The sequence below is a fragment of the Nocardia sp. bgisy134 genome, from assembly GCF_965341865.1.
GTDB lineage: Bacteria > Actinomycetota > Actinomycetes > Mycobacteriales > Mycobacteriaceae > Nocardia.
This window is the reverse complement of record NZ_CBDQZP010000010.1, coordinates 170,207-225,262: the sequence shown is the minus strand read 5'-3', so window position 1 is coordinate 225,262 and position 55,056 is coordinate 170,207. Positions and strand designations below refer to the sequence as shown.

Annotated in this window: 54 protein-coding genes and 2 pseudogenes (2 of these 56 only partly in view); 34 read left to right on the top strand and 22 right to left on the bottom strand. The window is 69.8% G+C overall.

The genetic code is table 11. The features are described 5' to 3' along the window. Both ACRWNM_RS19600 and ACRWNM_RS19595 read left to right on the top strand, forming a co-directional pair. On the top strand, window positions 1-85 hold the 3' portion of the coding sequence (locus ACRWNM_RS19600; protein ID WP_431969473.1) for a hypothetical protein. 287 nt of this gene lie to the left of the window's left edge; only the last 85 of its 372 coding nucleotides appear in the window; the start codon falls outside the window, past its left edge; its stop codon occupies window positions 83-85. A 71-nt stretch (window positions 86-156) separates the two neighbouring features. Next, the gene (locus tag ACRWNM_RS19595; protein WP_431969472.1) at window positions 157-855 is read left to right on the top strand and encodes a GAF and ANTAR domain-containing protein; all 699 of its coding nucleotides are present in this window, start codon (window positions 157-159) and stop codon (window positions 853-855) included. A gap of 4 nt (window positions 856-859) precedes the next feature. Here the strand turns inward: ACRWNM_RS19595 and ACRWNM_RS19590 are convergent, their stop codons facing one another. Beyond that, the gene (locus ACRWNM_RS19590) at window positions 860-1,588 is read right to left on the bottom strand and encodes a GAF and ANTAR domain-containing protein (RefSeq protein ID WP_431969471.1); all 729 of its coding nucleotides are present in this window, start codon (window positions 1,586-1,588) and stop codon (window positions 860-862) included. 242 nt (window positions 1,589-1,830) lie between these two features. Here ACRWNM_RS19590 and ACRWNM_RS19585 point away from each other — a divergent pair, with 242 nt between their 5' ends. Next, on the top strand, window positions 1,831-2,532 hold the full coding sequence (locus ACRWNM_RS19585; RefSeq protein WP_431969470.1) for an ANTAR domain-containing protein: 702 nt from the start codon (window positions 1,831-1,833) through the stop codon (window positions 2,530-2,532). A gap of 195 nt (window positions 2,533-2,727) precedes the next feature. Further along, complete coding sequence (locus tag ACRWNM_RS19580) at window positions 2,728-3,327, top strand: sigma-70 family RNA polymerase sigma factor (protein WP_431969469.1); 600 nt, start codon at window positions 2,728-2,730, stop codon at window positions 3,325-3,327. Window positions 3,328-3,524: 197 nt separating this feature from the next. On the opposite strand, the gene ACRWNM_RS19575 is transcribed toward ACRWNM_RS19580, so the two are convergent. Together ACRWNM_RS19575 and ACRWNM_RS19570 are read right to left on the bottom strand one after the other, a co-directional pair. After that, window positions 3,525-4,046, bottom strand: coding sequence for a DUF1990 family protein (locus tag ACRWNM_RS19575; protein WP_431969468.1), 522 nt, complete (start codon window positions 4,044-4,046; stop codon window positions 3,525-3,527). A 175-nt stretch (window positions 4,047-4,221) separates the two neighbouring features. Next, window positions 4,222-4,743 (bottom strand): annotated as a pseudogene (locus tag ACRWNM_RS19570) (M23 family metallopeptidase); the annotation flags it as partial. 920 nt (window positions 4,744-5,663) lie between these two features. On the opposite strand from ACRWNM_RS19570, the gene rpsB reads away from it, so the two are divergent. The 10 genes and pseudogenes from rpsB to ACRWNM_RS19520 all read left to right on the top strand — a co-directional run bounded on the left by rpsB (window position 5,664) and on the right by ACRWNM_RS19520 (window position 14,660). Beyond that, window positions 5,664-6,479: a 30S ribosomal protein S2 gene (gene rpsB / locus ACRWNM_RS19565; RefSeq protein WP_357445920.1), complete on the top strand. Its 816-nt coding sequence runs from the start codon at window positions 5,664-5,666 to the stop codon at window positions 6,477-6,479. A gap of 97 nt (window positions 6,480-6,576) precedes the next feature. After that, window positions 6,577-7,401, top strand: coding sequence for a translation elongation factor Ts (gene tsf / locus ACRWNM_RS19560; protein ID WP_431969467.1), 825 nt, complete (start codon window positions 6,577-6,579; stop codon window positions 7,399-7,401). A gap of 254 nt (window positions 7,402-7,655) precedes the next feature. Then, a complete protein-coding gene (pyrH, locus tag ACRWNM_RS19555; RefSeq protein ID WP_357445914.1) occupies window positions 7,656-8,384 on the top strand; it encodes a UMP kinase in 729 nt (242 codons plus the stop codon). 50 nt (window positions 8,385-8,434) lie between these two features. Continuing rightward, window positions 8,435-8,992: a ribosome recycling factor gene (frr, locus tag ACRWNM_RS19550; RefSeq protein ID WP_431969466.1), complete on the top strand. Its 558-nt coding sequence runs from the start codon at window positions 8,435-8,437 to the stop codon at window positions 8,990-8,992. Window positions 8,993-9,187: 195 nt separating this feature from the next. Continuing rightward, on the top strand, window positions 9,188-10,045 hold the full coding sequence (locus tag ACRWNM_RS19545; RefSeq protein ID WP_431969543.1) for a phosphatidate cytidylyltransferase: 858 nt from the start codon (window positions 9,188-9,190) through the stop codon (window positions 10,043-10,045). 61 nt (window positions 10,046-10,106) lie between these two features. Beyond that, a complete protein-coding gene (locus ACRWNM_RS19540; protein WP_431969465.1) occupies window positions 10,107-10,472 on the top strand; it encodes a LapA family protein in 366 nt (121 codons plus the stop codon). Between the two features lie 140 nt (window positions 10,473-10,612). Next, a pseudogene (locus ACRWNM_RS19535) lies at window positions 10,613-11,044 on the top strand (alpha/beta hydrolase); the annotation flags it as partial. Between the two features lie 132 nt (window positions 11,045-11,176). Further along, on the top strand, window positions 11,177-12,286 hold the full coding sequence (gene rlmN / locus ACRWNM_RS19530; RefSeq protein ID WP_431969464.1) for a 23S rRNA (adenine(2503)-C(2))-methyltransferase RlmN: 1,110 nt from the start codon (window positions 11,177-11,179) through the stop codon (window positions 12,284-12,286). A gap of 16 nt (window positions 12,287-12,302) precedes the next feature. Continuing rightward, window positions 12,303-13,949, top strand: a complete 1,647-nt coding sequence (locus ACRWNM_RS19525; RefSeq protein ID WP_431969463.1) for a protein kinase domain-containing protein — start codon at window positions 12,303-12,305, stop codon at window positions 13,947-13,949. 72 nt (window positions 13,950-14,021) lie between these two features. Continuing rightward, on the top strand, window positions 14,022-14,660 hold the full coding sequence (locus tag ACRWNM_RS19520) for a Uma2 family endonuclease (RefSeq protein WP_431969462.1): 639 nt from the start codon (window positions 14,022-14,024) through the stop codon (window positions 14,658-14,660). A 96-nt stretch (window positions 14,661-14,756) separates the two neighbouring features. Here the strand turns inward: ACRWNM_RS19520 and ACRWNM_RS19515 are convergent, their stop codons facing one another. Continuing rightward, entirely contained in the window at window positions 14,757-15,179 is a 423-nt protein-coding gene (locus ACRWNM_RS19515) for a DUF5997 family protein (RefSeq protein ID WP_431969461.1), read from the bottom strand. Window positions 15,180-15,276: 97 nt separating this feature from the next. On the opposite strand from ACRWNM_RS19515, the gene ACRWNM_RS19510 reads away from it, so the two are divergent. Further along, a complete protein-coding gene (locus tag ACRWNM_RS19510) occupies window positions 15,277-16,230 on the top strand; it encodes a LysR family transcriptional regulator (protein WP_431969460.1) in 954 nt (317 codons plus the stop codon). Between the two features lie 18 nt (window positions 16,231-16,248). Here ACRWNM_RS19510 and ACRWNM_RS19505 read toward each other — a convergent pair whose 3' ends face one another. The 3 genes from ACRWNM_RS19505 to ACRWNM_RS19495 form a co-directional block, all read right to left on the bottom strand. Beyond that, entirely contained in the window at window positions 16,249-17,121 is an 873-nt protein-coding gene (locus tag ACRWNM_RS19505; protein ID WP_431969459.1) for a DUF4231 domain-containing protein, read from the bottom strand. Window positions 17,122-17,211: 90 nt separating this feature from the next. Beyond that, window positions 17,212-17,694: a hypothetical protein gene (locus ACRWNM_RS19500; RefSeq protein ID WP_431969458.1), complete on the bottom strand. Its 483-nt coding sequence runs from the start codon at window positions 17,692-17,694 to the stop codon at window positions 17,212-17,214. Beyond that, window positions 17,691-18,629, bottom strand: a complete 939-nt coding sequence (locus ACRWNM_RS19495; protein WP_431969457.1) for a dihydrodipicolinate synthase family protein — start codon at window positions 18,627-18,629, stop codon at window positions 17,691-17,693. Before ACRWNM_RS19495 ends, ACRWNM_RS19500 begins: the two co-directional genes overlap by 4 nt. A 141-nt stretch (window positions 18,630-18,770) precedes the next feature. Here ACRWNM_RS19495 and ACRWNM_RS19490 point away from each other — a divergent pair, with 141 nt between their 5' ends. Further along, window positions 18,771-21,383 (top strand): ATP-binding protein, encoded by a 2,613-nt coding sequence (locus tag ACRWNM_RS19490; protein WP_431969456.1) that lies wholly within the window; start codon window positions 18,771-18,773, stop codon window positions 21,381-21,383. An 80-nt stretch (window positions 21,384-21,463) separates the two neighbouring features. On the opposite strand, the gene ACRWNM_RS19485 is transcribed toward ACRWNM_RS19490, so the two are convergent. Then, entirely contained in the window at window positions 21,464-21,733 is a 270-nt protein-coding gene (locus ACRWNM_RS19485) for a DUF2631 domain-containing protein (protein ID WP_431969455.1), read from the bottom strand. Window positions 21,734-21,887: 154 nt separating this feature from the next. Between ACRWNM_RS19485 and dxr the strand changes: the two genes are divergently transcribed. The 5 genes from dxr to ACRWNM_RS19460 all read left to right on the top strand — a co-directional run bounded on the left by dxr (window position 21,888) and on the right by ACRWNM_RS19460 (window position 28,609). Next, complete coding sequence (gene dxr / locus ACRWNM_RS19480; RefSeq protein ID WP_431969454.1) at window positions 21,888-23,027, top strand: 1-deoxy-D-xylulose-5-phosphate reductoisomerase; 1,140 nt, start codon at window positions 21,888-21,890, stop codon at window positions 23,025-23,027. 236 nt (window positions 23,028-23,263) lie between these two features. After that, the gene (locus tag ACRWNM_RS19475) at window positions 23,264-24,460 is read left to right on the top strand and encodes a M50 family metallopeptidase (RefSeq protein ID WP_431969453.1); all 1,197 of its coding nucleotides are present in this window, start codon (window positions 23,264-23,266) and stop codon (window positions 24,458-24,460) included. 153 nt (window positions 24,461-24,613) lie between these two features. Then, entirely contained in the window at window positions 24,614-25,771 is a 1,158-nt protein-coding gene (gene ispG, locus ACRWNM_RS19470; protein ID WP_431969452.1) for a flavodoxin-dependent (E)-4-hydroxy-3-methylbut-2-enyl-diphosphate synthase, read from the top strand. A gap of 69 nt (window positions 25,772-25,840) precedes the next feature. Further along, on the top strand, window positions 25,841-26,704 hold the full coding sequence (locus ACRWNM_RS19465; protein ID WP_431969451.1) for a GNAT family N-acetyltransferase: 864 nt from the start codon (window positions 25,841-25,843) through the stop codon (window positions 26,702-26,704). Between the two features lie 117 nt (window positions 26,705-26,821). Continuing rightward, the gene (locus tag ACRWNM_RS19460; RefSeq protein ID WP_431969450.1) at window positions 26,822-28,609 is read left to right on the top strand and encodes a penicillin-binding transpeptidase domain-containing protein; all 1,788 of its coding nucleotides are present in this window, start codon (window positions 26,822-26,824) and stop codon (window positions 28,607-28,609) included. Window positions 28,610-28,655: 46 nt separating this feature from the next. Here the strand turns inward: ACRWNM_RS19460 and ACRWNM_RS19455 are convergent, their stop codons facing one another. Together ACRWNM_RS19455 and ACRWNM_RS19450 are read right to left on the bottom strand one after the other, a co-directional pair. After that, window positions 28,656-28,997, bottom strand: coding sequence for a peptidoglycan-binding domain-containing protein (locus ACRWNM_RS19455; RefSeq protein ID WP_431969449.1), 342 nt, complete (start codon window positions 28,995-28,997; stop codon window positions 28,656-28,658). Between the two features lie 105 nt (window positions 28,998-29,102). Further along, on the bottom strand, window positions 29,103-30,239 hold the full coding sequence (locus ACRWNM_RS19450) for a BTAD domain-containing putative transcriptional regulator (protein WP_431969448.1): 1,137 nt from the start codon (window positions 30,237-30,239) through the stop codon (window positions 29,103-29,105). A gap of 205 nt (window positions 30,240-30,444) precedes the next feature. On the opposite strand from ACRWNM_RS19450, the gene ACRWNM_RS19445 reads away from it, so the two are divergent. After that, window positions 30,445-31,782, top strand: a complete 1,338-nt coding sequence (locus ACRWNM_RS19445) for a serine/threonine-protein kinase (protein WP_431969446.1) — start codon at window positions 30,445-30,447, stop codon at window positions 31,780-31,782. A 25-nt stretch (window positions 31,783-31,807) separates the two neighbouring features. Here ACRWNM_RS19445 and ACRWNM_RS19440 read toward each other — a convergent pair whose 3' ends face one another. After that, complete coding sequence (locus ACRWNM_RS19440; protein WP_431969444.1) at window positions 31,808-32,305, bottom strand: peroxynitrite isomerase; 498 nt, start codon at window positions 32,303-32,305, stop codon at window positions 31,808-31,810. A 138-nt stretch (window positions 32,306-32,443) separates the two neighbouring features. On the opposite strand from ACRWNM_RS19440, the gene ACRWNM_RS19435 reads away from it, so the two are divergent. Beyond that, entirely contained in the window at window positions 32,444-33,040 is a 597-nt protein-coding gene (locus tag ACRWNM_RS19435) for an AAA family ATPase (protein ID WP_431969442.1), read from the top strand. A gap of 133 nt (window positions 33,041-33,173) precedes the next feature. Further along, window positions 33,174-33,599, top strand: coding sequence for a DUF4254 domain-containing protein (locus tag ACRWNM_RS19430; RefSeq protein WP_431969440.1), 426 nt, complete (start codon window positions 33,174-33,176; stop codon window positions 33,597-33,599). Window positions 33,600-33,803: 204 nt separating this feature from the next. Here ACRWNM_RS19430 and ACRWNM_RS19425 read toward each other — a convergent pair whose 3' ends face one another. From ACRWNM_RS19425 to ACRWNM_RS19415, 3 genes are all read right to left on the bottom strand, one after another. Next, window positions 33,804-34,295: a hypothetical protein gene (locus ACRWNM_RS19425; RefSeq protein ID WP_431969438.1), complete on the bottom strand. Its 492-nt coding sequence runs from the start codon at window positions 34,293-34,295 to the stop codon at window positions 33,804-33,806. A gap of 143 nt (window positions 34,296-34,438) precedes the next feature. Then, window positions 34,439-35,833 (bottom strand): APC family permease, encoded by a 1,395-nt coding sequence (locus ACRWNM_RS19420; RefSeq protein ID WP_431969436.1) that lies wholly within the window; start codon window positions 35,831-35,833, stop codon window positions 34,439-34,441. A gap of 83 nt (window positions 35,834-35,916) precedes the next feature. Then, complete coding sequence (locus ACRWNM_RS19415; RefSeq protein WP_431969434.1) at window positions 35,917-36,777, bottom strand: helix-turn-helix domain-containing protein; 861 nt, start codon at window positions 36,775-36,777, stop codon at window positions 35,917-35,919. A gap of 156 nt (window positions 36,778-36,933) precedes the next feature. On the opposite strand from ACRWNM_RS19415, the gene ACRWNM_RS19410 reads away from it, so the two are divergent. Together ACRWNM_RS19410 and ACRWNM_RS19405 are read left to right on the top strand one after the other, a co-directional pair. Then, on the top strand, window positions 36,934-37,584 hold the full coding sequence (locus ACRWNM_RS19410; protein WP_431969432.1) for a TetR/AcrR family transcriptional regulator: 651 nt from the start codon (window positions 36,934-36,936) through the stop codon (window positions 37,582-37,584). Beyond that, on the top strand, window positions 37,581-38,756 hold the full coding sequence (locus ACRWNM_RS19405) for an FAD-dependent oxidoreductase (RefSeq protein WP_431969430.1): 1,176 nt from the start codon (window positions 37,581-37,583) through the stop codon (window positions 38,754-38,756). The genes ACRWNM_RS19410 and ACRWNM_RS19405 overlap by 4 nt, the downstream gene beginning before the upstream one ends. Before the next feature lie 4 nt (window positions 38,757-38,760). Here ACRWNM_RS19405 and ACRWNM_RS19400 read toward each other — a convergent pair whose 3' ends face one another. Next, on the bottom strand, window positions 38,761-41,469 hold the full coding sequence (locus ACRWNM_RS19400; protein WP_431969428.1) for an AAA family ATPase: 2,709 nt from the start codon (window positions 41,467-41,469) through the stop codon (window positions 38,761-38,763). A 246-nt stretch (window positions 41,470-41,715) separates the two neighbouring features. Between ACRWNM_RS19400 and ACRWNM_RS19395 the strand changes: the two genes are divergently transcribed. Beyond that, window positions 41,716-42,258, top strand: a complete 543-nt coding sequence (locus ACRWNM_RS19395) for an LppU/SCO3897 family protein (RefSeq protein ID WP_431969426.1) — start codon at window positions 41,716-41,718, stop codon at window positions 42,256-42,258. 55 nt (window positions 42,259-42,313) lie between these two features. On the opposite strand, the gene ACRWNM_RS19390 is transcribed toward ACRWNM_RS19395, so the two are convergent. Beyond that, entirely contained in the window at window positions 42,314-43,252 is a 939-nt protein-coding gene (locus tag ACRWNM_RS19390; protein WP_431969424.1) for a GlxA family transcriptional regulator, read from the bottom strand. Window positions 43,253-43,465: 213 nt separating this feature from the next. Here ACRWNM_RS19390 and ACRWNM_RS19385 point away from each other — a divergent pair, with 213 nt between their 5' ends. Then, window positions 43,466-43,891, top strand: coding sequence for a DUF6010 family protein (locus ACRWNM_RS19385; protein ID WP_431969422.1), 426 nt, complete (start codon window positions 43,466-43,468; stop codon window positions 43,889-43,891). A gap of 163 nt (window positions 43,892-44,054) precedes the next feature. Then, window positions 44,055-44,441, top strand: a complete 387-nt coding sequence (locus ACRWNM_RS19380) for a hypothetical protein (protein WP_431969420.1) — start codon at window positions 44,055-44,057, stop codon at window positions 44,439-44,441. 80 nt (window positions 44,442-44,521) lie between these two features. On the opposite strand, the gene ACRWNM_RS19375 is transcribed toward ACRWNM_RS19380, so the two are convergent. From ACRWNM_RS19375 to ACRWNM_RS19355, 5 genes are all read right to left on the bottom strand, one after another. Further along, window positions 44,522-46,150, bottom strand: coding sequence for an FAD-binding oxidoreductase (locus ACRWNM_RS19375; RefSeq protein WP_431969418.1), 1,629 nt, complete (start codon window positions 46,148-46,150; stop codon window positions 44,522-44,524). A gap of 63 nt (window positions 46,151-46,213) precedes the next feature. Next, the gene (locus tag ACRWNM_RS19370) at window positions 46,214-47,149 is read right to left on the bottom strand and encodes an SDR family oxidoreductase (protein ID WP_431969416.1); all 936 of its coding nucleotides are present in this window, start codon (window positions 47,147-47,149) and stop codon (window positions 46,214-46,216) included. Beyond that, window positions 47,146-48,624 carry a flavin-containing monooxygenase gene (locus tag ACRWNM_RS19365; RefSeq protein ID WP_431969414.1) on the bottom strand — a complete coding sequence of 493 codons (1,479 nt, stop codon included), beginning with the start codon at window positions 48,622-48,624 and terminating at the stop codon, window positions 47,146-47,148. The genes ACRWNM_RS19370 and ACRWNM_RS19365 overlap by 4 nt, the downstream gene beginning before the upstream one ends. 42 nt (window positions 48,625-48,666) lie before the next feature. Beyond that, window positions 48,667-49,728: a PDR/VanB family oxidoreductase gene (locus ACRWNM_RS19360; RefSeq protein WP_431969412.1), complete on the bottom strand. Its 1,062-nt coding sequence runs from the start codon at window positions 49,726-49,728 to the stop codon at window positions 48,667-48,669. 8 nt (window positions 49,729-49,736) lie between these two features. Further along, a complete protein-coding gene (locus tag ACRWNM_RS19355; protein WP_431969410.1) occupies window positions 49,737-50,612 on the bottom strand; it encodes a metal-dependent hydrolase in 876 nt (291 codons plus the stop codon). A gap of 280 nt (window positions 50,613-50,892) precedes the next feature. Between ACRWNM_RS19355 and ACRWNM_RS19350 the strand changes: the two genes are divergently transcribed. The 4 genes from ACRWNM_RS19350 to ACRWNM_RS19335 all read left to right on the top strand — a co-directional run bounded on the left by ACRWNM_RS19350 (window position 50,893) and on the right by ACRWNM_RS19335 (window position 53,901). After that, window positions 50,893-51,588: a type 1 glutamine amidotransferase domain-containing protein gene (locus tag ACRWNM_RS19350; protein WP_431969408.1), complete on the top strand. Its 696-nt coding sequence runs from the start codon at window positions 50,893-50,895 to the stop codon at window positions 51,586-51,588. A 2-nt stretch (window positions 51,589-51,590) separates the two neighbouring features. After that, a complete protein-coding gene (locus tag ACRWNM_RS19345) occupies window positions 51,591-52,217 on the top strand; it encodes a TetR/AcrR family transcriptional regulator (protein ID WP_431969406.1) in 627 nt (208 codons plus the stop codon). Window positions 52,218-52,262: 45 nt separating this feature from the next. Beyond that, window positions 52,263-53,135, top strand: a complete 873-nt coding sequence (locus tag ACRWNM_RS19340) for an aldo/keto reductase (protein WP_431969404.1) — start codon at window positions 52,263-52,265, stop codon at window positions 53,133-53,135. A gap of 184 nt (window positions 53,136-53,319) precedes the next feature. After that, window positions 53,320-53,901, top strand: coding sequence for a TerD family protein (locus ACRWNM_RS19335; RefSeq protein ID WP_431969402.1), 582 nt, complete (start codon window positions 53,320-53,322; stop codon window positions 53,899-53,901). A gap of 49 nt (window positions 53,902-53,950) precedes the next feature. Here ACRWNM_RS19335 and ACRWNM_RS19330 read toward each other — a convergent pair whose 3' ends face one another. Beyond that, complete coding sequence (locus ACRWNM_RS19330) at window positions 53,951-54,859, bottom strand: LysR family transcriptional regulator (protein WP_431969400.1); 909 nt, start codon at window positions 54,857-54,859, stop codon at window positions 53,951-53,953. A gap of 75 nt (window positions 54,860-54,934) precedes the next feature. On the opposite strand from ACRWNM_RS19330, the gene ACRWNM_RS19325 reads away from it, so the two are divergent. After that, window positions 54,935-55,056, top strand: the start of a protein-coding gene (locus tag ACRWNM_RS19325) for an MFS transporter (protein ID WP_431969398.1). 1,384 nt of this gene lie beyond the right edge of the window; 122 of the gene's 1,506 nt are visible here — the first part of the coding sequence; the start codon lies at window positions 54,935-54,937; its stop codon lies off the right edge, out of view.

The window sequence follows — 55,056 nt, the reverse complement described above, 5'->3', positions numbered from 1 at the left end:
CGCGGCGAGCTACGACGAACTGGGACGTGTCGATCGCGGCGACATGCTGCGCGCGGAGGCGGACGCGCTCACCGCCGTGCTGTAGTCCGCCGCACGCCAAGGGATTTCGCTATTCTGGCTGCTGCCGGTCGATTCCAGGCGGTTCATAGGATGGGCGTGGCGGAGTTCGAGTTACTCACCGAGAGATTCCTCTCGGCGCTGCGCCGAGGCGGGGGCGACCTCACGGCCGCTTGCCAGGCCGCCGTGCAGGTGCTCCCGGTGCAGCGGGCCGCCATCATGATCGATGAACGCGACGTGGGTGTGCAGCCGTGGTGCAGCAGCGACGAGATCGCCGCGCGAGTCGAGACGATGCAGGCGACGGTCGGGGAGGGGCCCGCGGTGGACGCGGTGGCCACCGGTGTGCCCGTCTCCGTCGTCGATCTGACCGAGAACTGCGGACGCTGGCCCGGTTTCGCCGCGGCGCTGGCCCGTGAACCGGTGTCCGGCGCGATGACGGCGATGCCGCTGCGGCTGGGAGCGGTGCGATTCGGCGCGCTGGATCTGTACCGGGTCAGCCCCGGTCACGTGGACGGGGCGGTGATCTCGGCCGGGCTGCACGTCGCCGACATCATCACCGCTCACCTGGTGTCTGCGCGGACCGGTTCCGCCGAGCACGCGGGGGAGTGGCTGCGCCAGCCGCTGACGAGCGCGTCGATCCACCAGGCCGCGGGCATGGTGATCGCCCAACGTGGTGTCGGCGCCGCGGACGCGTACGCCATGCTACGGACTTATGCCGTGCGCCAAGGGATTTCGCTGGCCGAGGCGGCCGAGCGGGTGCTCCGCAGGCGCGTCCGTTTCGACAACGGAGCCCGCTGACCCGCTACGCCCGGCGCTCGACGGGCGTGGCCAGCACGACCGCCGTGTCGACGCTGCCCGCCACCACGGCGCCCGCCAGTTCGGCCATCCGCAGTCCGCAGCGTCGCGCGTGGGCGCGCAGGCGACCGAACGCCTCGGTCATGTCCAGATCGCCGCGCTCGGCCAGCACCCCCTTGGCCTGCTCGATGACCACCCGGTCCTGCAGTGCGACAGGGAGTCTGGCCTGCATCGGCTCGACCCTGGGCCGCAGCACGTGCTGCGCGATGCCGATGGCCGCGAGGTCGGCCAGGATCTGCCCGGATCGCACGGCGGACCGGTTCAGTGCGCGCGGCGCTGCGCCGAAGATGGTCAGGGCGCCGAGATTGTCCGTGCGCAGTCGCAGCGGCAGCGCGTAGGTCGACCGGTAGCCGTGTTCCAGTGCGTGCCTGGCGAATTCGGGCCAGACCAGGGTGGCGGCGGCGAGGTCGTCCACGATCGAGGGACTGCTGGTGCGATAGGCCTGCTTGGACGGCCCGTCGACCGTTTCGACGAGCCATCGCGCTCGCTCGTCGGTGGCGGCGAGCACCCGCAGCTCGCCGCGATGGTCGCCGAGGAACAAACCGGCCTCGGCGCCGCCGGTCAGTTCGGTACACGCGTCGACCAGTTGCTGGGATAGCTCCACTACGTCGAAATCGCTCGTCATCGTGCCGACGGACCGCACGAGCACGTCCAGCAGCGGCGCGTGTGCTCCCATGGTGGGTCTCCCTGAGTGATCGCAGTGACGGCTGAGTCAAGCGGAGTGGAGCCTCGCCTTCAATGTTTGCACCCGAATAGCGTTCGTGTCGACCGCACTTGCGGAGTCGTGCGCCGAATCGCCATGACAGTGGAGTGTTTCGGCGCGTCGCCCGCCGTCCATACCATGGAGTGTTGGGCAGGTGCGGTGCGGTATCTCCGAGGTGGACGCGCGACGTTCGCCGGCAACAGGGGTGGTTCGGTATGTCTGACAGTGAGCAGCTGGTCACGGCCTTGTCCGGGATCGTCGGGCTCCTGCCCGAACCCGGCGACGTAGTCGAACCGCTCCATCGGGTGATCGACAGCGCCACCGACGCACTCGACCTGGCGGGCTGCGCGGTGCTGCTCGTGGCTGGCGGACACTCCAGCGTCGTCACCGCCACACCCGCGGCGCTGGCGGACGTCGCGCTCAGCCAGCGCAGCAGCGAACGCGGACCGGCGGTCGACGCATTGCGCCACGGCGAACCGGTCGCCGTCGCCGATGTCCGCGAGCGACACGAGGCCTGGCCGGAATACACGAGTGTCGCGGTGCGCCACGGTGTTCGCGCCGTGGCGGAGATCCCGATGCGGTCCGGCGTGACGATGGTGGGCGCGCTGGGCATGTACGCCTACCACCCGCGCCAGTGGACCGAACCCGAACTGTCGGTGGGCGCGCTGCTGGCGAGCCTGGCCGCCGGGCACATTCTCACCGCCGAACGGCTGCGCGCTCAGCAGCGGCTGGCCGAACAGTTGCAGCACGCGCTGGACTCGCGGGTACTGGTGGAGCAGGCGAAAGGCGTGCTCGCCAACGCGCGCAACACGACGCCGCAGGCCGCCTACGAGCTGATCCGGGCGCACGCCCGGCGCCATCGGGTGAGCGTGCACGCGGTCGCGGGCGGCATCGTCGAGCTCGGTCTGCGAATCTGAGCCGGGCTCGGCCGCCGGTCCCGCGGGCCTGCCGACCGAGCCCGAAGCGGCAGCGCGAGTCCGAACCGACCGGTAGTCTGGCCACTGGCGGATATCCGAAACCCATGCCCCCGGACCGGAATCCGCGGTAGACGCCATCGTCCGTGTCCTCGACGGGTGGTCCATTCGTCAGCGTCCGCTGCCATCGGGGGCATCATGGTTTCGCCAGCTCTGTCTACTCGCACGTCCACCCACCATCGGATTCCGGACACCGTCACCAACGCCGAGTTGGTGCGCCGGATCGGCGTCGGCGATCGCGACGCCTACGCACTGCTCTATGCCCGAACGCGCCCGCTCGTCTTCGGACGGGTACTCGCGATCGTGCGCGATCACGACTACGCCGAGGAGACCTGTCACGACGTCTATCTCCAGGTCTGGCGCAGTGCAGCGGGTTTCGACGAGCGTCGCGGCTCGGTGACGACCTGGTTGTGCACGCTGGCGCACCGGCAGGCGGTGGACCGGGTGCGCCGGGAACGCGCCGCCACCGATCGCGATCAGGCCTGGGCCGCAGGAGATTACGGCCGACCCGCCGACAACGTCGCCGACGAGGTGCTGCGCCGCCACGAATACCGCTGTGTGCGAACAGGACTGGCTGCCCTGACGCCACTGCAGCGCGAATCGCTGCTGCTCGCCTACTATCACGACCTCACCTACCCGCAGGTCGCCGAGCGCCTCGGCGTAGGTCTCCCCGCCGTCAAATCCCGCATCCGCTCGGGACTGGCCCAGCTGGCGTCGGCGCTCGCGGCCGCGGTCTGAACCTCTAGGCCCCCGGCTCGATCGGGCCGGGGGTCCAGGCCCTGTCTCCAAGTCCCATCCGGCGCCTCCGCGGCCCAGATCGCCGCCTGGCCGCGTTGTCGTCGTCACCGAGACAACCCCGGTATCGGCTCTTCTCCTCCGCTTGCCAGGCGGCGATCCGATCCACGGATGCATCCGGCCGAACTTCGAGACAGGGCTTAGGCCTTCGTGGGCAGGGTGGCGAGGTAGCGGCCCGCGAAGAAGCGTTGCAGGAGCCGAACCAGTGGGCCGCCCAGTGCGGTGTACCAGGTCGCGGGTTGGGAGAAGGCGGTGACGACGCCGTGGACGGAGTCGTCGGCGGGGTCGTACTCCACCGAGAACAGTTCCTCGCCGACCTCCGGGTGTCCGGGCAGCGTGCCGTAGGCGAAACCGCGCCGGTTCTCGTCCTCGTCGAGCACGTACACCACGCGGCAGGGCGCCACGAGGGCGAGCGGGCCGATCCCGAGTCGCACGGTGAGCAGGGTGCCCGGTTCGGCGGTCGGCGTGCTCGCCCGATCGAAGATGCCGACGCCCTTCTGCATCCGATAGGCGAGGATCTCCGCGCCCGCCCGCTCGAACAGCTCTCTGCCGTTGCCGAGGCGGCGCTGCAACCGGAAGTGGTAGTAGCCCTCCGGGAGTTCGCCCCTGGTGGCGCCGATCTCGCGATACGTGAACCAGGGACCGTCGAGCGCATTCTCCATCTCTCGATCATCGTCCGGTTCCGTGCGGCACGGAAGCCGACCCGCGCGGCGTGCGCTCCCGCCGAGTCGCACCGCCCGCGCTGCCGCCCGGCGTTGGGATACCGATCGTGGCAACGCTCGCACCGGGACGCGATCGGCAGTCGTTCGCGACCGCGCCGGCCTTTCCTGCGATGGGGCCCACCGGCTCGAGGCGCAGCGGTGCGACGTGCAGCAATCCGAGCGGATCGAGGTATTCGGGCCGCCCGCGCCGCCCGGCCTCCCGGCGCAGACCCCAGTGCAGACAGGCGGGAGCCGCGCACTCCGGGTGCCCCTTCTCCAACGTTCCGATCGGAGTGCCTCGCGCGACGCGCGCCCCGACCGAGACCCGCGTTTCCACCGGCTCGTACGTCGTCCGCAGGCCGCCGGGATGGTCGATCGACACGACCGGTTTGCCCGCCACCGTCCCGGCGAACACCACGATCCCCGCTCCCGCGGCCAGCACCGTTTGCCCGGGCGATCCGGCCAGATCGACGCCGCGATGGCCGGGCAGCCAGTCCTGCGCGGGCCGTTCGAACCGCCGCTCCACCCAGGGCCGAGGCCGCAGCGGCCACCCGAACTCGCCGCTCGGCGCTGCCGCCGCCGTCGCGGTCGAGAGTGCGAGCAGCGCCGCGGCAACGGCGAAAAGCGCCGCTTTCCTCCTGAACAGCGCCACCTTCATGGCTCCGCCGACGCCCGGTTCACGCCCGCTGCCACCGTGCCTGATGGGCCGAGCCGCTCGGGAGGACCGGACGGCCCGGCACGATCGACGTCCGCGTATCCGACACTCGCGGCGGCATCGGCGCGAGCTCGAGGAGCGGCAGATCCGGCGCTCGATGCGGCGGGCATGCCGACCCTGAACAGGCCATGTCGGGATCGGACCGAAACCGCGGGTGCGGCACGCGCAGCGGCATCGGTGCGGGCCGGAGGAGCGGCAGTTCCCGCGCTCGATGCGGCGGGCATGCCGACCCTGAACAGGCCATGTCGGGATCGGACCGAAACCGCGGGTGCGGCACGCGCAGCGGCATCGGTGCGGGCCGGAGGAGCGGCAGTTCCCGCGCTCGAAGCAGCAGGCACGCCGATCCCGAACAGCCCGGATCGGCGCCAGGGACCGGTCGCGCGTGCGCCGTCGCGGGGCGCGCGCCCGCCAGCGCCAGCACGAACATCAGGGGAAGAATCACGGTGATCGCGAGGGAAAGTCGGTGCATGGGTTCGACCTTCGTCGGTCCCGGCCGCGCGCACGATCCCCGATCCGGCGTGTGGGGACAACATCGGCTCCTGTGGAAATCGCCCGTTTCGCCTGGTCGCGACGTCGTGACCAGCTGATTTAGGTCAGGGACGCACCTGGTCGTAGACTGATCGAGCGGTCTGTGCCCGGCACGGACCGACTTCGCGCGCCACCCGTGCTCGTTCGCAACGGCGCCGTTCGAACCTCAGCTCCCGAATTCCGAGAGTGCTCGTTCGCGGCAATGCAGTTGGGAACAGGGAATCGTCGGCTGGTCCCGATCGGTGATCCGACCGGGTCCGACGATTCGGAGGCGCCAGGGCAGCGGGTCGCCGACCCACTGCGTCAACCGGCAACGAAAGAGAGATACGAGAGCCATGGCTGTCGTAACCATGAAGCAGCTGCTCGACAGCGGCGCACACTTCGGACACCAGACCCGGCGCTGGAACCCGAAGATGAAGCGGTTCATCTTCACCGACCGCAACGGCATCTACATCATCGACCTGCAGCAGACGCTGACCTACATCGACAAGGCCTACGAGTTCGTCAAGGAGACCGTCGCCCACGGTGGCACCGTTCTCTTCGTCGGCACCAAGAAGCAGGCCCAGGAGTCGATCGCGGCCGAGGCGACGCGCGTCGGGATGCCCTACGTGAACCAGCGTTGGCTGGGCGGCATGCTCACCAACTTCTCCACCGTGCACAAGCGCCTGCAGCGCCTCAAGGAGCTCGAGGCCATGGAGCAGACCGGTGGCTTCGAGGGTCGCACCAAGAAGGAAATCCTCATGCTCACGCGTGAGATGAACAAGCTGGAGCGGACCCTCGGCGGTATCCGCGACATGCAGAAGGTGCCCTCGGCCATCTGGGTCGTCGACACCAACAAGGAGCACATCGCCGTCGGCGAGGCGCGCAAGCTGAACATCCCGGTCATCGCGATCCTGGACACCAACTGCGACCCCGACCTGGTCGACTACCCGATCCCGGGCAACGACGACGCGATCCGCTCCGCCGCGCTGCTGACCAAGGTCGTCGCCTCCGCGGTGGCCGAGGGCGTGCAGGCGCGGGCCGGTCTGGCCTCCGGCGACGAAAAGCCGGAAGCGGGCGCGGGCGAGCCGCTCGCCGAGTGGGAGCAGGAGCTGCTGGCGCAGGCCGCGCCGGGCGCCGAGGCCTCCACCGAGACTCCGGCCGAGGCCTGAGGCTCGTAATCCGCTGTTTCAGCGGTGATCACCTAGGAGTGCCATGGTGATCACCGCTGCCCAGTAACTGAACTTCTCCAAAGGAGGCTCGCCACCGATGGCGAACTACACCGCTGCCGATGTGAAGCGGCTCCGGGAGCTGACCGGCTCCGGGATGATGGACTGCAAGAAGGCCCTCGAAGAGACCGACGGTGACTTCGACAAGGCTGTCGAGGTTCTGCGTATCAAGGGCGCCAAGGACGTCGGCAAGCGCGCCGAGCGCGCCACCGCCGAGGGTCTGGTCGTCGCGCAGGACGGCGTGCTGATCGAGATCAACTCCGAGACCGACTTCGTCGCCAAGAACGACGAGTTCCAGGGTCTGGCCAATCAGATCGTCGCGGCGGCCGCCAAGGCCCGCCCCGCCGACCTGGACGCGCTCAAGGCCGTCGACCTGGGCGGCAAGACCGCCGACCAGGCCGTGCAGGAGCTCGCCGCGAAGATCGGCGAGAAGCTGGAGCTGCGTCGCGCCGTGTCCTTCGAGGGCCCGGTCGCGACCTACCTGCACAAGCGTTCCTCGGACCTGCCGCCCGCCGTCGGCGTGCTGGTCGAGTACCAGGGTGAGGGCGATGCCGCGGCCGAGGCCGCCCGCGCCGCCGCCATGCAGATCGCCGCGCTGAAGGCCAAGTACGTGACCCGCGACGAGGTTCCGGCCGACCTCGTGGAGAACGAGCGCCGCATCGCCGAGCAGACCGCTCGCGAAGAGGGCAAGCCCGAAGCCGCGCTGCCGAAGATCACCGAGGGCCGCGTCAACGGCTTCTTCAAGGACGTCGTGCTGCTCGAGCAGGCGTCGGTCACCGACTCGAAGAAGACCGTCAAGGCTCTGCTGGACGAGGCCGGTGTCACCGTGAGCCGGTTCGCCCGGTTCGAGGTCGGCCAGGCCTGACAGCCTGTGAAGGCCCCTCAACCGTCATCGCGACGGATGAGGGGCCTTCTGCTGTCCGCGTCCGGCGGGCGCGCGGCGACGCGACACCCCGATTCCCGACCCCGCGTGGTGTCGGAGGGGGTCTTCTGCGGTCGCCGAAACCGAATAAGGCAGGATAGGCACCGCCTTGTATTGCGGGATCGCAAACTTATCCGCTGTGCCCTGATGCCTCAGCATGCTGAGAACACCACCATCACCAAAGGAGAAGAGCACCGATGACGGACCCGGGGACCGACCGCCCAGGATATCGCCGGGTACTTCTCAAACTGGGTGGCGAAATGTTCGGCGGCGGCAAGGTCGGTCTCGACCCCGACGTCGTGCAGACCGTGGCCGAGCAGATCGCCGAGGTCGTCGCGACCGGCGTGCAGGTCGCCGTGGTGATCGGTGGCGGCAACTTCTTCCGCGGCGCGGAGCTCGAGGAGCGCGGCATGGAGCGGGCCCGCTCGGACTACATGGGCATGCTCGGCACCGTGATGAACAGCCTTGCGCTGCAAGACTTTCTGCAGAAGCAGGGGATCGACACCCGGGTGCAGACCGCGATCACGATGGGCCAGGTCGCGGAGCCGTACCTGCCGCTGCGCGCCAAGCGCCACTTGGAGAAGGGCCGTGTGGTCATCTTCGGCGCGGGCATGGGCATGCCGTATTTCTCCACCGACACCACTGCTGCCCAGCGTGCCTTGGAGATCGGCGCCGACGTGGTGCTGATGGCCAAGGCGGTCGACGGCGTCTTCACCGCGGATCCGCGGGTCGACGAGACGGCGACGATGTACACCGAAATCACGCACAAAGAGGTCATCGAGCGCGACCTGAAGGTCGCGGACGCGACGGCCTTCAGCCTGTGTATGGACAACCAGATGCCCATCCTGGTGTTCAATCTGTTGACGAAGGGCAATATCGCCCGCGCGGTCGCCGGTGAGAAGATCGGCACATTGGTTCGGTCCTGAGCCCGCGAACCGCGGATCATGACGATGACGACGCTGTGGAGGAAACGGTCGTGATTGAAGAAGCGCTCTTCGACGCCGAGGAGAAGATGGAGAAGGCGGTCTCGGTGGCGAAGGACGATCTCGGGACCATCCGGACCGGACGCGCGAATCCGGGCATGTTCTCCCGGGTCGTCGTGGACTACTACGGATCGCCCACCCCGGTCACCCAGATGTCCAGCATCACGGTGCCCGAGCCGAGGATGGTGGTGATCAAGCCGTACGAGGCCGCTCAGCTCGGTCCCATCGAGACCGCGATCCGCAACTCGGACCTAGGTGTCAACCCGACCAACAACGGCGACATCATCCGCATCAGCATCCCGCAGCTCACCGAGGAACGCCGCCGTGAGCTGGTCAAGCAGGCCAAGGCCAAAGGCGAGGACGCCAAGGTCGCGATCCGCAATGTGCGGCGCAAGGCCATGGACGAACTCTCGCGCATCCAGAAGGATGGCGAGGCGGGTGAGGACGAGGTCGGGCGCGCCGAGAAGGAGCTCGACAAGACCACCGCCAAGTACGTGAGCCAGATCGACGAGCTGGTCAAGCACAAAGAAGCCGAACTGCTCGAGGTCTGACGAGAGATCCGAGGGCCCGCACGGGCGGGGGACGAGGAACAACGAGTGAGCGACGGGACAATCGTGGCCGACAATGCCGCCGCAACGGGTGCGGCCGAGGAGCCGACGCCGGGGAGCGGCGCCGCCGAAGCGACCCCGGGCCGTGCGGGTGACTTCGCGGTCGGCCAGTTCCATACCGCGCACCCCGACCATGCCGTGCCCGCCGAGCCCGTGGTCCCCGCGCCCGCCGCCACGACGTCGCGTGCTGGACGCAATCTGCCCGCCGCGCTCGCGGTCGGCCTCGGGCTCGGACTGTCGCTCGTCGCGATCCTGCTGTTCGCGCCGCTGGTGTTCATCCCGGTCGCCGCGACCGGCGTCGGCGTGGCCACCTGGGAGGTGGCCAAGCGGCTGCGCGAGGCGGACGTGCTCGTTCCGCGGATCCCGCTCATCGTCGGCGGGCAGGCGGTGTTCTGGCTCGGCTGGCCGTGGGGCGCGAGCGGTGTCGCGGGCGCCTTCGCGGCCACCGCGCTGACCTGCATGGTGTGGCGCCTCTTCGATCACGGTTTGCAGACCGCGCCGCGAAACTTCCTGCGCGACACGGCGATCGCGATCTTCGCCCTCGCCTGGATCCCGCTGCTCGCGTCCTTCGCGACGCTGCTGCTGCTGGAGCCCGACGGCAACCTGCGGGTGCTGACCTTCATGATCCTGGTGGTCTGCTCCGACGTGGGCGGCTACGTGGCGGGTGTGCTGTTCGGCAAGCATCCGATGGTGCCGTCGATCAGCCCGAAGAAATCCTGGGAGGGTTTCGGGGGCTCGCTGGTGTTCAGCGTCATCGGCGGTCTGCTGACGGTCACCCTGCTGCTCCAAGCGAATTCGATGATCGGTGTGGTGCTCGGTGTCGGACTGGTACTGGTCGCGACCGTCGGCGACCTGATCGAATCGCAGATCAAGCGCGAACTCGGCATCAAGGACATGGGCACGCTGCTGCCCGGGCACGGCGGCATCATGGACCGCCTCGATTCGATGCTGCCTTCCGCGTTCGTCTCCTGGCTGGTGCTGAGCACGCTGCTCTGACCGGAGGGCGATATACCGCCAAATCCCGGCGGCAGTGATAGCGATCGTCCATGATCGAGGCATGTCCACGAATGCCGAGCACGAGCCCGAGGCGAGCCGGCGCGACGAGCCGACCGCCCCGGCCACCCCTCCGCCGGGGCACCCTCCGCCGCCGGCGACCAAACCCGCCACGACCGGCAAGAAGCCGTCGATCTCCTCGCGGACCGGCTACGCCTGGGTCGGGCTCGTGGTGGGCACGCTGATCATGATCGTGCTGCTCATCTTCATTCTCCAGAACCTGGAGACCATCCAGGTGAGCCTGTTCTTCTGGGAGTTCCACCTGCCGATCGGCGTCGCGGTGCTGCTCTCGGTGATCTGCGGAGCGCTGGTGATGGCCTTGGTCGGGGGCATGCGCATCATTCAGCTGCGGCGCGCCGCCAAACACTGAGCTCCGTCATTCCCGTGCTCGCGCAGCCCGACGCCAGCGCAGCGGTGGCGCGCCGAACTCGCGCTGGAACACGCGGCTGAACGGCTCGCATGCCCGCCGAGCGTTGTTCTGGGTCCGACCGCATCACCAGGCGCCTTCCGGTGGCGGCCTTCGCACCCGACGCGGGGGAGAGCCCAGGGCAGATCAGCCAGGAACTGCCGCCCGCGGCCTTCGACAACATCGCGCCGGACTCCGACGGCTACCTGTGGATCAGGCAGGACAAGTTCCACGAGAGCCTCGCCCAGGACCTGTCCGACGAGGAGGCGCTGGTCATGGCCGTGACCCAGAAGGCGCCGCTGGCCTCGACCTTCGGCGACGCCGTCACCGCGCCCGCGTGGAAGGCGAAGCCGAGCTGGTACCAGGTCTCGACCGCCGACCGGATGATCAACCCCGACAACGAGCGCAGGATGGCCGCGTGCATGAACCCGCGCAAGACCATCGAACTGGACGCGAGCCACGCCTCGCTCGCCTCGCAGTCGCACGCGATCTCCGATCTGATCGAAGAGGCCGTGCGCGATCTCGGGCTGTCCTGAGCGGGCGGATCGGACCGGCGAGCATCGTCGCCCCGCGCACACCGTGCGCGGCGGCGATCGGCCCTGTGTCCTCGCGCACTGTTTCGGGCTGACCATTCGGCAGCCGGGGACGGATGAGAGACTGGGAGAACTATGACCGCCTCCCTGCCCCTGGTTTTCGATGCTCCGCGCCGTGGCATGCCGCCCCGGCATCTCGCCGATCTCGATGCCGAGGGGCGGCGCGCCGCGGTCGAGGAGCTCGGGCTGCCCAAGTTCCGCGCCGACCAGATCGCGCGGCAGTACTTCGGGCGGTTGCAGGCCGATCCGGAGCAGATGACGGATCTGCCCGCGCCGGTGCGGGAGAAGGTCGGCGCGGCGCTGTTCCCGCCGCTGCTCTCCGTGGTCAAGCACGTGGCCTGCGACGACGGCCAGACCCGCAAGACGCTGTGGCGGGCGGGCGACGGCACGCTGCTGGAGAGCGTGCTCATGCGCTACGCCGACCGCAACACCCTGTGCATCTCCAGCCAGGCGGGCTGCGGCATGGCCTGCCCGTTCTGCGCGACCGGCCAGGGCGGGCTCAACCGCAACCTGTCCACCGCCGAGATCGTCGACCAGGTGCGCGCCGCCGCGGCCGCGCTGCGCGACGGCGAGGTGGCGGGCGGCGAGGGCAGGTTGTCCAACATCGTCTTCATGGGCATGGGCGAGCCGCTGGCCAACTACAAGCGAGTGGTCGCCGCGGTGCGCCGCATCACCTCGCCCGCGCCGGACGGCCTCGGCATCTCGCAGCGCAATGTCGTGGTCTCGACCGTCGGCCTTGCTCCCGCGATCCGCAAGCTGGCCGACGAGGAGCTGTCGGTGACGCTGGCGGTCTCGCTGCACACTCCCGACGACGAGCTGCGCGACACGCTCGTGCCGGTGAACAACCGCTGGCCGGTGGCCGAGGTGCTGGACGCGGCGCGCTACTACGCCGACAAGTCCGGTCGCCGGGTGTCGATCGAGTACGCGCTCATCCGCGACATCAACGACCAGCCGTGGCGCGCCGACATGCTCGGCGCGAAACTGCACAAGACGCTCGGCTCGCGCGTGCACGTCAACGTCATTCCGCTCAATCCGACCCCGGGCAGCAAGTGGGACGCCAGCCCGAAGCCGGTCGAGCGCGAGTTCGTCCGCAGGGTCAACGCCCAGGGCGTGCCGTGCACCGTCCGTGACACCCGCGGCCAGGAGATCGCCGCCGCCTGCGGGCAGCTGGCCGCCGAGAACTGAATCCCGAGGGGGGCCATTGCTGCAGCCAAGTGACGTATTCGCCGGGTATGCCATCGAACGACTGCTGGGCCGAGGTGGCATGGGCGCGGTGTATCTCGCCGGGCACCCACGGCTGCCCCGCAAGACCGCGCTCAAGCTGCTGAATCGGGAGCTGTTCTCCGACAGTGAGATTCGCGCGCGGTTCGAGCGGGAGGCCGATCTGGTCGCGCAGCTGGATCATCCCAACATCGTGACCGTCTTCGACCGGGGCATCGAGGACGAGCAGCTGTGGATCTCCATGCAGTTCATCGACGGCGTGGACGCGTCCTCGGTGGACCCGCGCACCCTGCCGCCGCAGCGGGCCGCCCAGATCGTCGCCGAGACCGCGCTCGCGCTGGACTACGCGCACCGCATGGGCGTGCTGCACCGCGACGTGAAACCCGCCAACATCCTGCTGTCCCGCTCGGCCGGGCAGGAGCGGGTGCTGCTCACCGATTTCGGCATCGCCCGCCCGCGCGAGGACACCACGCAGCTCACCCAGACCGGCACTTTCACCGCCACCCTCGCCTACGCCTCGCCGGAACAGCTCACCGGCGCCACGCTCGATCACCGGACCGACCAGTACTCGCTGGCCTGCGCGCTGTATTGGCTGCTCTCGGGCACCGTGCCGTTCGATTCCCCGCAGGCCGTCGTGGTGATCCAGGGACACCTCAAGCAGCCGCCTCCGCCGCTGAGCTCGGTGCGGCCGGGCCTGCCGCCCGCGCTGGACGCGGTGCTCGATCGCGCGCTCGCCAAGCGGCCCGCGGATCGGTTCGACTCCTGCGCGGATTTCGCCGCCGCCGTGCAGCAAGCGTTGCGCGTGCCGGCCAGCGCGCCGCACGCCGTCGCGCAACCCACGCCGCGTCCGCATCCGGTGGCGGGACCGCAGGCCTCGGCGCCCAACCCGATGCCCGTGGCGCACCCGCCGCGCTACGCCCAGCCCGCACCGCCGCCCGGTCCGCACTATGCGAACGGCGGTGTGCGGCAGGGTTATCCGCCCGGCTACGGCGCTGTACCCGCTCCGTATCGTCCGCCCGTTCCGCCGCCGCGGCGCGGCTCGAGCGCCAAGGTGCTCCTGGTGATCTTGGGCATCGTGTTCGCACTGCTGGCCGGGTGCGGGACGTTCGTGTGGACCGACGATTCGACCTGGGTGTCCCAGGTGACCGGTCGCTCGAAGGGGCACAAAGATCTGGCGGCGTTGTCGGCGGCGTTTCCGCTGATGCTGCCGAGCGACAATCGCCAGAGCGGCCGGGGCTACAACGGCGCGTCCTGCCGTCCGGCGTCCGAATGGAAGGACTGGCAGGCCGAAAAGGGCGACGAATCGGCTTTCGATCATTGGCAGGCGCGCTGGGAATGCCTGCTGGAGGGCGGCGCGAAGCTGGCGTACGACTTCTACGCCTACCCGAGTGCGGACGCGGCACGGCGCGCGGTGACAACCTTCAAGTCCCGGGCGAAGTCCGGAGGCTCGAACACGGAGGGCACCAGGACCGACGAGCGCTTCACCTACCGCGACGCCTACGGGGAGTCCGCGCTCATCCTGTCGACCTTCTCCGACCCGTCCCGAGACCGCTGGGTGTTCACCTTCCACGGCCCGACGCGCCTGGACGACGGACTCGCCGCCAAAGTCCGCGACGCCCCGCTCTGAGCAGCCATCAGCCGCGCCCGAACAGGCCGGAGGCCTACGTAGGCCGCGCGGTCGAGACGCTACGCTAGCGGCATGAGCGAGGCTGTCGACTGGTCATGGCTGCGTACCACGATCCCGATCGTCGATATGGCCATGTACCTGGACATGCCCGAGGACATCGCCCGCGCTCTCGAAATCCGTGACGGCATGATCGTGCATTGCGAATCCCCATCGCCGAATCATGTTGCGATCAGTCACAACATCAAGGCAGCGCTGCGCGAGGCGGTGTCCAAGCGTCTCGGTGACGCGCCGTGTCTGCGGGCCAGCGGTGAGCTCGACATGCTGGTCTCCGAGGTTCCGTTCCATTACAAGCGGCCGGATGCCATCGTGTATCGCTGTATCGACGAGCCACGGGGCAAGTGGAAGACCAAGCCGACAGCGTCGGACACCCTGCTGGTTGTCGAGGTCGTGTCTCCGAATACGGTGACGGCGGATCTGGTGGAAAAACGTGCGGAGTACGCGCGACTGAGCATCCCGTACTACTGGATCGTGCGCATGGTTCAGGACGACGGGCCTGCGTCATCGATCGAGATGCTGAGACTCACCGCCGACGGCACCTATGTCCGGGAGAACATGTCCCTGCGGGCCCGTGGCGATCTGGTGGCGGTCGATGTCGCCGACCCGCTCGACGTCACGATCAGCTGGAATCAGCTCGATCTCGGCCTGGACTGACCGTCCTGATTGCCTGCTCGAATCCGTTCGGCTTCGATCGCGGCGAGATCTCGGCCCAAGGCGACCCACGCGGCGACCGTGACCTTTGATCAGGATTCAGTCAGCGCGAAATCGGTTCTTGGCCGGGCGGTTGGTGGCGGCGCGGCGTTCGGCTTCCTTCGTCTTGACGCGCTCGTTCTCGCGCTGCACGGCTTCGTAGTTCTCGCGTTCGCGGAGCAGCCATTCGGGCGGGTCGGCGAGCAGGGCGGTGATCTCGTCGGCGGTCAGCGCGTCGGAGACGCCGCCGCGGGCCAGGCCGCTGTTGGAGACGCCGAGCTTGCGCGCGGTGATGTCGCGCGGGAACGGCCCGGTACGGCGCAGCTCCGTGAGCCAGGCAGGGGGATCGTTGCGCAACCGATCGAGGTCGGCGCGGGAGATCGGCGAGTTCCGGAACTCCTCCGGCGCGGCGGGGAGGTAGATGCCGAGCTTGTCCGCCGCGGTCAGCGGCTTCATCATCTGCGGTTTCTTGTCCGGGCTCACCGGGACAGCCTAGTCGACCGCCGGAACGCTTCCGTCCGAGCCTCGGCGTCGCGGCGGCCGTCCTGACCCGTGTGCGCCGTGCAATACCCTTGGTCGAATGAGTCAGGTGGAGTCGATCGATGTCGCGCGGTTGCGCTGGTTCGTCGCGGTGGCCGAGGAGCTGCATTTCGCGCGGGCGGCGAAAGCGCTCGGGATCGCGCGTCAGCGGCTCAGCCGGACGGTCATCGACCTGGAGGACGAGCTCGGCGCCAAGCTGTTCGTCCCCGGCGCCCAGCCGACCCAGCTCACCGACGAGGGTCGCGAGCTGCTGACCGCCGCGCGGGAGGTCATCGCCCGCGCGGAGGCCGACGCGGCTCGGCCGGAGCCCGAGGAGGCCCGGCGGGGTCTGCGGGTGGGTTTCGTGCCCGGTGTCACGGTGTCGAAGTGGGAACGGATCTGGCGTGAGCGGTTTCCCGAGATCCGGCTGGAGACGATTCCACTCGCGGCCGCCGACCAGCTGACCGCGCTGGGGGAGGGCCGGGTCGACATGTGTTTCGTACGCCTGCCCATCGACCGCGAAGGACTCAGCGCGATTCCGCTGTACCGCGAGGTGCCGGTCGTCGTGGTGCCCAAGGATCACCCGATCTCGCTGTTCTCCGAGGTCGGCGCGGCGGAGCTGGCCGACGAACGCATGCAGGACGCCTCGGATCTCGACGCGGCGGCGGTCACCCTCGAAATGGTCGCCGCCGGTGTCGGACTCGCCATCGTCCCGCACTCCATCGCGCGCCTGCACGCCCGCCGCGATCTGGTGTACCGGACCGTCACCGATCATCCCGACACCGAGATCGCCCTGGCCTGGCCCGTGGCCGAGACCACGGAGCTGGTAGAGGAGTTCGTCGGTGTGGTGCGTGGTCGCTCCGAACGGAGTTCGCGCTCACCGTCGACCCGCACCGAGCAACCGGCAAAAGGCTTGACAGCGAAAAAGCCTGCGCCGCAACGGAAATCGTTGGGTTCGAAAGGCGCATCCGCGGCGCGCTCCTCGGGTGCGAAGAGCAAGCGTCGCGGGCGCTGATCCGAGGCGGTCGGGGCGCTAATCGGTATGGAACGCGCGCCAGACCGTGTGCTCCCGGCTGATCGTCTCCTCCGCACCGGATACTGCGGTGGCCCAGCGGGTTTCGTCGATGTCGCGCAGCGTGTCGGCGATGATGGCGAGCTCGTTGGACGTGAACGCGTAGACGGCGGCGGTGCGGTTGTCGCGGCGCGCGGAGGTCCATGCCGCGATGCCCGCGATGCCCGCGGCGATGACGCCCGCGAGGTCGAAGCCGATGACGTTGATCGCCTTGGCCAATGCCGCGGACACACCTCCGATTTCGAGCAGGAGCGCGACGGTGCGCAGGCGGGCGCCGCGGCGATCGTGATGCGCCGATTTGTCCGCGTACCAGCGCTGCTGCTCTTGAATGCGATGGCAGATGTATTCCTGACGGCGCTCGGCGTGCGGCAGCCTGCGCAGCTCACGCATGCGGTCGGTGATCGTGGTGGAGGTGGTCGGCCGCACGGCGATGTCGGGAAGGTCGTGGTGGAGCCGCCGGATGCGTTCGATGAGCAGCGCGTCCGCTTCGGCCGGTGCGAGGGTGCCGTCGAACGGCGCGCCGCACACCGCGTAGCGCCAGGTGAGGGTTTTGACCGACTCCGCGAGGACGCGGCCTTCGTGCCAGGTCCGGCCGGGAAGCGACTGGAGCAGGTTCACGTCGATGGTCAGGATGCCGACGAACGCGAGCGCGGTCGCTATCGCGGCGATATCGGTGCGTGCGGCGCCGACGCGCACCGTGATCGCGGCGCAGGCGGCGGCGAACAGCGCCAGCCACAGACGCAGCGCGTACGTCCGGAGAAAGGAGCGCTCCCCCGACACCGCGGCGTCATCGGCGGCCCGGAACAGCCCCGGGTAGTCCTCAGCGCGCAGCACGACGTCGACCGGCTCGGGTGACGATCATGGGGACACGGTAGCAGCGACGTACTGTCTCAGATAACGAAATTCGTTGGGGACCAGAGTTTTCTACTCCGGGCCGCGCCGCGCCCCCGTCGGCCAGACGATGTCGATCGGGATGTGCCGCCGGCGCGCGGCGTCGACGGCGTCGGCGGTGCTGCCGGTGTCGCCGCCGCTGCCATCCCACACGGCGACGAGCCGGGTGATGTCGGTCAGGACGGCGTTGTTCGCCGCGCGGTACGCGACGGGCGACGGTTCGGCGTAGGGCATCACCCGCACCGACGCGGCCCGCGCGAGCAGGTCGTCGAAGACCGCGACGCGTTCGGCCGGGACGGCCCGGTCGCGATAGTGCTGCGCGGGCAGGACGACGTTCAGCCGCCCGCCGAGAGCGAGCACCACATCGGCGAAGATCGAATCCGCGCCCGGCGCAAGGCAGCTCACCCCGACCAGTTCGTCGTCGCAGGCGCGCAACCGTTCGAACAGCGCGGCGCGGATCAGCTCGGCGGTGGCCGCGGTGAGATGGACGTGCCCGGTGATCCCGATGCGCGTCACGGCGTGCCCTCGTGGACGCGCGGCAGGATCTTGTGGCGCAGGTGTGCGCGGATATCGGCGATCACGGTGTCGTCCGGGGTGCGCAGCGGGCTGCGGACGGCGGCAGGGAAGCCGGGAATGCGTTCGGCGAGCGCGGCTTTGACGAAGGTGATGTCGGAGAGACCCGATTCGTGGCGGAGGGCGCGACATTCGTCGAACACGGCTTGCCAGCGCGCTGCCGCCTCGCGGTCGCCGGCGCGCAGCGCGGCGGCGATGCGAACGGGGATCTCGGGCACCGGATTGCCCCCACCGGAGACGATGCCGTGCACGCCGAGCTCGCCGATGCGCGCGGCGGCGCCGTCATTGCCCGCGAAGACCGCCAGTCCGGTCGCGGTGTACGCCCGGGTGACGTCGAGCCGGCCACTCGAGTCCTTGATGCCTACCAGCATCGGGTACTCGGCGGCGAGCGCGCCGAGCAGTTCGGGGGAGATCGGGGTTTGGGTGTGGCGGGGAAAGTTGTACAGCAGCATCGGCAGTTCGGTGCGGGCGAGCAACCGGCCGAAGAAGTCGCGGACACCGATTTCCGGCGGGTCGGCGAAGAAATAGGGGGCGATGGCGGCGACGGCGTCGGCGTGCTGCCGCGCGTGGTCGAGCAGGTCCATCGCGTCGCCGTACGCGGTGGCGCCGATGTGGGCGACGAGCTGGCCCGGCCACTGTGCGCGGGCCTGCTCGAGGACCTTCTTGCGTTCGGCGATCGTCAGATTCGCGAACTCGCCGGTGGTGCCGTTGACGAGGATGGCGGGCACGCCCGCCCGGTGCAGAAAGCCGAGGTAGTCGCCCAGCGCTCCGGTGTCCACGGCGTGGTCACGGGTGAACGGCGTGACCGTGGCGACGATCGGGTTGAGCTCCACGGTTCCCGGCCAGGGAACGCGCGGCACCGGCTGTCCAACTGTCATCTGCGGCACTCCTCCACATCGACACGGCAGTTGACCAGTCTATCGGATCGGGATCGATGGCCGGGGTCGTCCGTTCGCCACTACCATGGGTGACGCCGAGCGCATGGGTGACGTCGAACACGCGACGGGGAGGGCCTGCGAATGGAGTGCGACGTCTTCGTCAGTCACTCGTCGAGAGATCGGAATCTCGCCGAGGCGGTTGTCCACGAACTGGAGGCGGTCGGCGTTCGCTGCTGGATCGCGCCGCGGAACATCATGGCGGGCACCAGCTATCCCCAGGCCATCGTCGAGGCGATCCGTCACTGTGAGGTGATGGTGGTCGTGGTCTCCGACCACGCCAACGAGTCCGCGCACGTCGGACGGGAAGTCGAACGCGCCGCGGCGGGCAATCTGAGCCTGGTCCCGTTCCGGGTCGCCGATATCGAGCCGAGCGGCGTGCTCGAGTACTTCCTCAGCAGCCAGCACTGGGTGCACGCGCTGCCGCCGCCGGTGGAGGCGCACATCGCGCGCCTGGTCGAGGCGGTGCGCGCGCTGCTGGCGTTGCGGCGCGGTACGGGGCAGGACAAGCCGAACCGGCCGCTCGCGCAGACTATTACGCGACGCCGTCCACGCCACGTGCCCGCGGCGGTGGCGGTGTTCACCGGACGGGTTCGCGAACTCGCCGAAATCCGCACGGCCCTGGCCGATTTCCCGATCGTCACGCTCGCCGGGCCACCCGGCGCAGGCAAGACCGAGCTCGCTCGCGCGGCGGCAGCCGGGCTGAACGACGTCTCGGTCGCCTACGTGGACCTGTCGCAGCTGACCGTGACGAGTTCGCTCGCCGCCGCCGTCGCCGAGGCGTTCGGGCTCGACCCGGCGACCAGCTGGCAAGACACCGCGCGGACGGTCGACGGCACCGAGACCGTGCTGGTACTCGACAACGCGGAGACCGCTCTCGCGCTGCACGCGACGGACTTCCGGCGATTCGTGCGCGACTTCCTCGACCGGTGCCGCAGTTGCCGAGTGCTGGCGACTTCCCGGGAGCGACTCGGATTGAGCGGGGCCGAGACCGTGCTGCACGTCGGCCCGCTACCCGAAGCGGACGCCGGTCGGCTGCTGGACCGGCTGCTGGATTCTCATGCGGTGCCGAGGAATGCCGAGAACCGGGCCGGGCTCGCCGCGGTCCGAGCCGTCGCCGACGGGCTGCCGCTGGCCCTGGTGATCAGTGCGGCGTGGCTCAGCGAGGTCTCGGTGGAGGCGTTCCTGCGCGAGTGGCAGCGCTCGCGCACCGCGCTGCTGTGCTTCCCCGGCTTCGATTCACCCGACCGCGCGACGAGCGTATCGGTATCGGTGGCGCTGTCGTTCGAGGCGTTGACCGACACGGCGCGGCAGGTGCTCTTCGTCGTGGCGCTGCACCCGTCGGGCGTGCGCCTGGAACTGATCGGCGAGGCGCTGCCGCAGGCGGTGTCACTCGTGTCGTCCACCGCCGAGCTGGTGCGCAAATCGCTGGTGGAGAAGGAGGATTCGCGGATGCGGGCGCTGGTGCCGATCCGGGAATTCGTGCGCGAGCGAGTATCCGACGAGCAGGTGTTGCGCACGGTGATCGAGGTGCACACCCGCCTGCTGCACGAGCACGTCGCTCGCGCGTATGGGCTGGGCGGCGAGGCCGAATGGGCCCAGGTGGCGGCGAACTTGCCCAATGTCGGCGCGTTGGCCGACGAGGGGTTGCGCTCGGACACCGTCGTGGACGCGTCCGTCGACCTGGTGATCGCGGCCTCGCTGGCGTTCCGCGCCACCGGCCGCATCGAGGAGGGGCTGGCCTATCTCGATCTGGCGCTGGCGACGGTGCCCGAGGGCGGCGACCTCGCGGGAACGCTGCTCGAGGAACGAGGTCATCTGCTGCGCGCGGGCGCCCGCCTGCCGGAGGCGCTGCGCGCGTACCAAGGGGCGATCCAGGTGTGGGCGCGACGCTTTCCGCAGCGCGAGGCCGTCTGCCGCTTGCGCATGTGCGGCGTGCTGCGCGTGATGGGCCGCTACGACGAGGCCGAGCGCAGCTGCCGCGCCGGTTTGGCGCTGCACGAGGCGACGAACGCGGGCCCGCTGTCCCTCGGCGACGCCATCGAGAACCTGGGCGACGTCGCGCGATCGATCGGTCACTTCCCCGAGGCCGTCGAGCATTATCAGGACGCGCTGCGGAAGTTCCGGTCGGTGCCTGAAGGCCTGGTCGGCTTGACGAATGTCTCGTTCAGTCTCGGCGAGGCGCGGCGGGCGCAGGAGGACGTCGCGGGCGCCCGGCTCGACTATGACCGCGCGCTGCGCACGAGCAGCCGGATCGGCGATCCGCAGGGGCAGGGCAACGCGCTGCTCGGACTCGCCAGAGCCGATCTTGCGGAACAGAACCTGACATCGGCCGCGGATCGGATTCGGGCCGCCGCCGATCGCTACGACCGGATCGACGACCGTCTCGGCGCGGCGAACGCACTGGTGATACAGGGCGATATTGCGGCGGCCGAGGGCCGGTTGAGCGACGCCGACAACGCCTACGCGGAGGCGGAGTTCGCCTACGAGGCGTTGCCGTGCCCGTTGAACCGGGTGCTGGTGACCTTGCGCAGGCTGCGGTCGCGCGAACTCGGTTGGGACAGCGCGCAGATGGCCGAGGCGCGCAAGGAATTCGAACAGCTCACCGGATACGCGCTCGGCGTGGCGGAGATCCAGCGCTGGTCGCTGGAGAAGAAAGGCAGTGTCTTCCACGGGTCCCTGGAGTCGGCCGGATGATCCGCGGCGAGTCCGGGCGACACGCGGGCACGACAACGGCCGCGTCCCCGGCGTGAACCGGGGTGCGCGGCCGCGAAGAATTAGCGGGGCTTGCGCCGCAGGATCGTGTCGCGCACCAGGATGACCACGATGAGCGCGGCGAAGCCGACCAGGTAGAGGTCTTCGATCTTGCCCTTGTGGTTGCCGATGACCATGGCCACCAGGACGAACGCGACGATCCAGCCCGCGATGCGGAAGGTGCGGCGCGACTCGCCGCTCCAACCCCACGCCGCGGAGGGGACCTCGGCGGTGTCGACGTGAGTGACGATGGCGCGCTCGTTCTTGGCGGGTTCGATTTCCGTGGCGGCCACGATCGCTCCTCAGGTGGTTCGGGTACCGAACATCCGGTACACACTCGGTGGGGCTACTGCTCGATATCGTGACATACGACGCCGCGTCGTTGGTAGTCGGGCCGCGTTCGACGCGGACGGTCGGAGGGCAGTCGCGGTAGGCCACAATGGTTTGGTGTCCGACATCGTGAGAGTCCTACTGCTCGGCAGCACCGGATCCATTGGTACCCAGGCGCTCGAGGTGATCGCCGCGAACCCCGACAAGTTCGAAGTGGTCGGGTTGGCCGCGCGTGGTGGCAATACCGAGCTGTTCGCCGCGCAGATGGCGGCCACCGGGACCCGCAATGTCGCCGTCGCCGATCCGGCCGCCGCCGCGGCGCTGGACATTCCGCTGGCAGGCCCGGCGGCCGTGACCGAACTGGTCCGCCGCACCGAGGCCGACGTGGTGCTCAACGCGTTGGTCGGCTCGCTCGGCCTGGAGCCGACCCTGGCCACCCTGGAGTCGGGCACGCGGCTCGCGCTGGCCAACAAGGAGTCGCTCGTCGCCGGCGGTTCGCTGGTGACCCGCGCCGCCGCGCCCGGCCAGATCGTGCCGGTCGACTCGGAACATTCGGCGCTGGCGCAGTGCCTGCGCGGCGGCCGCGCAGAGGAGGTCGACCGGCTGGTGCTGACCGCGTCGGGCGGTCCGTTCCGCGGCTGGACCGCCGAGATGCTCGAATCGGTGGGCCCTTCCGAGGCCAAGGCGCACCCGACCTGGTCGATGGGTCTGATGAACACGCTGAACTCGGCCTCGCTGGTGAACAAAGGCCTGGAGCTGATCGAGACGCACCTGCTGTTCGGGATTCCCTACGACCGCATCGATGTCACCGTGCACCCGCAGTCGATCGTGCACTCGATGGTCACCTTCACCGACGGGTCCACGCTGGCGCAGGCCAGCCCGCCGGACATGAAGCTGCCGATCGCGCTGGCGCTCGGCTGGCCGGACCGGGTGCCCGGCGCGGCGGCTCCCTGCGATTTCGGGACCGCGTCCACCTGGACCTTCGAGCCGGTCGACAACAAGGTGTTCCCCGCGGTCGACCTGGCCAGGCAGGCGGGCACCGCGGGCGGCAGCGTGACGGCGGTCTACAACGCCGCCAACGAGGTCGCGGTGCAGGCGTTCCTGGACGGTCTCATCGGCTTTCCGGCGATCGTGCGCACGGTGGCCAGCGCGGTAGAGGCGGCCGACCAGTGGCGGGCCGAGCCGCAGAGCCTGGCCGAGGTGCTCGCCGCCGACAGCTGGGCGCGCGACTACGCCCGGCGCGTCGTCGGAGCCTGATACACCGGTTCTCGGCGCGCGCGGCCGCGCGCTGGCAGACTGAGGCGTAAGGATCGGGGATGGACTTCGTCCGGCGGCATCCATGCGGCGTACCTGCACGTGCGTTGCGGCTGTGCGCGGGCTGGGTACGGAATCGGTCCGGCCGCGTCCATTAGTGTGGTCGGGGTGCTCGCGGCCGCGCCGACGCGTGCGCGGGATGTCGACGAGCTGCGCAACGCAGGAGGGCTGGAGAGCAAATGGTGTTCGCCATGGGGTTCGTGCTGTTCGCGCTCGGCATCCTCATCTCGGTCGCCCTGCACGAATGCGGACACATGTGGGCGGCCCAAGCCACCGGCATGAAGGTGCGCCGCTACTTCGTCGGTTTCGGGCCCACCCTCTGGTCCACCCACCGCGGCGAGACCGAATACGGCGTCAAGGCCATCCCGCTCGGCGGCTTCTGCGATATCGCGGGCATGACCGCCATGGACGAGGTGCGGCCGGAGGAACTGGACCGCGCCATGTACCGCCAGGCGACCTGGAAGCGGATGGTCGTGATGGCGGGCGGCATCGCCATGAACTTCGTGCTCGGCTTCCTGCTGATCGTGGTGCTGGCCGTCGGGTGGGGCCTGCCGCGGCTGGACGAGCCGACCCCCACCGTGGGAACCCTGAGCTGCGTCGCGGACGCGAACCCCGACGGGACGTTGCAGGCGTGCACCGGTCTCGGCCCCGCGCAGCAGGGCGGGCTCCAGCCCGGCGACACCATCACCGCCGTGAACGGCGTCGCGGTCGATACCTGGTCGGAGTTCACCGAGCAGACTCGCAAGCAGCAGGGCCCGATCACCTACACCGTCGACCGCGCCGGACAGCGGGTACAGGTGACGGTCGCGCCGCAGCAGGTGACGCGCTACGCGAAAGACGGCGCGAAGACCCAGGTCAGCGCGGTCGGCGTCACGCTCGACAACCCGCCGATCGAGCAGTACAACGTCGTCACGGCCGTCCCCGCCGCGGCGTCCTTCACCGGCGACCTGTTCGTGCGCACCTTCGAGTCGCTGGCGCAGATGCCCGCCAAGGTCGCGGCGCTGTGGGACGCGGTCACCGGCGGTGCGCGCGACCCGGAGACCCCGGTCAGCATCTACGGCGCGAGCCGCATCGGCGGCGAAAGCGCCCAGGCCGGCCTGTGGCAGGTGTTCGTGCTGATGCTGGCCAGCCTGAACTTCTTCCTCGGCGCGTTCAACATCCTGCCGCTGCTGCCGCTGGACGGCGGTCACATGGCGGTGGTGCTCTACGAGAAGCTCCGCGACACCGTCCGCGGCTGGCGCGGCCTCGCGCCCGCCGGTCCGGTCGACTACCTCAAGTTGTTGCCCGCGACCTACGTCGCCGTGGTACTCGGCGGCGCGTACATGGTGCTGACGCTGGCCGCCGATATCGTGAACCCGATCCGGCTGTTTCCCTGAGTTCTCCCTGGCGGGGTAACCTGTCGCGGGCAATCGCGGGACAACCCGTTGTCAGGCCGTGTCACGGGCGTCACAGGGTGGTGGTCCATCGAGCGCGGCTAAGCTCGGTAGGCGAACGGCCCGCAGCACACGGACGAAAGTAGGCAGCCGAAAGTGACCAGCACAATCGGACTGGGGATGCCGACCGCACCCGCGGCCGTTCTCGCGCCCCGCCGCAAGACCCGTCAGCTGATGGTGGGTGGTGTCGGTGTGGGTAGTGAGCACCCGATTTCGGTGCAGTCGATGACCACCACCAAGACCCACGATGTGAACGCGACCTTGCAGCAGATCGCGGAGTTGACCGCGTCGGGTTGTGACATCGTGCGGGTGGCCTGTCCGCGTCAGGAGGACGCGGACGCGTTGGCGACGATCGCGCGGAAGTCGCAGATCCCGGTGATCGCCGATATTCATTTCCAGCCGCGCTACATTTTCGCCGCGATCGACGCCGGGTGTGCGGCGGTGCGGGTGAATCCGGGCAACATCAAGGAGTTCGACGGCCGGGTCAAGGAGGTCGCCAAGGCCGCGGGTGCGGCCGGTGTCCCGATCCGGATCGGGGTGAACGCGGGTTCGTTGGACAAGCGGATGATGGAGAAATACGGCAAGGCCACTCCCGAGGCGTTGGTGGAGTCGGCGTTGTGGGAGGCGGGCCTGTTCGAGGAGCACGGTTTCGGGGATATCAAGATCTCGGTCAAGCACAACGATCCGGTGGTCATGGTGGAGGCCTACCGTCAGCTGGCCGCGCAGTGTGATTACCCGCTGCATTTGGGGGTGACCGAGGCCGGTCCGGCGTTCCAGGGCACGATCAAGTCCGCGGTCGCGTTCGGTGCGCTGCTCAGCGAGGGCATCGGTGACACGATCCGGGTGTCGTTGTCGGCGCCTCCGGCCGAGGAGGTGAAGGTCGGTGGTCAGATCCTGCAGTCGCTGAACCTGCGTCCGCGCAAGCTCGAGATCGTGTCGTGTCCGTCGTGTGGTCGTGCGCAGGTCGACGTGTACACCTTGGCCAACGAGGTCAGCGCGGGTCTGGAGGGCATGGAGGTGCCGTTGCGGGTCGCGGTGATGGGTTGTGTGGTGAACGGTCCGGGTGAGGCGCGGGAGGCGGATCTGGGGGTGGCGTCGGGTAATGGCAAGGGTCAGATCTTCGTCAAGGGTGAGGTGATCAAGACCGTGCCCGAGCATTTGATCGTGGAGACGTTGATCGAGGAGGCGATGCGGATCGCCGAGGAGATGGGCGAGCAGGAGGGCGCGGGGGAGCCGGTCGTCACCGTCAGCTGAGACCGGTCAGGACCAGCGGGTTTCGGCGACCCGTACCGCATCGGCCGAGTTCGTGGCAGGCTGTCGATTGTGCGGAGTCTGCTGGAGCCGACGCGACGGGCGAAGTTCGCCCCCGCGCGTCAGCTCGCCAACCGGGATCTGGCGCAGGTCCTGCGAGTGCTCGACAGCGATCCGGTCGCCTCGTGCATGATCGCGGCCCGATTGCAGGAATTCGGCCTGGACGCCAGAGGCGGGCACGGTGAGCTGTGGAGCCGCGGCGGGCCCGCCGAATCCCTCTGCTTCTCCGGAGCCAACCTGGTGCCGCTGCGGGGCGACCACGACGCGTTGCGCGCGTTCGCCGACCGCGCGACCCGCTGGCCGCGCGTGTGCTCCTCGGTCGTCGGCCGCCGAGAACTGGCCCTGCCGCTGTGGGAGATGCTCAGCGAACGCTGGGGACCGGAGCGAGAACTGCGCGGCACCCAGCCGCTGCTCGCGCTCGGCCAGCCCGCGCTGGCCACGGCCGACCCGCAGGTCCGCAGGGCGCGGCCCGAGGAGCTGGACCGCTACCTGAACGCGGCGATCGCGATGTTCATCGAGGAGGTCGGCGTCGACCCGAGGGCGGGCGACGGCGGCCGCGGCTACCGGCGCCGCATCCAGCACCTCATCGAATCCGGCCGGGCTTGGGCCCGTTTCGAGGACGGCGAGGTGGTCTTCAAGGCCGAGGTCGGGTCGCTGTCTCGGCGCACCGGCCAGATCCAAGGCGTGTGGGTGCATCCGGATCGGCGCGGCAAAGGCGTCGGTACGGCGGGCACGGCGGCGGTGGCCAACGCGGTGGTGGCCTCCGGACGGACCGCGAGCCTGTACGTGAACGACTTCAACACCGTGGCCCGCCGGGCCTACGGCCGGGTCGGATTCCGCCAGATCGCGACCTTCGCCACCGTCCTGCTGGACTGAGATCTCGGACCGATCGGCCGAGATCGCCCGCGTCACCGGACGCGGGTCCCATCTCCGTCGCCGAGATGCGGTGCGCCGCAGGCGTTTGCCCGATGTTGGCCATTACCATCGGCAGCAATGTCGACACGCATGCTGATTCCGCTGGCCGTCGCGGTGCTCGCCGCCGCGGCCGCGGGCTGCTCGCCCGGTCCGCGGGGCCCCGCGCCCGCGGCCGACGCCTTCGTCGCGGCCTTCGCCGACCACGATGTGACCGCAGCCGCCGAGCTCACCACGCAGCCCGAGAAGGCCACCGCCGCACTGACTTCCGCGTGGCAGAACCTACAGGCCGAACAGCTCACCACGCGGACGGGCGCGGCCAGGGTCACCGGCGACACCGCCACCGTCGACTACACCTACGAGTGGCGCCTGCCGAAGAACCGCACCTGGACCTACGCCGGCCAGCTACAGATGGGCCGCAGTGGCGGACGCTGGATGGTGCGGTGGACGTCATCGAATATCCACCCCGAGCTCGGCGACACCCAAACGCTGGAACTGCGCGCGAACCCGGCCCCACGCGCCAGGGTGAACGAGCAATCCGGCAGCGATGTGCTGGTGCCGGGCAAGGTGTCCCGCGTCGCCTTCACCGCCGCCGACGCCACCGACCCCGCCGCGGTGGCGGCCGCGCTGTCCAGGGCGCTGTCGCGTTTCGACGAGCGGCTCACCCCCGAAGCGATCCTGAAGGCGGCGAAGAACACCAAGGGCGCCCACACGGTGCTACTGCTCACCGAGATCGAATACAACCAGGTCGGCTCCGGACTGATCGGGCTGCCCGGAGTGACGCTCACTCAGGAATGGGACCTGGTCGCGGCCGACCGCCATTTCGCTCCCGACCTGATGACGCAGGTGCGCCAGACCGTGATCGCCGAGGTGGACGGCAAGTCGGGCTGGAGCGTGGTGACCATGAACGCCAACGGCGCCGACACCGCCGTGCTCACCGAGGTGCCCGCGCAACCGGCGCCGTCGTTCGCGCTGAGCATCGACCGCTACGTGCAGAACGCCGCCCAGAGCGCCGTCGATGTGCGCACCGAGCAGACCATGATGGTCGTGCTTCGCCCGTCCACCGGCGCGATCCTGGCGGTCGCGCAGAACGAGGCGGCGGACCGCGACGGACCGGTGGCCACCATCGGCCAGTATCCGCCCGGCTCGGTGTTCAAGACGGTGACGGCCGCGGCGGCCATGGCCGCCGGACTGGCCACGCCCGATACCGTGCTGCCCTGCCCGAGCAGCATCGTCATCGGCGAGCGCACCATTCCGAACTACAACCACTTCACGGTCGGCAGCGTGCCGATGGCCACCGCCTACGAACGGTCGTGCAACACCTCTTTCGCCAAGCTGGCCAGCGAGCTGCCCGCCGACGCGCTGCACGTCACCGCCGCGAAACTGGGTGTGGGCCAGAACTATTCGGTGGTCGGACTGCCCACGGCGTCCGGATCGGTCCCGTCCGCCGACCAGATGGTGCAGCGCACCGAGGACGGGATCGGGCAGGGCAAGGTGGTGGTCAGCCCCTTCGGCATGGCCGTGATGGCCGCGACCATCGCGTACGGCACGGCGCCCGTGCCGTACCTGATCGCCGGGCGGCCCACCGCCGTCGAAGGGGAGCGGCCCGCGATAGCGCCGGAGGTGATCGAGGGATTGCGCGTCATGATGCGCAAGGTGGTCACCGGCGGCACCGCGGAACGCATCGCCGATCAGGGCGACGTGTACGGCAAGACGGGCGAGGCCGAGGTCGACGGCGGCTCGCACTCGTGGTTCGTCGGGTACCGCGGCGACATCGCCTTCGCGACGCTGCTGGTCAAAGGCGGCAGCTCGGACAACGCGGTGGCGGTGACCCGCGACATGTTCGCCGCGCTGCCCGCGGGCTACTGAGCGAAGCGGTGTGGGCGTCGCCGCCTGAGCGGCGACGCCCGCGAAATCAGTACGAGTACAACACGGCCCACGTGTCCGGCCCGACCACGCCGTCGACCTTCAGGCCGTACGCGGCCTGGATGTCCAGCACCGCCGCCTGGGTGTCCGGCCCGAAGGCCCCGTCGATCGCCACCCCGTAACCGTGCAACTGCAGCAGGCACTGCGCTTGACGGACGGCGTCGCCGCGGCTTCCGCTGCTGATGGTCGGGAACGAGTCGGTGTAGCCGCAGCCCTTGCCGCGCTGGGCGGGGTCGGCGTCGGTCGGGGCCGGGGCGGCCCACGCGGGCGCGGTCGCGGTCAGCAGACCGGCGGCGAGGGCGGTGGCGGCGATCAGCGTGCGAAAAGACATGGGAATCCTCCATTGTCGAGTGCTACGGTCCGGGAGCGATGCTCCCAATGAGCAAGCTAGGAGCCGTGCCTTCGGTGATTCTCGAGACTTTCTGCAATCGCCTGGTCAGGCCGGTGCCGCGGGTTCCTCGCTCGCTCCGTACCGCAGCCGGGTCGATCCCACCCGGATGACATCGCCGTCCGCGAGCGGAGTATCGGCACGGATCGGCACCTCGTTCACGTACACCCCGTTGGCCGAATCCCGGTCCCTGATGAAGATCCCGTCGTCGCGATGCAGGATGCGCGCGTGCTTGCGGCTGACCCGCGCGTCGTCGAGCACGATGTCGTTGTCGGACTCGCGGCCGATGCGCAGACCCGAGGGCGGCACCGGAATCCGGTCGCCGTCGCCGACGCACAGCCAGGCCCGGCGCCGGATGCGCGGCACGTCGCGGGTGGTGGCGCCCCGGGCGGAGGGCGACTCCGGCGGCAGCCGATGGTTGCGTATCGCTTCCTCCAGCTCCACGGTCTCCGGCTGCGGATCGGCGCCCAGTTCCTCCACCAGGTCGTGCCGCAGCTGCCGGAAGGCGGTCAGCGCGTCGGCCTGCCGTCCTGACACGTACAGCGCCCTGGCCAGCAGTCGCCACACGCGTTCGTCCACGGTGCGTTCGGCGGTCAACGCGGTCAGCTCACCGATCACCGCGCTCGCGCGCCCGTCGGCGATATCGGCGGCGATCCGGTCGGCGAGCACGTCGAGTCTGCGCTCGGTCATGTCGGTGGCGAAGTTGGCGGCGAAGCCGAGTTCGTGCAGGCCCGTCACCGGTGTGCCGCCCCACTCGGTCAGCGCATCCGCGAAACATGCTGCGGCCGTGCGCGAGTCGCCGTTGCGCAGGGCAGCGGCGCCACGGGTGCGCGCCGCCTCGAAACGGCCGACGTCGCACTCGTCGTCGGTGATGTCGAGCAGGTAGCCCGCGTCGACGGTGCGCAGGACGTCGCGATCGGGAATTCCGGCCCCGCGCAGGACGGTACGCAGATTCGACACGTACGCGTAGAGGCCGTCCATGGCGCGCGGTGGCGGGTCGTCGCCCCAGATCGCGTGGAGCAGTGCGGTCTTAGGGACGCCCTGACGGCGGTTGACCACCAGAATCGCCAGCAGCGCACGGGGTTTCGCGCCGGACAGCGCGATGGGCAGTCCGTCGACCAGCAGCCGCACCGGGCCGAGTATCCGCACGTCGAGCGAGGGCCGATCGGGACCAGCCGTGGCCACTGCACATGCCTCCCAACTACACTGCGCGCCAAGTCGTCTCGCGAAGCGAAGGCGACGGTGAGTGGATTCAGCATACGCATTGCCCGCGGTCGGCGGCGGAGCCCTTCGGGCCGAAACCGCCGCGCGGGGCGCGGGGCCGCGAGGCGGTTCACGCAGGTGGAGTGCCGATCTCACGGATGCGGTGGCACAGGGAGGTGCGCGGAGGGTGGTCGCTGCGGAGTTGGTCGCCGGTTCGGTGTTCGCGGGTCATCAGATCGAACGACGGCTCGGTTCCGGCGGGATGGGCACGGTGTATCTCGCCAAGCACCCGACACTGCCGATGCGGGTGGCGCTGAAAGTGGTCGGCGCGGGTCGCGACGATCCCGAGTACACCGCGTTGTTCCGTCGCGAGGCACAGCTGGCGGCCGGACTGGACCATCCGAACATCGTGGACGTCAAGGACTTCGGCGAGGAAGACGGCGCGCTGTGGATGTCCATGCGGTACGTGCCGGGCGGTGACGCGGCGGCGCTGGTCGGTGCGGGCCGGTCGGGCGTCGAGGTCGGCCGCGCGGTGCACATCGTGACCGAGGCGGCCAAAGCGCTCGACTACGCGCACGAAAACCATGTCGTGCACCGGGATGTGAAGCCCGCCAACATCTTCGTCGCGCCCGGCGACGCGGGCGCGGACCGGGTGCTGGTCGGTGATTTCGGCATCGCGCGCCGGACGGATCCCGCCGCCACCCAGATCGATACGAGCGTCAGGACGTTCACCGCGCCCTACGCGCCACCGGAACAGCGCAGCGGCGGACACGTCGACCGGCGCGCGGATGTCTACGCGCTGGGCGTCACCTGCTACGAACTGCTGACCGGCCGATTGCCCGACGCGGTGCTCGCCGACCGGGACCAACTGCCAGCGGGCATCGGTGCGGTGCTGGCCAAAGCCATGGCGGGGGAGCCGGAAGAGCGCTACGGGACGTGCGGCGAGCTGGCGGCGGCGCTGACCGAGGCGGTGCGAGCGGAGGCGGTGCCGGCCAACCCGAAGCGTCGATTCGGCACGCGCGGTCGGGTGGCGGCCGGTGCGGTTCTCGCCGTGGTGGTCGCGGGCGCGGCCGTGCTGTGGTCGCTGCGGGCCGATGCCGGTTCGCGAGCGTCGACCGAGCCTACGGGCGCGCCGGGTGTCTCGCCGCGTTGCTACTTCACCACCGAGGTACCCACCGGTGACGGATACCACATCGTGCTCCCCACCACGAACGATGGCGGACGCCGCTGCATCCTGTCCTACGTCGACTCCCATCCGGGCGGCCCCGGCGCGCCGCGGGCCGCGCCGATCGAGGGTGTCCGCGCACTCCAGGACGCGCTGCGCCGGTGCTACCAGCGGGAGCTGGCCGACGGTGACGGCGATTACAGCACCGCGACCGGCCTGGCCGTGCTCTACGTCCAGGATCTGCACGGTCTGGATCGAGACGGCGTGTTCGGGCCGCAGACCTCGGGCGCGATGCGCTGGCCGCGCTATCGCGACGCGAGCGGCGAGTTCGAGTCCTGTGTGGCGATCGGGCCGCCCTGAGTCCGCATGGTCAGGGCCTGCGGAGTCAGGCTCGGTGCAGGGTGGCGGCGAGGTGGTGGGTCATCGGTTCGCCGACCGCGGCCATCCGCAGCGTGTAGTCGATGGTGTCGCCGGTGAGCCGGAACGACCGGTTGAGCGCGGTCACCATCTTCGCCGTGCTGCTGCGCCCGATGCTGGTGGAGTCGAACTCCATGTGCAGTTCGCCGTCGGTGATGGTGAGCCCGCCCTCGCAGATCTCGGTGATGCCCGTCGGGTGGGCGAGGATCAGCTCGACGTGATCGGGCCGCGGGCAGCGCAGGTAGCCGGTCTCGGCGTGCATCGACCTGCTGCCGTCGGCCGCGCGGGTGCGCTGGCGGTAGGTGAGGAACGGGCGGCCCAGGTGACCGAACCGGATCTCCTCCAGGTAGTCGAACGATTCGATGGTCGGGTATTCACCGTGCCCGCCGCCGCGCCACGTGCCGAGCAACGAGGCGAGGGGTGCGATATCCGGGTGGGGAGCGACGGAGGGTTGGGGTGCGACCACGGCGGACAGCCTAGACCGGTGCCAGGCGTCGTGCTCCCCGAGTCCCGAAATTGCACCGGTGAGGGGTGGTGCGCGCCGCCGCGAGACCGCCGCCGAGCGGCGCGCCGGGCCGGTCCTCGGTCCGTAATCTCGGACCACGTGACAGACGCGAACCAACGTCCTCTCCCCGGACGCCGCCCGCGGCTGGTGGTCGTCAGCGGCCCGCCGGGTTCGGGGAAGACGACCCTGGCCCACGAGCTCGGCCGGGCCGTCGGGTGGCCGGTCATCAGCCGCGACGAGATCAAGCAGGGCATGGCGCACGCCGATCCCGCGTTCCGGCCCGCGCCGGAGGACGAACTCGCGCTGCGGACCCTCGGCACCTTCTTCGAGGTGCTCACCGTCCTGACGCGAGCGGGCGTCGACACCGTGGCCGAGGCGGCCTTCCAGGACCGGCTCTGGCGGCCGGGGCTGGCGCCGCTGACCGCGCTGGCCGACCTCCGGTTTCTGCACTGTGTCGTCGACCGGGATGTCGCGGTCGCTCGTATCGGTCACCGCAGGCGCGCGGAGCCGCTACGGCGCGTCCATTCCGCGCCGGGCGAACCGGATCGGGCGGCGCTCGGCGCGCGGCACGATGCCTTCCAGCGGGTGCGGCTGGACGGGCCCGCTCTCGAGGTGGACACCGCGGGGGAGTACCGGCCGGGACTGGACGTGATCGCCGCCTTCGCCACGGGTGTGTCGTCGATCGATCTTGGTTGAAGCGCCGCGGAATTCGGCCGCGGGTGATACATCTCTGGTGTACATGGCATGCGCGGGCGCGGTGGGCGGTCGGATTGTCCGGTTCCCGCCGCGGCGCGGCTCCGAGGATCACGTGGTTCGGGGAGGCGGTGCGATGTCCGAGACGACCGACAACTGGATGGTGCCCGGCAAGGAGCAGCTGGTCGCGGCCTGCCGGGGATTGCCACACGACGACCACCCGATGCTGGAGGCGGCAGGCGAGCTGGCGCAGCTGCACGTGTTGCGCGAGCGCACACCGCGCTACGAGATGGCGAAGCTGGACCGGCGGCGCGTCCAGCTGGTCCGGTCCATCGACCGGTGGATGACGCTGGCGACGCCGGTGCCCGGCAGCGGCGCGCACGCGCACAACGAGACCGTCGGTGGCATGGTGGACCGGTTGGCGCAGCTCGTCGCGCAGGCCTGCGTCCCGCTGTCGGCCGCACCGGACCCGGTGTTCTACGACGCGTGGCTCCAAGTGGTCGAACTCGCCGACCGCTATCAGGACCTGGTCGACGCGCTACAGACCGAGAGCGCGCGGTGACCGACCGTGTCCAGCGCCAGCGTTCGAAGATCCTGGCCGCGCCCGAAATCCCCTGCGCCCGCGCGTGATATACCCCAGCGCCCGTCAGAGGACTCAGCGCGCACGCCCGAAGAGCCGCAATCCGCGCCCGCGCTCGAAGACCTAGCGCCCGCGCCTGACGACTCAGCGCCCGCGCCTGACGACTCAGCGCCCGCGCCCGAATTCTCAGCGCCCGCGCCCGAAGAGCCGGAACCCGCGCCCGCGCGCTCGCGGCAGCGTCGCGTACACCATGGTCATATCGGCGAACACCTCCGCCTCCTGCTCGCGCTCCGCGCCGAACTCGTTGCGTCCCAGCACATGCTGCGCCGCCAGTGAGGGCAGCAGCGCGGCCAGCTTCGGCGACAGCGGCGCGGCGGGCTCGGAGTCGTCCCTGCCGTGCCCGAGCAGCATGTGCCCGATCTCGTGCAGGATGATGTGGTCGGCGTTGCGCTCGGTGGCCTCGGCGTCGTACACGATGATGTCGTCGAACTTGCGCGCCACCCATAGACCCTTGCCGCGACAACCGTTTTCGGCCAGGATCTCGGCGGGCACCGGCTGCAGCGAGATAGAGCGCCCGCGGTGCGCCGCCACCTCGGCCAGGTAGGCGTTGACGTTCCACGGACTGGGCAGCGGCACCGTCCGGGTAGCGTCGCCGAGACGGGCTTCCATGCTGGTCATCGGCGCTCACTCTACCGACACCGCCGCCCGGCGTCATCCCGGTGATCGGTCACACCGGGCAGGTGATCGGCTGCGGCCGACCGTATTCCGCGTGCTGCCTCGGCCCGCTCACCTGCGCGAACGTCGGTGTTTCCGGTCCGGGATCACGGCTCGGGCGTCGGTGTCGCGGGTGTCGCGGGCTCGGTGCGCTGGCGCCGGATCACCAGCTGGTTCACCAGCCAGAGCCCGACACCGATGGCCAGCAGCACGCCGGCGATCACGTACTGCTCGGGATTGCGATCGGTGAAGGGCGTCACCAGGAAGCCGCAAGACAGCGCGCCGACCACGGGCAGCGCGGTCGGCGTGCGGAAATGCTTGTGCGCGACCGGATCCCGCCGCAGCACGAGCACCGCCACGTTGACCACCGTGAACACCGCGAGCAGCAGCAGCGCGGTGGTGCCGCCGAGTTCGGGCACCTCGCCGACGAAGGCGATCAGACCGAGGGCGAGCAGCGTGGTGAAGGCGATCGCGATCTGCGGCGTGCGCCGCCGGGCGTGCACCTGCCCGAAGGCGTGCGGCACGACGCCCTGCCGCGCCATGCCGTAGAGAAGCCTGCTCGCCATCAGCATGTTGATCAGCGCCGAATTGGCGACGGCGAACATGGTGATGAACGCGAAGATGTGCGTCGGGAATCCGGGCGCGCCGACTTCGACCACCTTCAGCAGCGGGGTGTCGCCTTCGCCGAGTTGTTCGGCGGGCACAAGGGCGACCGAGGTGATCGAGACGAGCACGTAGATCGTTCCGGTGACGAGCAATCCGGTGAGCAGCACCTTGGGGAAGATCCGGGTCGGTTCCTTGCACTCCTCGGCCATGTTCACCGAGTCCTCGAAACCCACCATGGCGTAGAAGGCCAGCGTGGTCGCCACGATCACGCCGCCGAGCGCGCTGCGCTCGCCGGTCTGGAATTCGGTGATGCGGCCGAAATCGCCGTTGCCGAAGCCGAGCGCCCACAGCCCGATCGCGATGACGATCAGCAGGCCGGTCAGCTCCACGCAGGTGAGCAGCACGTTCAGCTTGACGCCCTCGCTGACGCCGCGCAGGTTGATCGCCGCGACGACGGCCATGAACGCCAGCGCGACGGCGGTGATCGCGATTCCGGTGCCGACCTCGAATTCGAAGGCCTCGGCGAAGTTCGCCGCGAACGCGCGGGAGGCGGTGGCGGCCGACGTGATGCCGGAGCTGAGCACCGCGAAGGCGATCATGAAGGTGAGAAAGTGGATGCCGAACGCCTTGTGCGTGTAGAGGGCGGCGCCCGCGGCGTGCGGATATTTGGTGACCAGCTCGAGGTAACTCAGCCCGGTGACCAGGGCGACGAGGAACGCGACGACGAACGGCGCCCACACCGCGCCGCCGACCTCGGCGGCCACCCGGCCGGTGAGTGCGTAGATGCCGGTGCCGAGGATATCGCCGACGACGAACAACAGCAGCAGGCCAGGTCCCATCACCCGATGCAGACTGGGTTCGGGCGTGGCGGGCGATTCAGCGGTCACATCGGCCATCGGAGACTCCTGTGCGCGGTTGCGGATGGGACCTTGGAGTACCCATTCTTCCGGCGAGCCAGTCGCCGGAACACCCCGGAACGCTAGCTCATTCCTGCGGCGATCTTCTCGATCAACGCGACCGAATCACGCGGGCTCAGCGCCATCGCCCTGAGCTGGTCGAAGATCACGCCGAAGCGGCGGACCTCGTTGTGGCCCTCCACCAGTGTGTCGCCCGCGATGCCCTCCACGTACACCAGTTCGGGGTCGTTGGGGTCCTCGAAGTCGAGCAGCGTGAACGATCCCGCCATGCCGGGGTGCGCGCCCGCGTCGAACGGAAGGATCTGCAAGATCACGTTTTTCCGCTTGCTCTCCTGGAGCAGCTTCTGGAGCTGGCCGCACATGGTCTCCGGTCCGCCGACCACCCGGCGGATCGCCGCTTCGTCCAGCACCACCCATAGCTCGAGCGGTTTCTCCTTGGTGAGCACCACCGCTCGGTTCAGCCGGGCGTGGACGCGGCTCTCCATGATCGCGGTCTCGACCTTCGGCATGGACGTGTCGATCACCGCGAGCGCGTACTGCGGCGTCTGCAAAAGGCCGGGGATGAAAGAAGTCTGATAGTGCCGGGCCGAGAGCGCCTCGGACTCGAAGTTGATGTAGGCCGCGTACACCTCGGTGAGATTGGCTTCCCACGGCCGGGACATGCCGGGCTTCTGCGCGTCCGACAGCAGATCCAGTGCGTACCTGCGCCGATCGGGTTCCACATCGTAGAGGTCGAGCAGCGTGTTCAGAGTGCGGCGCTGTGGACGCGCCTGGGCCTGTTCGATCCGGTACAGGGTCGTCACGTTGATCCCGGTCCGCCCGCTGACTTCCTCTTTGCTGAGCCCGACCGTGTCGCGCATCTCGGTCAGCAACGCCGCGAGGCGGCGCAGACCGGCCGTGAGAACCGTGCGCTTGCCCGCCATCTCAAATCCTTTCGTGTGACAGCGCGAGCCTACCGCCGTGTTCCGCACGGATTCGGGGGATTCCGGCCCACAGAGACTTGGGGGTTGCATGCCATCGGACCTTCGCCTTCAATGTAAGTAAGTGGTTACTTGCAGAGCGGTGGAACCGGAGGCCGGATGAGCAGGACGTCGCGGGAGCGGATCATCGACGAGGCCCTCCGGCTGTTCGGCGAACAGGGTTTCGCGCGGACCTCGGTGGCCCAGATCGAGCAGGCCGCAGGGCTTTCCGGCGGATCGGGGGCGCTGTACCGGCACTTCCGATCCAAGGACGAACTGCTGGTCGAGGCGGTGCGCACCCGACTGACCGAGCGCGCGGAATGGGAGACCTTCCTCGATCCGGACTTCTCGTTCGTCGCGCTGCTCGACGGGGCGACGCCGGGAGGTACGGTCGTCGACCGGCTGCTCGCGCTGTGCCGCGTCGGTCTGGAGCGGCTGGACCACGATCGCGACGTGACCCGGATCCTGTTGCGCGACAACTCGATCGATTCCGGCGTGCTGGAGGTCTTCCAGCGCGAGGAATACGGCGTCGTGATGTCGGTGGTGACGCGGGCGCTGTCCCAGCTGGCCGGACCAGGACACGGCGAGCAGGACTGGGCGGCCACGGCCGCCGTGCTGGTCGGCGCCCTCGCGCATTTCTGGCTGATCCGCGACATCTTCGACGGCGACCACCCGGCGTCCGTCGAGGAAGACCGCTATCTGCGTGCCACTGCGGAGCTGGTCGCCGCCCGGCTTGACTGGGCGGGCCACCGAGGAGAGGAAGCACCGTGAACACACACATCACCGTCATCGGCGGCGGATTGGCCGGTCTCACCGCGGCCATCGCGTGCGCCGAGGCAGGCGTCCCGGTCCGGCTGTACGAGGCGCACCGGACGCTGGGCGGCCGCGCGCGAGCTACAGCCGCGCCGCACGTCGCGCACGAGGGAGCGCACGTGTTCTACGCCGACGGACCGCACTACACCTGGTTGAAGAAGCGCGGTTTCGTGGCCGACCTCGGCTGGCCCTCGATGTCGGACGCGGCGAAATTCGGCTTCCGCATCGACGGCGTGCTCCGGCGGCGGCCGCCCGTCCGGATGCTGCGGGCCCAGGCGCGGCTCGGGCTCACCGCGCCGGTCGACGTCGACTTCCGGACGTGGGCGTCGGGCCGATGGGGCGAGGCGGCGGCGGACCGCATGGCGAACGCGATCAGCGTGGTCACCTACGACGCCGACACCGGCAGGCTCTCGGCGGCGTTCGTGTGGGAGCTGTTCCAGCGAGTGTTCAGCGCGCCCATCCCCGCCGTGCGGTGGGTGCGCGGGGGGTGGCAGCGCGTGATCGATCGGATGGCCGCCCGTGCGACCGAGCTCGGCGTCGTCGTCGAAACCGGTTCGCGCGTGGACGGATTGCCCGCAGGCGGCCCGGTGATCGTCGCCACCGACGTGCACGCGGCGCGCGGCCTGCTCGGCGACGACAGCCTGACCTGGGCCGGCGGCTACTGCGTACTGCTCGACCTCGCCGTCACCGCGGATCGCCGCGACCGCTCGATCGTGTTCGACCTCGACGAGGGCGGCTTCCACGAGAGCTACACCATGCAGGACGACACGGTTGCCCCGCAGGGGGAGTCGCTGTTCCAGCTCCAGATGCCGGTGCGCGACGGCGAATCCCCGCGCGGAGCGCATCAGCGCCTGGCGGACTTCGCCGATCTGTGCGTGCCAGGGTGGCGCGACCGCGTCACCTTCCAGCGCACCGCCACCGCCAAGAACCGCACGGGCGCACTGGATCTGCCCGGCTACACCTGGCGCGACCGGCCCGCCGTCGATCGGGGCGACGGCGTCTACCTCGTGGGCGACATGGTGGCCGCGCCGGGAATGCGCGGCGAGATCTCGATCAACAGCGCCCTGCACGCCGCGCGCGAGGCGACGGCCGCGCTGCGTTCGGGCGCGTCCACTGTGGTCCGGCCGTGATCGCTCAGGTCCCTGGCGAATCCAGCTCGCCGAGCTTGTGCGCGATGCCCGCGCGACCGGTCAGATCCAGTTTGCGCAGGATGCGGCTCAGATGGTCCTCGACGGTGCGTGGGCTGAGGTAGAGCCGGTGGGCGATCTCCTTGTTCGGATGGCCGCGCGCGGCGAGTTCGGCGATCTCGCGCTCACGCGGCGTCAGCGTCGCCGACCCGCCGGGCGCCCGGCCACCGGCCAGCCGTCGCTGGAGCGAGGTCGCCGCGGCCGCAGGCTGGGTCGCGCCCGCGGCCACGAACGTCTCGCGCGCACCGGCCAGGCGCCGGGTGGCCAGCGTGAAATCGCCACGCCGCCCGGCGATCTGCGCGGCGAGCAGCATCGCCCGCGCGTGATCGACCGGCATGTCGGCCAGGTCGAACCGCGCGGCGGAGGCGGTCGTCGCGGCCTCGGCGGAGTCGAGATCATCGGTCGCGCAGCAGTATTCGGCGCGAGCCAGGGACGCGGCGGCCAGTTGGCTCGGTAGTCCGAGGTGCGCGGCGGCTATCTCGGCTCGGCCGACGAGCTGGAGTGCCGTGTCGCGATCACCGTGGGCAAGAGCGAGATCCGCGTACCGCGCCAGCTGGGTCGGCTGCATCGGCCCCGGCCGGTCGCCGACGGGCGCTTCGACGCCGGGATCGAGCACACCGAGGCGCACCCCGACCTCGTGCACCGTCGACTCCACCACCTGCCGCCACCAGCGCATCACCGGTCGCGGCAAGCCCGAGATCGCCTCCCACTGCCGGAGCACGTCCTCGCGCGGCGCGGTCAGTTGCAGTGCGCGGAGAGCGAGCGCACCCGCGAACGGGACGAGATCGGCATAGCCGAACCGGCGGGCCAGGTCGTCGGCGTCCTCGGCGGCGGCCAGCGCCTCGCCGACGCGGCCCAGCTTCAGCAGGCAATACGCGCGCACCGTGTGCAGTTCGGCCAGCGCGTAGCTGCGCCCGAAGCGGCGGCTGACCAGCACCGCACGGTCCAGGTGCGCCAAACCTCGTGCCTGCGTGTCGAGGAAGTACGCCGACCAGCCCAGCGCGGGCAGCACGTGCACCACCTCTCGCAGCCCGCCGTCGTCGAGCCGCTCGAATTCCCGGTCGGCCTGCTCGAATCCCGCACGGGCCGCCTCGATGCGCAGTTCGGCCACCGCGCCGAGGCAGCGCAGCGCCGTCGCGGCCGCGCGCACCGCGGGATCGGCGACGGCCTCGGAGGCGAACAGCGCGTCCAGCCGGGCCTGGCTTTCGGCGTCTTGATGATCCTGCATCTCGAGGATGGCCAGCTCGAGCTGGACGGGTCCGTCGCCGGGCAGCAGCGGCAGCTCGGCGGCCGTGGCCAGCAGCGCCCGCGCCAGGTCGACCCGGCTGAGCATGCGTTCGCAGCGCGCCGAAAGCAACAGCGCTTCCAGCCGATTCGGTCCCGGACTCGCGATCAGGGGTTCGAGCGCTTCGCGCGCCTGAGCGCCCGCTCCCGACAGCAGTAGCGCACGCCCGAGCAACAGCCGGTCCTCGGGCGGTTCGGGCTGCCCGCCGGGAGCTGCCCGCATGGCCGCGGCGATCCACCGCGCACTGGTGGCGGGCGCACTCGGCAGCACCTCCGTCGCCGCGCCTTTCAGCTCCGCCGCGGCGACCGGGTCGGTGCCGAGGAGGCCGAGTTCGAGGTGGCGGGCCAGCGCGGGCAGGGCGGCGCCGCGATGCCGGAGCAGCACGGCGGCCCTGCGGTGCGCGGCCGTGCGCCAGCCCGCGCCCGCCAGCCGATGCGCGGCGGTGCGAATCAGCGGGTGGCCGAACGTCACCGATGATCCTGCGACGTGCACCAGGCCGCGTCGGCTCAACTCGTCCAGCGCGGCGGCGACTTCGTCGATCGGCAATTCGGCTGTGGCACAAAGTAGTTCGAGATCGGCGTGGGCTCCGCACAGGGCCGCGGCCTGTGCGACGAGCCGTTCCCGGCGCGGCAGTTGCGCCAGCTCGGCGCGCAGCGTGCGATCCAGGCCCGGGTAGTCGCCCTCGGCCGGGTCCTCGCCGTCGATCGCCCGCTGCACCTCTCGATCCGGGAGGTCGGCGAGCAGCAGCAGATAGAGCGGGTTGCCGCGGGACGCGGCGAGCAGCCGATCGCGGCGCGCGGCCGTCGCCTCCGGCAGCAGGGCGGCGACGTCGTCTTCCGAGAACGGCGGCACCCGCACCGACCGCGTCGCGGCGTGGGTCGCGGTCAGCACCCGGGTGAGGGCGGCCGGGCACTGTCCGGAGCGATAGGAGAGCAGCAGCCGGAAAGACGGCGCGGGGCGATTGCGGACGAGATAGGCCAGCGCGCGCACGGATTCGGCGTCGGCCCAGTGGGCGTCGTCGACGACGAGCAGCGTGCCGGTCGCGGCGAGATGCTTGCGCAGGGCGCGGCCGACCGGGGTGAGGTCGCCATCGGAAGGCACGTCCGACACGTCCGCCCCGGCGTCGGTGAGGCGTTCCAGCACATCGTGAATCACGTGCAGCGGCTGCGACTGCTCGTCCTCGGTGGCCGTGACCGCGAGCACCCGCAGTCCCCGGCGGGCGGCGGCCGGTGCGAGCGCGGCGAGCAACCGGGATTTGCCGATGCCCGCCTGCCCGTCGACCAGCAGCACCCACGGGCCATCGGGCGATTCCAGGGCGTCATCGAGCGTGGCGAGCTGAGCGCGGCGTCCCACGAAAGCGCGCTCGACCATGACCCTCCGCCGACTTCCGGCAAACCTGCCGCGAAACAATCCGGGCCGAGCTTAACGGGTGCTGGAACGTCACGGGGCATTCCCGTGATTTCCCGGATGCTGTCCGCACGATTGTGCGATTGGGTGTTCGAGGCCGATCGCGACCCTCCGGGGGATGCGCCGAAGGGCACGGCGACGGCCGGAGTTTTCGACGCCACGAGGGGTACTCCGGTCGGCCGCCTTCGCATCGACGAGAAAGTGACACGAATGAAATTCGTTGGTTCTGGCATTCTCACGCGGCTTCCGCTGGCGCTCGCCACGGTCGCCGCGTTGGGCGCGCTCGGCTGTTCGGCGGTCGAGAAGGGCGCCCAGGTGGTCCAGGATGCCGGGAAGTCCGACACCGCCCGCGCGAACGTGGGCGACTGCATCAACGTCATCGAGGGATCGATGATCGACTCCAAGACCGAGCCGGTGGACTGCTCGTCGGACAAGGCCGTCTACAAGGTCGTGCAGGTCTTCGACAACAAGACCGAATGCCACGAGGACTACACCTCCTACGAGGAGACCCTCAACGGCGGCACCACCGCGTTCCTGTGCCTGGCCCCGAACTTCAAGCAGGGCCTCTGCTACAACGAGAGCATGCTCACCGGCTACAAGTTCGTGGCCTGCACCGCCTCGGAAGCCAGCTTCAAGGTCGTGCAGCGTATCGACGGCCAGGCCGACGAGCAGCTGTGCGGCGAGGACGCCGACAAGTTCCTCACCTTGGCCGAGCCCAAGACCACCTTCTGCCTGGGCAGCCCCAAGAGCTGACACGCGCGACGCAAGGACCGGCCGCACCGCTTTCGGTGCGGCCGGTCGTCGTTCGTCAGCGGAAGGTGCGCCGGTAGGCGTCGGGGCTGATGCCCGTCGTGCGTTTGAAGCGGTCGCGGAAGGCGGTGGGGGAGCCGAAACCGACTTGGGCGCCGATGCGCTCGACGGTGTGGTCGGTGGTCTCCAGCAGGTGCTGGGCGCGGTGCACGCGGGCGCGGTGCAGCCATTGCAGCGGGGTGGTTCCGGTCTGCTCGCGGAACTGCCGCAGCAGGGTGCGCGTGCTGGTGCCCGCCGCGGCGGCGATCTCGGCGAGGATCAGATTGCGGGAGAGGTTGTCCTGCAACCACATCAGCAGCGGCTCCAGCGTGGAGCCGCGCGGCGTCGGCGGCAACGACTGAATGATGAACTGGGCCTGCCCGCCTTCGCGCTCCAGCGGCATGACCGACAGCCGGGCGGCGTCGGCGGCCACGGCCGACCCGTAGTCGCGGCGGATCAGGTGCAGGCACAGATCCAGACCCGCGGCCGCGCCCGCGGAGGTGAGGATCTGGCCGTTGTCGACGTAGAGAACGCCGGGATCGACGGCGATGTCGGGGTGTGCGCTCGCGAGCGCGTCGGCGGCGGCCCAATGCGTAGTGGCGCGCAGACCGCTCAGCAATCCGGTGGCGGCCAGCGGGAAGGTGCCTGTGCAAATGGATGCGATCCTGGTGCCCGCCGCGGCCGCTCGCCGCAGGGCATCGGCGATCGCGGGCGAGGGCGCGGCGGTCGGGTCGGCGACGCCGGGCACGATCACGGTGTCGGCTCCGGACAATCCGTCCAGGCCCCACGGCGCGTGCAATCTGAACGCGCCCGCGTCGACCTCCGGCCGCTCGGCGCAGACACGGACCTGGTAGGCGGAGCGTCCGTCCGGCAGGCGGGTCCTGGTGAAGACCTCGATCGGGGTGGACAGATCGAAGGGGATCACCCGATCCAGGGCCAGTACGGCGACCACGTGCATGGCCCTAACTTACCCAGGCAACGGATTCCCGCCATCCACACATCGGGTCTGGTCGCATCGATGGTGGCTTGGTTGCACTAGCTGTTCGGTGTTGGCGGTTTTCCGTTGCTGTATGGCATAAATGCCACTGGGCGACCCGAAACCGTCTCGATAACTTCGGTGGCGATCCGCAGCGGATCTCGTTCCGATCCCCGCCCCAGGAGTTGTCCCGCCATGAACTATGTCGCGCCGCTGCTCGTCGGCATCGTCTACATCACGCTGATGTCCTTGATTCGCGAACCGCATCGCCGCCAGTTCAACGCGATCATGGTCGCGGGCGCCGGCGCCGCCTACCTCAGCGGCGGCGGCCTCGGCCCAGCGGAATTCGCGTTCACCGCGGTCGTCACCTACTGCGCCTATCGAGGCCTGCGGTCGTGGACCTTCATCGGCATCGCTTGGCTGCTGCACACGGCCTGGGATCTCCTGCACCACATCGAAGGCAACCCGATCGTGCCCTTCCTGCATGACTCGTCGCTCGGCTGCGCGATCTGCGACCCGGTCATCGCCGTGTGGTGCCTGCGCGGCGGACCCGACGTGATCGCCTGGGCTCGCGGTCGCGTGCGCGCGGTCGTATCGCGGGAGCCCGTGCACCAGTCGTAATGCGTCTGCGCGCCGCGACCCGCGGCTCCGTCCGCACCGGCACCGTAACCCTGTTTCACGAGGATATGGCCGGGTAATCGGCCAGCGAACGGAGGCGAAGCGACGCTGCCTCAGCGGACCGGCGCCCTCCGCGATGAGTCGAGGCCGAGAAAGGGAGCCGACGATGAGTAGCAAGGGACGACCGGACGTCCCGCACATTCCCGATATCCTGCGGCGGGACGGGGACAAGGTGAAGCGGCGGCTCGGCGAGACGGTCGGGGGACTGACCGACAAGTTCGATGTCCCGACCGGCGCCGAGGACAAGATGCATCGGGCCGCCGACGCGGCGCGGCACCGTACCGCGGACGCCAAGCATTACGCGCGCGACACCGCGGAACAGGCACGCGTGCAAATCGAGCACCTGGTCGACCGCGCCACCGCGGGCGCGCCCCCGGTGGCGGGCGTCGGCAAGCAGGTGCTCGGCGCGGCGCGCGGGCGGTCGCTGCCCATCACGGCGGCCGTGGTGGGTGCGCTGCTGGTCTGGTGGATCATGCGGCGCAGGCGGGCGTGACGACGAGGGACGAGCACTCGGCCCGATCGTCGGCGGGCGTCGCGCGTTCGAGACTTTCCGATACGCGGGCGCCCGCCGCGTCATGGACGCCCGTCGGGGCGTGCCGGGTCGATCAGCACGCCGGGGTTGAGGATGCCCGCCGGATCCAGCGTCGACTTCGCCGCGCGCAACGCGGCGGCGAACGGGTCCGGCCGCTGGCGGTCGTACCACGGCCGGTGGTCGCGGCCGACCGCGTGATGGTGCGTGATGGTCGCGCCGTTGGTCGCCAGCGCCTCCGAGACCGCTGCTTTGATCTCGTCCCACTGCTCCACGGTGCGGCCCCACCGCCCGGCGGCGTAGATGCCGAAATACGGTGCGGGACCGTCGGGATAGACGTGGGTGAACCGGCAGCTGACCACGCCGGTCACGCCGAGCGCGTCGAAGGCTGAGGTCGCCGCGTCCAGTACCGCGGCGCGCAGCGCGTCGAAACGGTCCCAGGTGCAGGCGGTTTCGAAGGTCTCCACGATCATCGACTGCGCCGCGAGCGCGTCGCGCTGGTAGGGCATGCGCAGGAACGAGGACCGCCAGGTGTCCGCCGCGCCCGCGCTCGCCTTCTCCTCGGCCGCGTCGGTGGTGCGCACGCCGTCGGGGAATCGGCCGCCGTGGTCGCGGCAGATCTGCATCGCCCGCTGCATCGGCTCGGCCACCGGATGGTCCGCCGACTCGAACCCGAGTACCAGCACGCCGCCCGCGGAAGCGGTTCCGGCGTTGAGGAACGCCTCCACCGGATCCAGCAACCGGCAGTTGGCCGGAAACAGCCCGGACTGGGCGATGGTCCTGGTCGCGGCGACAGCCTGCGCGTAGTCGTCGAAGACGGCCGAGGCGCCCGCCCGCCAGCGCGGCCGGTCCTGCAACCGCATCCACGCCTCGGTGATCACGCCGAGAATGCCCTCGGAGCCGAGGAACATCCGGTCCGGCGCAGGTCCCGCACCCGAACCCGGCAGCCTGCGCGATTCGCTCACGCCGATCGGGGTGACCACCCGCATCGACTCGACCATGTCGTCGATATGGGTGTAGACCGTCGCGTAGTGCCCGCCCGCGCGGGTGGCCAGCCAGCCGCCGAGACTGGAGAACTCGAAGGATTGCGGGAAGTGGCGCAGCGTCAGATCGTGATGGCGCAGTTCGTCTTCCAGCGCCGGGCCGAGAATGCCCGCCTGGATCCGCGCCGCGCGGCTGGTGCGATCGATCTCCAGAACTCGGTTCAAGCCGCCGAGATCCACGGCGATCGTCGCGGGATAGTCCGCGGCGCAGCGCGGTTCGACACCGCCGACCACCGAGGTGCCGCCGCCGTACGGAATCGCCGCGACCCCGGCATCGGCGCACCAGTCCAGAATGTCGATCACGTCCCGCTCGCTGCGCGGGCGCACGACCCGATCGACCACATTGTCGACGCGGCCGAGCAGATTCCGCACCACGTCGCGGAAAGCCTGCCCGCGCGAGTGCGCGACGCGATCGACGAGATCCTCGGACGCCAACGGGGCCAACGCATCCGGCACCCGCACCCGGGGCGCGGGCAACGCCAGCGACGACAGTTCGGGCGCCTCGTGCACGGTGAGATCAGCGCCGGGCAGCATCGCCGCCACCCGGCGCGTCAACGCCGCCCGCTCCTCTCCGGTCACGGCGTCCGCCACGTTCCCCCAGCCCCACCACGACCGCGTCGCCATCCGCATCCTCTCCACGGTTCGAATTGACTCGATAGTAAATTAACTATGAGTCAATTCACAACCGTGCCCTCAGGCGTCGATCGAGCGCCCCCGCTCCGCACGAATGCGCTGCTCCAGGCGGTTCGTCAGCGACCGAACCCGCTCGTCGGTACTGAGCTGCTGATCGAGAACCACGTTCAGCGCGCCCCGCAGCATGGCGTAGGGCTCCCAGCCCGCCGGTGCGATCGTGCGGGGCGCGCGCCGCGCGATGCCGTCGGCGATGGACGCGGCGGCCTCGGTGGGGCTGATCCGCTTGTTCAGCGGCCAGGGCAGCAGGTCGCCGAGTTCGGTGCCCATGTCGTCGTCATCGAGCGTCTCGTGGGTCATCGCGGTATCGACGATGCCGAAATAGGCCACGCCCGCCGTCGCGCCGGAGGCGGCGAGCTCGACGCGCAGCGCCCGGCCGAACTGCTCGACGCCCGCCTTGCTCACCATGTACGGCGACCCGCCCATGCCCGGTGCGAAAGCCGCGCAGGACGAGACGACGACCACGTGCCCGCGCGCGGCGACGATGTCGTCGAGACTCGGGTGGACGGTGTTGAACACGCCGGTCAGGTTCACCGCGAGGACGCGATCGAAATCCGCCGGATCCATCAGCCGGATGCTCGACGGTTTCGGCACGATGCCCGCGTTGGCCACGACGACGTCGATGCCACCGAACCTCTCGCGTACCCGATCGATCGCCTCGAGCATGTCCGCGCGATCCGCCACGTCGGCTCCGATTCCGACGGCGCGAACGCCGAGTCCGGCCGCCGCGGCGGTGGCCGCCCTGCCGTCGATGTCGACCAGCGCGAGACGCGCACCCCGCGCGTACAACAGCCGGGCCAGCGCGTATCCGATGCCCGTCGCGGCGCCCGTGATCACCACGACCTTGCCCTCGACGTCGTACCCGCCCGGGCCGCCCGCCAGCGCGGACGGGACCGCCCGCAACAGTTTTCGCACGGTGTCCAGGGTGCGCGCGCTCATCGGACACTCGCTTCGTAGGACGCGACGTCGAATTCGGCCACGCGGCGGCGGTAGTGGAAGCTCCAGTCCGGATACAGACCGGCGTTGCGGCCGTCGGCGGTGGTGTAGTAGCTGTCGCAGCCGCCCTTCAGCCAGACGGTTTCCCTGCTGCGCTCCTCCATCTCGTCCAGGAAGGACCGCTGCACGCCGGGACGCACCTCCACGCGGCGGATGCCTCTGTCGCGCATCGTCTTCAGCGCGTCCACGATGTAGCCGATCTGGGCCTCGATCATGTAGATGGCCGATTGGTTCCCGGCCGCGCCGAACGGGCCCAGCGTGCAGAACATGTTCGGGAAACCGGCGGCGGCCGCGCCGAGATAGCTGCCGGGTCGTTCCCGGTACGCCTCGGCGATCGACCGGCCGTCCTTGCCGAGAATCCGCTCGTACAACTGCGGCAGCGAACCGAATCCGGTGCCCCAGACGATGGTGTCCACCGGGTATTCCGCGCCGGCGTCGGTGACGATCGATCGCGGCCGGATCTCCGCGATGCGCTCGGTGACGACCTCCACGTTGTCCTGGGCGAGCGCAGGGTAATACGCGTCGGAGAAGATGGCGCGCTTGCAGCCGATCATGTAGTCGGGCGTGAGCTTCGCACGCAGCGCGGGGTCGCTGACCTGCCGGCGCAGCTGCCACCGCGACAGCGCCTGGAACGGATGCCGGAAGCGCCGATCCACGAATCCGACCAGGCCGAAGCTCTCGATCCCCGCGAAGTACGCGCCACGGATGGCCTTGCCCAGCAAGGGCATTCGCCGCAGCAGCGCGCGCTCCACGCCCAGCGTCCGGCGATCCATCCTGGAGACGATCCATGGCGCCGAACGCTGGAATACGGTGAGCCGCCGGGTGATCGGCTGGATCTCCGGAATGAACTGCACCGCCGACGCGCCGGTGCCGATCACGGCGACGCGCTCGCCGGTGAGGTCGTGCTCGTGATCCCACTGCAGCGAATGGAACTGCGCGCCTTCGAAATCGCTGAGCCCAGGGAAGTCGGGAATCTTGGCCTCGCTGAACGGGCCGACCGCCGAGATCAGCACGTCGGCGGAGAGCTCGCCCCGTTCGGTCTCGATGTGCCACAGGAGCGCGTCCTCGTCCCAGCGCGCGCGGATCAGCGGGGTGTCGAATCGCATGTGCCGCACCACATCGTGGCGCTCGGCCACCACGCGCAGATAGGCGAGGATTTCCGGCTGGGTCCCGTACGTGCGCGACCAGTCCGGGTTCGGCGCGAACGAATACGAGTACAGGTGCGAGGGCACGTCGCAGGCGCAGCCGGGGTACGTGTTCGCCTGCCAGGTCCCGCCCAGCCTGCTCGCGCGCTCGAGCAGGACGAAATCGTCGAAACCCGCTTCGCGCAGCTTGACGGCGAGGCCGATGCCCGCGATGCCCGCGCCGATCACGACGATCGCGCGGTGCTCGGGGTCGGTTCCGCTCGGTGCGGACATGAGGAGATTTCCTTTCCGGAACGGGCGCCGTTGCCCGTGGGGTCAGAGATCGAGGACGAGGTCGTCCCCGAGCGCGCGCGACACGCAGGTGAGCATGCTGGAATCCCGTGCGGACTCCGGCAGCAACCGGTCGCGGTGGTCGATCTCGCCTGCGAAGACGCGCGTCTTGCAGGTGCCGCAGAAGCCCTGCCTGCACGAGAACGCGGTGCCGGGTCGCACGCGCAGGATGGCGGCCAGCGCCGACTCGTCGCCGCCGACCTCGACCGTTGTTCCGCTGCGCAGCAACGTGATACGGAACGGTGCGCCGTCCTGGACCGGGAGCGGGGAGAAGCGCTCGGTGTGCACCGAGGCGGTGGGGTCGGTGGCGGAGAGCACCCGTCGCGCGGATTCCATCAGCGGCGGCGGACCGCAGACGTACACGGCGGCGCCGCGCGGCGCCTCGGCCATGAGGGCATCGAGATCGGGGGCGCCGAACTCGTCGTCCGGCCGCACCTCGAGGCGGCCGCCTCGGCAGCGCTCCAGTCGTTCCAGGAACGGCATGCTCGCCCTCGATCGCCCGAGGTAGATCAACCGCCACGGCGCGCCGCGGCGCGCGCACTCGGCCACCATCGGCAGGATCGGCGTGATGCCGATGCCGCCGGCGACGAACAGGTAGTCCGGCGCCTCGACGAAGGTGAAGGCATTGCGCGGGCCCCTGATTCGCAGCAGGTCGCCTTCCCGCAGCTCGTCGTGCACCTCGCGGGAACCGCCGTCGCCGTCGGCGAGGTAGCGCACCGCGATTCGATACGTCTTGCGGTCGAAAGGATCGCCGGTGAGCGAATACTGCCGCTGGCGGCCGGATGGCAGGAACACATCGACGTGCGCTCCGGGAATCCAGGACGGGAGATCCGCGCCGCTCGGTGATCGTAGCGTCAGGCTGATCACGCCCTCGGCCTCGATGGCGCGCGCGTCGATCCGCAGCTGTAGTTCGAAACCTGTGCGGCGCACCGGATTCGGTCGCGAGAGCAGATCGGCCGTCGTCGCGGAGGCGAACGCGCGCTTGTAGGCGCCGAGCAGGCCCGCCACTGCGCGCGCCGGGAGCGGCGGACGATAGCTCCCGGTCACGACGGCGCTCACGCCTCACCCGCGCGGGCCGCTGGCGACTGCGCGAGGTAGCGAATCGCGTTGTCCATGGGGCCGAGCTGGGACGGATGGAAACCCGGCCGCAGATAGCGGGGGATCTCGGTGACGAACGTGGTGAACCGTGGAATCACGCCGCGAGCCGAAGCGCTGAGCATCTGGAGCGGCCAGTGCCGTCCCTTGTCCGGCTCGGGATCCTTGCGGAACAGGTAGCCGCCGGAGATCACGAACAGCGCGAGCAGGCCGAAGCTCGCCAGCAGACCGGTCCGCGCTTTGCGGAGGTATCCGCCGTCGACGTGCATGTACGCGTCGTAGACCACGCTGCGGTGCTCCACCTCCTCCGCGCCGTGCCAGCGGATGAGATCCAGCATCGCCGGATGCATGTTCTTGGCCTCGAGCTGGTCGTTCGTCAGCAGCCACTCACCGATGACCGCGGTGTAGTGCTCCATCCCGGCGAACAGTGCGAGCCGCTCGCAGAGCCATTCGTGCTTGGCGCGCCCGGTCAGGCCGTGATCGCCGAGCACCCGGTCGACCAGCCAGGACACGGTGTCGACCATCGGGGCGACGTCGAGCCCGATCGACTCCAGATGCTTGCGGGCCTTCTCGTGCGAACTGGCGTGCATGTTCTCCTGGCCGATGAACCCCTGGACTTCCTCGCGCAGTCGTTCGTCGTCGATGAGCGGCAGCGCTTCGGCCAGCGCCTGCGCCATGGCCCGCTCGCCTTCGGGCAGCACCAGGTGCATGACGTTGATGATGTGGGTCGCCATCACCTCGCCGGGGATGTAGTGCATGGGGACCGAATCGAAATCGAACCGCACGTCGCGCGCGTGTATCGCGTGCGCCTGGTCGTCGTACGCCGCTGTGCTCATGCCACCGTCCTCGCGTCTCGTCGTTGAAACAGGCTCCATTGACGGTATTTGTTGACATCACGTGATGTCAACACTGCGCATCCATAGAAATTTCGATGTCTCACATGTCGATTCCTATTGGCGATGCCCGGCGGAGCGGGCCTACCGTCGTCGGTGTCGCCACTGACGGATCGGACGCGGAACGTCAGTCCGTGGACATGGCGACCTGATCCGGACGAGACGACGTGCACCGATGACCGAACCCTCGCGGGTTCCGAACAATCCGAACAAGGAGACGAGAATGGCGAAAGTTCTTTTCGTGATGACCGGTGTCGACTACTGGACACTGGCCGACGGCACCAAGCACCCGACCGGATTCTGGGCCGAGGAATTCGTCGTGCCGTTCGAGGCGCTGAAAGCCGCGGGCCACCAGGTCGTGGTGGCCACCCCCGGCGGCGTCGTGCCCAGCGTGGACAAGGGCAGCCTGGCGCCCGAGGTCAACGGCGGTCAGGAGACGGCGGAGCACCGGGCGCGGGTGGTGTCCACCAGTTCCGAGCTGGCCGACGCGATCGCGCTGGCCGACGTCGACCTCGCCGACTACGACGCCGTGTTCTACCCCGGCGGGCACGGGCCGATGGAGGATCTCGCCGTCGACGCCACCTCCGGCGCATTGCTCACCGCCGCACTGGATTCCGGCAAGCCGCTGGCCGTGGTGTGCCACGCGCCCGCCGCGCTGCTCGCCGCGACCAAGGCCGACGGGACCAACGCCTTCGCCGGCTACACGCTGACCGGCTTCACCAATGCCGAAGAGACGCAAGCCGGTTTCGCAGACAAGGCCAAGTGGCTCTTGCAGGACCGGCTGGTGCAGATCGGCGCCGACTTCCGCGAGGCCGACCCGTGGTCGCCGAACGTGGTCGCCGATCGCACGCTGATCACCGGCCAGAACCCCGCCTCCTCGGCAGGCGTCGCCGAGGAGCTGCTGCGGAAACTGTTCTGATCATGGCCACCGACCGGCTCGACGAGGTCCTCGACGCCACCTACGAGTGCCTGGCGCGATACGGCGTGCGGCGCACCACGGTCGACGACATCGGCGCCACCATGGGCGTGTCCCGGTCGGCGGTCTATCAGTACGTTCGCGGCAAGGACGACGCCGTGCGCAGGCTCGCCGAGCGGCTGCACGATCAGGCGCTCACGGGCGCCCGTGCCGCCGCGTCGGCGAATGCCCCTGCGTACGGACGCATTCGGGGCGTTCTGGCGGCGAAGCTGGAGCTGGTGCTACGCCTGCGCGGGGACTCACCGCACGCGGCGGAGCTGCTCGACGCCAAGGCGCGCCTGTTCGGCGACGTCTGCGCCGCGTTCACCGGCGACCTGCGCGCGCTGCTGATCGAGCTGTTCGACACCGCGGGCGCCGCGGATTCCGTGCCGCCCGCGACCGCCGCCGACATCTGCATCGCGCTGGTGATCGGCCTGGAATCCGCGTCGGATCCCCGAGGCCTGTTCGATCCGGCGATCGACGCGGTGCTCGCCGGGCTGCTCGCTGCCGGACCATCCGCCGGTTCCTCGCGCGATGGAATCGACGAGCCCGTCGAAGCGTTCCCGGGCATGATGCGCGACGCGGGCGCGTAGCCGGCGCTGCCCGCGCGAATCGTCTTCCAGCAGAAAGGTTTCCCCATGTCAACCACGGACACCTCCCGTCCCGCCGAGTCGTCCGGCGTCTTCGCCCTCGGCGGCGACCTCCCCGTCCACCGCCTCGGCTACGGCGCCATGCAGATCACCGGTCCCGGCGTCTGGGGCGATCCGGCGGATCCGGACGAGGCCGTTCGGGTGCTGCGCCGCGCCGTCGAACTCGGCGTGAACTTCATCGACACCGCCGACTCGTACGGGCCGTTCGTCAGCGAACAGCTGATCCGCAAGGCGCTGCACCCCTACGCCGACGATCTCGTCATCGCCACCAAAGGCGGGCTGACCCGCTCCGGTCCCGGCGACTGGCGGCCGGTCGGCAGGCCGGAATACCTGCGCCAGCAGACCGAACTCAGCCTGCGCCACCTCGGCGTCGACCGCATCGACCTCTACCAGCTGCACCGCATCGATCCGCAGGTGCCGCTGGCCGACCAGCTCGGTGAACTCGTCCTGCTGCAACAGGAGGGCAAGATCCGGCACATCGGCGTCTCCCAGGTGAGCGTCGAGCAGCTGCGGCAGGCGCGTGAGATCGCGACGATCGTCTCGGTGCAGAACCTCTACAACCTGGCCAACCGCGCCGACGAGGCAGTGCTCGAGTACGCCGAGGCCGAGAACATCGCGTTCATCCCGTGGTTCCCGATCGCCACCGGTGAGCTCGCCCGGCCGGGCGGCCCGCTGGACGCCATCGCCAAGGAACACGGCGCGACGCCCGCCCAGCTGGCACTGGCCTGGCTGCTGCGCCGCTCCCCGGTGATCCTGCCGATCCCCGGCACCTCCTCGGTCGGCCACGTCGAGGAGAACATCGACGCCGCTCGAATCACGCTCACCGACGACGAATTCGCGGCACTGTCCGCCGCGGCCTGATCCGAGCCGCCGCTGCCCGGCCGTGCCCGCGAAAGGCACGGCCGGGCAATCCCGCTCGTCGCCCCGGCCTGATTCGTGTTGTACGGCCCCGGAGTTCATGGGTAGTGTCGTGGTCGAGACCAGGGGCGTTGCGCCCGAGCGAGAGCCACCGCCGAGACTCGGACGGTAGAAGGGGAAGCGGGCAATGATCACGCTCCGGAAAGAAGACGGCGCGGCGGATCTCGCCGGCATCGCCAAGCTGAGCGTCGGGGTGAGCTGGGATCCCTCGGCGGGCACCAGCGGCGGAGCGCTCGGCTGGGCGCGCCGCAAGCGCGGCGTGGACCTGGACCTGATCGCAATTCTCATGCAGGGCAGCGAGCCGGTCCGCTTCGCGGGCCTGGATTCGCTCGACCCGCTGGGCAACGGCGCGGTCCTGCACACCGGCGACGAGCAGACGGGCGCGGCCGCGGGCGACGACGAGACGGTGCACGTCACCTTCGCCGAAGTGCCGGGCGGCATCGATGCCATTGTCTTCGTGGCTGCGGCCTTCAAGAAGGGCAGCTCGTTCGAGAAGGCGAACAACATCTCCTTCAAGATCTACGACGCCACCGGCGGCAACAGCCAGCAGGTCGCCGACATCTGGCCCTCCCTGCTCGGCACCGACAACGCCAACGCCGTGGCCCGCGCCTTCCGCAACGGCGGTGCGTGGCAGCTGGAAGTCCTGAACCGCAAGGGCAAGATCAAGCAGGGCGACAAGCAGGCGCTGCTCCGCTTCGCCATGCAGTAGCGACCGGGCCACCGCGGGAACGGCTTTCGGGGCCCGCGGTCGGCGGCCGTCAACTGGTACGAGGAGCGCTGAGCGCCTCGCGAATCGTGTCGCGCAGCCAGCGTTGTGCCGGGTCCGCGTCGAGCCGCGTATGCCAGAGCAGTCGCACATCGATGTCCGGTAGGTCCGCGGGGATCGAGAACCAGCGGATGCCGAGGGTTCGGCCGTATTGTTCGGCGAGGCGCTGGGGGATGAGTCCGACGTAGTCGCTCGCGGACACCAACAGCGCGGCGACGGCCGAGGTCGGCACGACGACGGCGACGTGGCGGTGCAGGCCCGCGGCGGCGAGCGCGTCGTCGAGCGGTCCCCGAGCGCGCCCCCGGCGAGAGGCCGAGACGTGGGGATATCGGCACAGCTGCGCCAAGGTCGGGCTGCGGTGACGGCCCAGTGCGCTGCCCGCGCGGACGACGCCGACGAGCCGTTCTCGATACAGGACGGCGTTCCGGATGTCGGGAGCGTCGACATCGCCGACACCGACGTCGAGGTCGACCGAGCCGTCACGCAGCGCCTCGATGCTCTCGGTGCCTTCCGTCACGAACCGCAAGGTCACGCCGGGAGCCGCGGAGACGGCTTCGATCGCTGTCGTCACCAGCGTCGCCGCGACGCCGTCGTTGATGCGAATGGTGAACGTGCGCTGCAATTCCGCGACGGTGATCTCTCGATCGGCGCTGATCAACGCCTCGGCTTCGTCGAGAAGTGACCGCACGCGCGGAGCGGTGCGCAGCGCGAACGGTGTCGGCGCGAGCCCGCGACCGGCGCGTACCAAGATCGGGTCGCCCATCGTGCGCCGCAACCGGGCCAACGCTCGGCTGGTGGCCGGAACCGACAGATTCAGCCGTTCCGACGCCGCCGTGACGCTCCCTTCCCGCAGCAGTGCGTCGAATACACGCAGGAGGTTCAGGTCGAGCTGCCCAGGCACAATTGCATACTACGCAATCGTCAGTTGTAAAAGTTGCGTGGCACGGAGATGTCGCAGGTCAATACCGTCATCGCCATGCGATCAACTGTTCTGAGCCCACCATCACGGGCCGCGTCCGCGCGCCCCGTCGCCCGGCGCGGCTTACTCGCCGTCATGTGCGCATGCGTCGTCCTCGTCGTCGGGATGGTCGCCGCGAT

What these genes read in the sequence shown, in the direction of transcription:
- ACRWNM_RS19590 (WP_431969471.1), bottom strand. Translation starts at nt 1,588, where the DNA reads ATGGGAGCACACGCGCCGCTGCTGGACGTGCTCGTGCGGTCCGTCGGC.
- ACRWNM_RS19585 (WP_431969470.1), top strand. Translation starts at nt 1,831, where the DNA reads ATGTCTGACAGTGAGCAGCTGGTCACGGCCTTGTCCGGGATCGTCGGG.
- ACRWNM_RS19580 (WP_431969469.1), top strand. Translation starts at nt 2,728, where the DNA reads ATGGTTTCGCCAGCTCTGTCTACTCGCACGTCCACCCACCATCGGATT.
- ACRWNM_RS19575 (WP_431969468.1), bottom strand. Translation starts at nt 4,046, where the DNA reads ATGGAGAATGCGCTCGACGGTCCCTGGTTCACGTATCGCGAGATCGGC.
- rpsB (WP_357445920.1), top strand. Translation starts at nt 5,664, where the DNA reads ATGGCTGTCGTAACCATGAAGCAGCTGCTCGACAGCGGCGCACACTTC.
- tsf (WP_431969467.1), top strand. Translation starts at nt 6,577, where the DNA reads ATGGCGAACTACACCGCTGCCGATGTGAAGCGGCTCCGGGAGCTGACC.
- pyrH (WP_357445914.1), top strand. Translation starts at nt 7,656, where the DNA reads ATGACGGACCCGGGGACCGACCGCCCAGGATATCGCCGGGTACTTCTC.
- ACRWNM_RS19540 (WP_431969465.1), top strand. Translation starts at nt 10,107, where the DNA reads ATGTCCACGAATGCCGAGCACGAGCCCGAGGCGAGCCGGCGCGACGAG.
- rlmN (WP_431969464.1), top strand. Translation starts at nt 11,177, where the DNA reads ATGACCGCCTCCCTGCCCCTGGTTTTCGATGCTCCGCGCCGTGGCATG.
- ACRWNM_RS19520 (WP_431969462.1), top strand. Translation starts at nt 14,022, where the DNA reads ATGAGCGAGGCTGTCGACTGGTCATGGCTGCGTACCACGATCCCGATC.
- ACRWNM_RS19510 (WP_431969460.1), top strand. Translation starts at nt 15,277, where the DNA reads ATGAGTCAGGTGGAGTCGATCGATGTCGCGCGGTTGCGCTGGTTCGTC.
- ACRWNM_RS19495 (WP_431969457.1), bottom strand. Translation starts at nt 18,629, where the DNA reads ATGACAGTTGGACAGCCGGTGCCGCGCGTTCCCTGGCCGGGAACCGTG.
- ACRWNM_RS19490 (WP_431969456.1), top strand. Translation starts at nt 18,771, where the DNA reads ATGGAGTGCGACGTCTTCGTCAGTCACTCGTCGAGAGATCGGAATCTC.
- ACRWNM_RS19475 (WP_431969453.1), top strand. Translation starts at nt 23,264, where the DNA reads ATGGTGTTCGCCATGGGGTTCGTGCTGTTCGCGCTCGGCATCCTCATC.
- ACRWNM_RS19460 (WP_431969450.1), top strand. Translation starts at nt 26,822, where the DNA reads ATGTCGACACGCATGCTGATTCCGCTGGCCGTCGCGGTGCTCGCCGCC.
- ACRWNM_RS19455 (WP_431969449.1), bottom strand. Translation starts at nt 28,997, where the DNA reads ATGTCTTTTCGCACGCTGATCGCCGCCACCGCCCTCGCCGCCGGTCTG.
- ACRWNM_RS19430 (WP_431969440.1), top strand. Translation starts at nt 33,174, where the DNA reads ATGTCCGAGACGACCGACAACTGGATGGTGCCCGGCAAGGAGCAGCTG.
- ACRWNM_RS19425 (WP_431969438.1), bottom strand. Translation starts at nt 34,295, where the DNA reads ATGACCAGCATGGAAGCCCGTCTCGGCGACGCTACCCGGACGGTGCCG.
- ACRWNM_RS19420 (WP_431969436.1), bottom strand. Translation starts at nt 35,833, where the DNA reads ATGGCCGATGTGACCGCTGAATCGCCCGCCACGCCCGAACCCAGTCTG.
- ACRWNM_RS19415 (WP_431969434.1), bottom strand. Translation starts at nt 36,777, where the DNA reads ATGGCGGGCAAGCGCACGGTTCTCACGGCCGGTCTGCGCCGCCTCGCG.
- ACRWNM_RS19410 (WP_431969432.1), top strand. Translation starts at nt 36,934, where the DNA reads ATGAGCAGGACGTCGCGGGAGCGGATCATCGACGAGGCCCTCCGGCTG.
- ACRWNM_RS19400 (WP_431969428.1), bottom strand. Translation starts at nt 41,469, where the DNA reads ATGGTCGAGCGCGCTTTCGTGGGACGCCGCGCTCAGCTCGCCACGCTC.
- ACRWNM_RS19395 (WP_431969426.1), top strand. Translation starts at nt 41,716, where the DNA reads ATGAAATTCGTTGGTTCTGGCATTCTCACGCGGCTTCCGCTGGCGCTC.
- ACRWNM_RS19390 (WP_431969424.1), bottom strand. Translation starts at nt 43,252, where the DNA reads ATGCACGTGGTCGCCGTACTGGCCCTGGATCGGGTGATCCCCTTCGAT.
- ACRWNM_RS19385 (WP_431969422.1), top strand. Translation starts at nt 43,466, where the DNA reads ATGAACTATGTCGCGCCGCTGCTCGTCGGCATCGTCTACATCACGCTG.
- ACRWNM_RS19380 (WP_431969420.1), top strand. Translation starts at nt 44,055, where the DNA reads ATGAGTAGCAAGGGACGACCGGACGTCCCGCACATTCCCGATATCCTG.
- ACRWNM_RS19375 (WP_431969418.1), bottom strand. Translation starts at nt 46,150, where the DNA reads ATGCGGATGGCGACGCGGTCGTGGTGGGGCTGGGGGAACGTGGCGGAC.
- ACRWNM_RS19370 (WP_431969416.1), bottom strand. Translation starts at nt 47,149, where the DNA reads ATGAGCGCGCGCACCCTGGACACCGTGCGAAAACTGTTGCGGGCGGTC.
- ACRWNM_RS19365 (WP_431969414.1), bottom strand. Translation starts at nt 48,624, where the DNA reads ATGTCCGCACCGAGCGGAACCGACCCCGAGCACCGCGCGATCGTCGTG.
- ACRWNM_RS19355 (WP_431969410.1), bottom strand. Translation starts at nt 50,612, where the DNA reads ATGAGCACAGCGGCGTACGACGACCAGGCGCACGCGATACACGCGCGC.
- ACRWNM_RS19350 (WP_431969408.1), top strand. Translation starts at nt 50,893, where the DNA reads ATGGCGAAAGTTCTTTTCGTGATGACCGGTGTCGACTACTGGACACTG.
- ACRWNM_RS19345 (WP_431969406.1), top strand. Translation starts at nt 51,591, where the DNA reads ATGGCCACCGACCGGCTCGACGAGGTCCTCGACGCCACCTACGAGTGC.
- ACRWNM_RS19340 (WP_431969404.1), top strand. Translation starts at nt 52,263, where the DNA reads ATGTCAACCACGGACACCTCCCGTCCCGCCGAGTCGTCCGGCGTCTTC.
- ACRWNM_RS19335 (WP_431969402.1), top strand. Translation starts at nt 53,320, where the DNA reads ATGATCACGCTCCGGAAAGAAGACGGCGCGGCGGATCTCGCCGGCATC.